Genomic DNA, 57671 nt, shown 5'->3' on the forward strand with positions numbered 1-57671 from the left:
TTAAAAGAATGGGAAAATATTTATGCACCTTATTATGACTGGATGAGGCATTTCTTATTATCTGGTCAGCAACAGGGAATGATACGTGATTCTATTGATCCAACGCGTTCTGCTAAACTGATGATTGGTCTAATTGAATCTGCTGCGGAACAAATTTATTTATTTGATGATAGTAAGGATGAAACAATGAAATTGCTCAAGCTTGAGCTTATCGACTTCCTATATCATGCACTTGGCCTACGTCACCCATAAAAGTGACGTTCTCTTTTACTTTAAAAATGACTGAATGTCAGTCATTTAATTGCCTAATAGAAAGGGTTTTAATTATGAAAAAAGAATGGATGTACGTCGTATTAACAAGTTTATTTGAATTGCTTTGGGTATTTGGCTTTAACGTAGCAAGCACATGGTGGCACTGGATAATTATTGTGACAATCATTGCTATAGATTTTCACTTCTTATCAAAGGCTTGTGAAAGCTTACCTACTGGAACAGTCTACGCTATTTTCGCCGGAGCAGGTGCAATCGGTACTACATTAATGGATATTTTCATTTTCGATGGTGAGTTTAATGCCATTAAAGGACTGTTTATGTTTATTTTAGTATTAGGTGTAATTGGTCTAAAGTTAGCAGATAATTCCGCTAAAGAGCAGGATCAAACGAAAGGAGCGAATGTATAATGGGTTGGATGTTTATTATCTTAGCTGCATTGTCTGAAATTATAGGTGTAATCGGCTTACGCTTTTATAGTCAGCATAAAACATTACGAAATTTAATTTTATATATTGGTGGTTTTGGTGTGTCCTTTGCCCTTTTATATGCATCCTTCAACTATTTACAGTTAAGTATTGCCTATGTTGTTTGGGTAGGAATTGGTACTGTTGGAGCTGTACTTGTAAATATCATTTTCTTTGGGGAATCCAAAAATCTATCACGTATTATCAGTATCCTAGCGATTATCATAGGTGTAGCAGGCTTAAAAGCAATATCTTAATGGTTCTACAATAAAGGACGCCTCAGATTTCAGAGTGGCGTCCTTTAATTTAATATAGCATTGCGAAAAAGTATTGGCGTAATTAAGATAAAAACTCATAAATTCCATCCGCAATAAATTCTGCAGGACCACGCATCCAGATATGGTCATTGTCAGCCCATCGTATGACTAAGTCACCACCACTAAGTTGGACTACTATCTCTTCTCCCTTCTGACAAAAACCATTTAATATAGCAGCCACTACCGCTGCACAAGCACCTGTTCCACATGCCTCTGTTATACCCGAACCTCGTTCCCAAACGCAGCATTTTAATGCCTTCTCATGAACAACCTCTACAAACTCAACATTGCAACGATAAGGAAATCTCATATCGTTTGCTATAATACCGCCTAATGTTCTTAATGATGCTTGCTCGATCGCATTCACAAAAACTACAGTATTCGGATTGCCCAAAAACAAAGCAGTTACCAAAAGAGATTGTTGGGGTAAAGGAAATATCTCATTGATGACAAGCTCATTTGGGTTTCCTAACATCGGAATGTCTTTGCGCAATAAAAGAGGTTTGCCCATATCGACAATCACTTCTATTACGCTATCATCTTGCACCACTACCTGTGCCAGCATAATACCCGATTTCGTTTCAATCGTAAGCTGCTCTTGTCGCACAATATGACGGTCAAAGATATACTTAGCAACACAGCGAAGACCGTTACCGCAATTTGTCGCCTCAGAGCCATCTTTATTAAAAATACGCATACCACAGTCAGCAGTGTTGGATGGCTGGATAATAATTAACCCATCTGAGCCTATACCTGTATGAACATTGGCTATTTTTTGAGCCAATTCACTAAAGATCTCTTCCTTATAATCATATTGGAAAAGATCAAGATAGATATAGCTGTTGCCAGTACCATGCATTTTCGTAAAAGCTATTTGCATACAGTCACTCCTTAAAGGATGTTTTATGTATTTAATAGAAGATCTTGCTTTTCTATATTTAGCTAAACTTTTTCGTGAATTGTTCAGGAACATATGTAAGATACGGCTTCCCTGTCATTGGATGTGTTTGAATATCCGCAAAAACACCAAATACATCTTGCAGCACTGTTGGCGTAAGCACTTCCTCTGGGGTACCATGACAAACGATTCGCCCTTGCTGTAAAACGTAAATTTGATCGCAATACATAGCAGCAATATTCAAATCATGTAAAGCAGCTACGACGGTTAAATGCAAGGTCTGAATTAAATCCATAAGTTGAAGTTGATGTTGAATATCTAAATGATTCGTTGGCTCATCTAATATTAATACCTGTGCTTGTTGAGCAAGTGCTCTTGCAACCATGACACGCTTTTTCTCGCCACCAGAAAGCGAACTAAAGCTTCGTTTCTCTAAATGCGATATGCCCGTTTGCCTTAGAGCATCTTTAACAATTTGAAAATCTTTCTCTTGATCAAGCTCTAATAGCTTTTTATGTGGCGTTCTTCCCATACTGACTAAATCATGCACAGTGAAATCAAATAATACGGGTGTCTCTTGGCTTACAACAGCCAAATTTTTCGCAATAGCTTTACTTGATTGCTTTAATATATCTTGCTCATTTAATACTACTTTACCGCTTTCAGGTTTTAGCAGACGATACATATTTTTTAACAATGTTGATTTTCCGCTCCCATTAGGACCTATTAATCCAACAAATTGCTTTTCTTTTATTTGAATGCTTACATCATGTAGTATACGCTGATCGTAAATGGAGAATGATACTTGTTTCGCTTCTAATGTCATTGAAATTAATCTCCTTCACCGAATGAATAGTTGTTACGACGGAGAAGCCAAATGAAAAATGGTCCTCCACAAAAAGCTGTAATAATACCAATTGGCATTTCCTGGGGAGCAATGATGATTCGAGCAAAGGCATCTGCCCACACTAAGAATATTCCACCTATTAAAGCACTAATAGGTATCACGTATTTATAATTTGAGCCCACAATTAATCGCACAATATGCGGAATAATCAATCCCACAAAACCTATAGAACCACTAACTGCGACAAGCACACCTGTTAATAGAGATACTAGTAGTATTAACTGAATACGGAATTGCTGAAGATTAACGCCTAATGTCACTGCCGCTTCTTCTCCCAGTAATAATAAATTTAAATTGCGATAATGTAGCCACAGTAGCCCAAAAACAACAAAGAATACGAAAGCTGGAATCACAATATTATTCCATTTGGCTCCAGCTAAACTACCTAGCATCCAAAACATAACAGCCTTTAAGGCTCCTTCTTGCTTTGACATCATTAAAATAAAATTAGAGATAGCCGTTAAGATAAAGGACACAGCCATGCCTGCCAATAGCAAGCGGAAAATAGAGACACGTCCCCCAACACGTGATAAGAAAAAAACAAGTACTATGGCAAGTAATGAACCAAGGAATGCGGATACTGAAAGAGCGTAAATACCTAAAAATGAAAAGGCTCCTAAAATAATCACAGAAGTAGCTCCGACAGCTGCACCTGAAGAAATCCCTAGAATATACGGGTCTGCTATGGAATTACGTACAAGTGCCTGAATGGCTGCGCCTGCAATGGCTAACCCCGCTCCTACTATAGCAGCTAGCAAAACACGAGGTGCTCTTATTTGCCAGATGATGATTTCCTGAGAGCGACTCCAATCTTGCTCAATCGCATTTTGTATAAAAGGTATTTTAGAAAGAATCACTTTCCAGACATATAACGGTGTAACTGAAACTGAGCCAACCATTACAGCAAAGGTCATTGAAACAATTAAAACCATGAAAAGTACGAAGGAAAATAACATAAATTTTTTATTCATCTGTTTTAATCTCCTACTGAATATTGATGAATGAAGCAATAAAAAAAGGTATCCCATGCGAAAGTGCGCATAGAAATACCCTAGATTAAACAAAGTCAGAAAAATATCCAGCTATTGTCCGTAATTGCTTGCATCCTCGTGGGCATTACAGGTATTACTAAATGGCAGGTCTCCTGGCTTCGATTCACTATCCTATAATTGCCTTCCCATTCTTAAACAGTGGCAAATCATATTATAGGATTCCTCGTTACAGTTGCGGGACAGCGTCGGACTTCCACCGACTTCCCTTTTAAGTGATATTCAAAAATATCACACCAATAGTATTTGAAGTTATAAAATTGTGACGATTCTATCATACATTTTTATAGATAGATAGTCTACTTCAAGCAATTGAGTTAACTTATACGAATTATAAAGTTGACACAAATGCTTTCGTCTTTTACACTAACAGTAATAACTTATAAAACGAGGTGAACTTCATGGCAACCGTTACGCAACATAGTCATCATAAGTTAAGAACTGTTGACATTACCTATATTGGATTATTTTCAACGCTAATGATGGTGGGTGCTAATATCACGTCCTTTGCACCTTTTATGGTAGTTGGTGGTGTCCCCATTACGCTTCAAACCTTTTTTGCGATTTTAGCAGGACTTATTCTTGGTAGTAGAAAAGGTGCGCTCGCCTGTACAATTTATATGTGCGTAGGATTGGCAGGAGCTCCTGTCTTTGCTCGTTTCGGTGGTGGAATTGGCCAAATTTTAAGCCCAACCTTTGGGTTTATAATTACATTTATTTTAGCGGCATTTGTTGCAGGGTTGATTGTTGAACGAAGCGGTACAAAGAAAAGCTTTATCGTAGCTGCTTTGGTAGCAACAGCGATAAATTATTTGATAGGAACAAATTGGATGTTTTTTGCATACAAGCTTTGGGCAAGTGCACCAGAGAATTTTTCATATAAGCTCGCTTGGCTTTGGATGATTCCTCCTCTACCAAAAGATATTATTTTAGCTATTTTTGCTGGTGTCTTCGCCTATAGATTACAAAAAACATTGAAGATCATGCCCATTCAATAGCATATCTTCTCACCTATTTGTGCCAGATGTTTTTCATAGATCATATCCATCGTTTCTGCACATTTATTTGCTACATTAGGAGCAAAGAGTGAGGAGGATATCATATGAAATTCAATAAAAGATGGTCAGTCGGACTATTATCAGTAGTCGCTCTAATTAGTTTATCGGCTTGCACTGAGGAGCAAACAAAACCTGCATCCACTTCTAATGAAGCTGCTGAAAAAATGGATCATTCTACAATGAATCATTCAAGTTCTGGCGAAGTACCCGTAACATTAAAAAAAGCTGAGAATCCGAAATTTCCTGTAGGGAGCACAGCCATAATTACAGATGGACATATGGAAGGTATGAAAGGGGCCGAAGCAACAATAGTAGGTGCCTATAATACAACTGCCTATGTTATTTCCTATGAGCCTACATCTGGTGGAAAGCGAATAGAAAAGCATGAGTGGGTAATTCATGAAGAATTAATTGACCCACAAGAAGCACCACTGGCTCCTGGAACAGAAATAAAAACGGACGCAGCACATATGGAAGGTATGGAAAATGCGACTGTCCTTATTGACGAGGCTGTGCAAACAACTGTATATATGCTTGATTATACTTCCACTACAAATGGTGAAGCCGTAACAAATCATAAATGGGTAACAGAAGAAGAGCTTAGCCCAAAGTAATAGAAATAACCTCTACCTTCAATTCTGGTAGAGGTTATTTCTAGCTTTTATGCTCCATTTGCTTTCTATTTGCAGACTTATGCCATTTATAGCCGATGCCCCAAACTGTTTGCAAGTAATCATCCGCCGGAAAACCACTTTTTCTTAATTTTTCTCGTAAATTACGTACATGTGAATCAATGGTACGATCTTCAATCGCTACATCATATCCCCAAACGGCATGAATAAGGTGTTCTCGAGAAAATGCTCTATTTTGATAATCTAAAAAAAGGGCGAGCATGGCAAATTCCTTTGGTGTTAATGGAATTGCCTTATGTTGAAAATATACTTCAAAGGACTCTCTATCTAAACAAAGCCCTTCAAAGTTAATTACTTTTTCTTCAGATTTTGTTCTTCTTAATACAGCATGTATTCGTGCTAACAACTCTTCCTCATCAAAAGGCTTTAAAATGTAGTCATCAGCACCAAGGTTTAAGCCTTTTACAATATCAGCTTGTTCTCCTTTTGCAGTAAGCATAATGATCGGAACATCCCAAAACTTCCTAATTTCCTGGCAAACCTGCCACCCATCCATCTCTGGCATCATAATATCCAAAAGAACTAAATCTACATGCTCTTCTTCTAAAAAATCCAATGCCTCTTGTATAGAAGACATGGCTCTACAAAGAAATAGTGGTTCCAAATAAAGGGTTAATAAATCTAACATTCTTGGTTCATCATCAATGCATAAAATCGTTTTCATTCGTTTCTACTCCTTTAAATGATAATTCAAAAGTAGTCCCTTTATTTATTTCACTTCTAACCTTTATTTCTCCCCCATGTGCTTGTACAAGCTCCTTGACAATAGCAAGCCCAAGTCCAGATCCACCTAAAGCACGACTACGTGATTTTTCCACTCGATAAAACCGATCAAAAATATACGGTAAATCCTTCTTTGGAATTCCTCTACCTGTGTCTTCCACTACGATACTTAAAACGCTATTGTCCTCTTTTACAGTGACGGTAGTCGTATCTCCTGGCGCACAATAGATTAAGGCGTTATTTAATAGATTAATCAGGATTTGCTCAAGTCTTGCTTCATCTGCACATAGTGTTAAGCCATTATCACAATGTATAGCCAAATAAATACCTTTATCTTGAAAAGCGGGACTTAATTTTTCTTCAATGCTTGAAAAAAACGATTCTAAATGTAAGCAATGTTTTTCAATCATAAATGAGTTTTCATCCATTTTCGCTAAATCAAATAAGTCTTTGATTAACCGAGAAAGTCTATTTGTTTCTTCTATTATAATAGTTAAATACTTTTGACGATCTTGCTCTGTTAAATCCCGTTTAGCAAGAATATCTGTATAGCCTTTAATAAAGGTTAGCGGTGTACGAAGCTCATGTGCAATACTCGATAAAAATTCCTTACGCTCTTGCCTTAGATGATTTAAATCATTGGACAGAAGCTGTATAGCATTCGATAAATCCCCAAGCTCATCTTTCCCATTCGTAGAAAGAGCGACTGTAAAATCACCCTTACTCATTTTCAATGTAGCCTCTTTCATTTGAATAAGTGGTTTAGCGAGCTTGCGAGATAGAACAATAATGACTGCAATACTGACAAGACCAGATACAATACCAACGATGAGAAAATGCTTATTGAGCCGTTTCATTAATGCATGGATGGAATCGGTATTTTGAAACATAAATACATAGCCAATCGTTCCATGCTGATTTTGAATAGGGCTTATCGTGGCAATAGATTGGACTTCCTGCCAATTGTCTTGTAAAACCATTCCCTCATACGGTATGTCCCCCTCTATATCACCAATCAGATCAGTGATCTCTAAATGTGGTTGTGAGGAGGCTAGGATTGTCCCTAAATGGTCAGTCACCACGACATCAGTACTTGCTTCTGATTCCATAAGAACAACATGTGCTAGTGTTTCATTATTGAAGTTCTGCTCTAATATAGTACGATGTGAGTTTCCTCTCGCTTGTAAACTCTCTAATTCCTCTTCCACCCTAGAATTCGTCAAGGAAACATGCAAAAAAAACATCATAAATGTTTCAATACAAAACAATGTGATGAAAAAGATAATCCCAAGCTTTAATGATAATTTTCTCATCCTTAACCACCATTTTAGAATTTGTTAAAAGTATATCGTGAAAGTATGAAGATTTCATGCAGAAGTAGCATCTTTCCAAACAAAAAATGCCCATAAGTATATTGTATACTTATGGGTTAGATTTTAATTAAACGTATTTTTTTGCCCAGCTTAAGAAGTTATCAATGACTACGTCAAGGAATTTCACTGTACCTTCATCAGTTAAATTGCCTTCTTCATCAAATTTAGTGTGAACAGCACCAATATAAACGTCATTGCCGCTAAGTAATGGTGAGTTAATGCCTGGAGAGAATAAAATATCACGTAAATGTAATTGTGCTTTTACAGTTCCTAAGTTCCCCATTGATGCACCCATAATGATGGATGGTTTGCCAATCATTACTTTATCTACACGAGATAGCCAATCAATGGCATTGACCATAACCCCTGGAACTGTACCATTATACTCTGGTGTAACCCATAGTACAGCGTCTGCAGCTTTTACTTTTCCTTTAAAATCAAGAACTGCTTGTGGAGCCTCATTTTCAATATCTTGATTATACATTGGTAGGTCCTTTAAGCTTAATACTTCAAGGTCTAACTTTTCTGTATAACGTTTTTGAATAAATTGAGCTAATTGTATATTATAAGATTCTTTACGGATACTACCTACGATTGCTACTACTTTCATGATGTTTCCTCCTAAGTGTACATTATTCATAGTATTTGTATAGCTATTGTATTTTATACCATTTCAATAATAAATGGCAAATTCTTCAACTGGCTTACGATAGCCACGTAATCGACGACTGCTTTCTTTTTCTTTCCCAATAGTAATCATTAAGGCTATTTCATGTGTTTCTGGCACATTGAAAAGCGCACGCATTTTCTGATTATCAAAGCCAATCATTGGACAAGTGTCCCAACCACGATTTTTCGCAGCAAGCATGAATAACATAGCAGACAAAGAAGCATTTCGAATGGCTTCATCTTTCATGAATCCTTCACCGCGATCCTCATAAAAACTTGTATTCTCTGCTACAATATCCTCTAATTCGCCAGCAGTAATTATGCCTAAATCCACCATACCTTGACTTAGCTCAGCAGTATTTTTATATGCTTCCTTGTCACCTAGTACAAGAATTACACCCGAAGCTGAATGCACTTTATATTGACCATATGCCGCCTCTCTTACCTTTTCTTTCATATCCTCATCCAGTACAACAATATAATTAGCATGCTGTAAGTTAAATGCTGAAGGGGCAAGCTTAACATCCTCCAAAATGGGGCGTATATCTTCTTCAGTCATCTTAACGTCCTTGATAAAATTATTAGCAGAGCGACGCTTATCAATCAGCTTGGAAAATTCCATTTTTTTATCCCCCAATACAGTTATGTATGCATCCAGTGGAGCTTTTCTTTCCCAACTGGATGAAATTGTGTTACTCATATTCTTTATCGAACATAATGGAACTTCTTACAGTGTCAATCGGACGAACAAGACTTTCAATCTGTTCACGTTTTGGTTCTAAAAACGGTGGTAATGACAGTTTTTCTCCTAATGTTTCATATGGCTCATCGCCCATAAATCCTGGACCATCTGTAGCTAATTCAAATAAAATCTGCGGAGCTACTCGTGCATACAATGATTCAAAGAAATGACGATTTACATAGCCAGAAGTGTGGAAACCAAAACTTTCGAAACGTGCAGTCCATTCATCTAATACAGCACGATCCTCTACACGAAAGGCAGCATGGTGAACAGTACCAAAACCTTGGCGAGCAACAGGTAACACTGTGTTGTGTTCGACAATAATCTGGGCGCCATTTCCTCCCTCACCTACTTCAAATAAATGAAAGTCTCCTTCTTCTGCAATCTCTGTAAAGAGCATTACCTTTTCTAACACATCTTTAAAGTATTTAAAATTAGCGACACGGACAAAAACTGGTCCTAAACCTGTAATAGCGTACTCAAGTGGGATGGGGCCATTCTGCCAAGGCGTACCTGCTGCCACACCTGTATTGTGCTCATCAGAAATTAACTGATAGTGTTGATCATCAAAATCTACGAAAGATAGTGTTTTCTTACCAAACTGTTCTTTCATACCAGTATGCTTCACATTTAAACGGTCAAAGCGCTTTATCCAATAATCTAAAGCAGCATCCGTTGGTACACGAAAAGAGGTCTTTGAAATTTCATTTGTACCATGTACACCTTTTGGGATATTAGGGAAATCAAAGAACGTCATATCTGTACCCGCACTACCCTTATCATCTGCAAAGAATAAATGGTATGTTTGAATATCATCCTGATTCACTGTTTTCTTTATTAAACGCATTCCTAAAACATAGGTGAAGAATTTATAATTTTCTTCTGCACTACTTGTGATAGCCGTTACATGGTGTACACCTTTTAAATGATTCATAATATGCTCCTTCTATATATCTCGATATCGAGATATATATATATAAAATTTTTATTGGTTAGCGGCGTTCTTGCCAACTTTTTTAAGTGATAAAATCATGTTGTCCAGCTCATGAGCTTCCAATACTTCGAATATCTCATTTATTTTCTGTTCATGCTTAGGGAATATTTCCTCCATCAAAACCTGTCCCTCAAACGTTAATAATACATACGTGACACGGCGATCTCTTGGACATGCCTTACGATATACATAGCCTTTTTGCTCGAGTTTATCAATCACATAGGTAATACTACTGCTTGCAATTAATATTTTTTTACCAATCATTTGAACTGGTTGTTCTCCATGATGATACAAAAATTCAAGAACAGAAAATTCAGTTTGATTTAAATCGAATTGAAGTAAATCTCTTTTAGTTGCATCTTGAATCGTTTGATATGCTCGGAACAAGACCGTAAATGCTTTTAAGTTACGATTGTTTTGCTTCATACGACTCCCTCTTTTTATTTCGAATTTAATTATCTCTAATTCGAGATAATAGTAACATATTCATTTTTAAACAGCAAACAATTTGTTTCTTCATGTTTGCCATCTTTTCGTTCGGGTAGAAGGTAGTTGTAACTTATAAAGGAGGATTCTAAATGAAAAAAGATGTCAATCAGAAACAACAACAGCTAGAAGCATTCCGAGTAAGTGATAAAGATCAACCTCTCACAACCAATCAAGGATTAAAAATATCGGAAGATGAACATTCACTAAAAGCAGGTGAGCGAGGACCTACTTTACTAGAGGATTTTCATTTCCGTGAAAAAATGACTCACTTTGACCATGAACGAATTCCTGAACGAGTAGTACACGCACGTGGCTCAGCCGCTCATGGAATTTTTGAAACATATGAATGCGCAAGTGATATTACAAAAGCTCAATTTTTAAATGGAAAAGGAACTAAAACCCCTGTCTTTGTCCGCTTCTCTACCGTTGCAGGATCTAAAGGCTCTGCAGATACAGTTCGTGATGCACGCGGCTTTGCTACTAAGTTTTATACACAAGAGGGTAATTATGATTTAGTTGGAAATAATATACCTGTATTTTTTATTCAAGATGCTATTAAATTCCCCGATTTTGTACACGCTGTAAAGCCTGAACCAAATAACGAAATTCCCCAAGCACAAAGTGCCCATGATACATTTTGGGATTTCATTGCAAATAATCAGGAGTCTGCTCATATGGTTATGTGGCATATGTCAGATAGATCGATTCCACGAAGCTATCGAATGATGGAGGGGTTTGGTGTTAATACTTATCGCTTTATCAATGCCGAAGGAAAAGCCCACTTTGTTAAATTTCATTGGAAACCTGTACTTGGGGTAAAATCACTAGTATGGGATGAGGCACAGATCATTGCTGGAAAAGACCCCGATTTTCATCGTAGAGATTTATGGGAATCGATTGAACGTGGGTATTTCCCAGAATTTGAGCTCGGTGTTCAACTTATTCCCGTTGAAGATGAATTCAAATTTAGCTTCGATATTCTTGATGCCACGAAAATATGGCCCGAAGAAGAGGTTCCAGTACGCATCCTTGGGAAAATGACCTTGAATAAAAATGTGGATAATTTTTTTGCAGAAACGGAACAAGCCGCATTCCATGTCGGCCATGTTGTGCCTGGCATTGATTTTTCAAATGATCCTTTATTACAAGGTCGCTTATTCTCCTACACTGACACACAGTTAATACGACTAGGAGGACCTAATTTCCATGAGCTTCCTATAAATAAACCAATCTGTCCATTTCATAATAACCAACGAGATGGCTATGGCCGACAAACCATTAATGTGGGACAAGTTAGCTACCATAAAAATTCCTTAGCCAATAATACACCACACCCTGTTTCTGAAGCAGATGGTGGATACAAGCATTATGAAGAAAAAGTTGAAGGGCATAAAGTACGTGCACGTAGTGAGAGCTTTAAAGACCATTTTTCACAAGCAAGATTATTCTGGCTTAGTATGACAGACATTGAGAAAAAGCATATTATCGATGCCTTTAGCTTTGAGCTTGGCAAAGTAAAAAATAAAGCCATTCGTAAACAAGTTGTAGACATGTATGCTCATGTCAGTTATTCACTTGCTTCAGCTATCGCTGAAGGAATTGGTATAGTTCCCCCTATAGAAGTGGAAGTACCGCATATTCACCAAACTTCTCCTGCTGTTAGCCAAGTAATCAATGCAAAGGAAAGTGTCAAATCTAATAAAGTAGCCATAATTGTTACAGAAAATAGTAGTGAAAAATTAAATGAACTAATTGCTACATTTTTAAGTGAAGATATTGTAGTTGAACTAGTAAGTAATAAACAAGGCATAGTAAGCGGCTATGAAATTCACGAAACATTTGCTACAACCTCCTCCGTTCTTTATGATGGGGTTTATGTTACTGGAGCCTTTCAGGATTCCTCTCAACAATCAAAAGCAGAACAGTTTATTAAACAAGCCTATCAACACTGTAAAACAATAGGTTATACGAAAAATGTTTCATTTTTACAGCCTATTGCTAATAAAAATGGGGTTGTAAATGATCCAAAATCTTTTGTTCATGCCCTTGCTAAACATCGACATTGGGTAAGAGAATGTAAATGAATGAAAAGCCAGCTAACTGATTCTATCAGCTAGCTGGCTTATTTCCATTATTTAATTCGTTTAAATTCCTTTTCATTGCCGTCTACAAATTCGACATCTACTTCAATGGATTGATAGTTATCTTCAATATTGAATACTTTGATTACTTGATCAATCACTTCGTCATTAGGTGTTGTAGAATCAAAATTCAACTGCTTAAATAATGGCTCTAATTTAGTATAAGCCTCATCACCCTGAAGCTTTTCATTTTTTCGATCATCCTCTAATTTTGCGTCTATTCCTGTTTTTTTATCCTCATATTCTACCTCATAAGACTCTGTTTCAGAGTAATCAACATCTAATGAAAACTCTAAAAAATTAAATGTCACTTGGTCAGTTGGCGTATCACCAGTCTGCTGAGTACCATTTTGATCTGCTGGTGCGTTTGCAGGCACATCCTTTACCTCATCCTTATTACAGCCGTAAAGGATAACAGTCATTAAAGAAATTACTAAGATAAATTTCAATTTCAATTTATTCACTCCTTTCTTTACATATCATTTCCCAATTCCTCTTCAAACTAACCTAAAAAGGGCATCTCCTACATATGAGGAGATACCCTTTTCGTGGAATGCGTCTTAATAATAGAAGTTACGATCCACTTTATTTTCTTGAATAGCTTTTGCTAAACGGATTGTTGAAACAGCCATATCGGCATATGACACACTCTTGGTAGCATTAAAATTATTTTGCTGTGTATCAATCAGACCCATCCCATTTGCTATTGCTATATAGCCAGTATATGCTGGATCAATAGAAGCTGCATCCGCAAAGTTTAATTTGTAAATATCCTTATACTTTGCCACATTCTCCAATTGCATTACTTTAACAGACCATACTGCTAGCTCTTGACGAGTCAATGCTTCATCCAATGGGAATTGGTTTGCTGGCTGTAAAATTCCCATTCTTACAGCTTGTTCAACCACTCCATATAAAGGATGGTTTTTATCGATATTGCTGAAGGATTGCTTTTCACCATCGCCGCCACCAAAATAGCCATATGTTAAAGATTTTAGTAGAATCTTTAATGCTTCTCCCTTTGTTACAGCAGCATCAGCATTAAAGTTTGCTATATCTTTTACCTCTAATACATTTTGATTTAAAAGATAATTTAATTCATTGGCTGCTGTTGGATGTGAAATAGATTGCTTTTCTTTTGAACCATCTACCTGATACAACCATTCACCGGTAATTGCATCAATCTGATTAACTAAGCTACCGTTGTAAGTTGGAGCGTAGACTAGATCATAATGTTGTTTACCTTCAGTATCTTGTTTTGCATATTGAAGCTGTAATGTAAGTGCCTTACTATATGCTTCTTTTGCTTTATCTGCTGAGATTACTTGGCTAATAGAAGGCCAGTTAGTAACCTTTTGTTTATTAACATTCAATGAACGTAATGATCCATCAGAGCCAATACCTACGTTTATTTCATCTCCAACAACTGCAATTCCGTTTACGATGCGTGGGAAGGAGAAGTAATAATCTTTACTATAATCATCATGTACAGGATCATCAATTGGCATCGAATACTCATGTAAATAGGATGGAGCCCATTGCTTTAAGTATTCAATCGCCTTTGCTAATGCCGCATCCTTAGAGATGGTATTTGTTTTGTCAGTGTTGATAAAATCTCTCATAATATCGTGATACTGCACGATATCGCCTGTTGCCTTATTAATTTCTAAAGAGGTACCAGATCCGCCATTATTGTACATATACATGTAATTTACTGTATAAACCGTTTCACCATTGTCATTTTCTCTTTCGTCAACCATATCAATAGTGAGCTTTGCCTTGTCTTCATCAACTTTTAATAAATTTTTAGCAAATTCCTCAACCTCTGCTACAGTCATACCACTTTTTCTTGGTGGTAATTGCTGTGAGGATATTTTCTCAGCGCTTTTCGTCTTTGGAACTTGTGTAGAGAAGCCATTCGTTGTTTGCCATTGACCCGTTAAAGCATGTACACCATTAAATCCTGTTGCTGGCATATAAACAAGCTTCACATTACGTTGATCGCTAAAATAATCAACGTAATAACGAAGTTCAACTGCTAAGTTATCACGTACTTGTGCTACAATTTCTTCCTCACTTTTTTTCTGGCTTGAGCTATCAAAAGTTGCTTTACTTAAAGATTCTGTATTACGATACATTCCTGTTATTTGACCATTAGCAAGAACATCAATAGTAATACTTTGATCGCCAATAAGCACTCCATTATAAGTTGGTGAATAAACAAATGAGTAGGTAATTGGTTGTGATAATGGACGATTAATGTCATTGTAATAACCGAAGCCATCTTCACGGAGTTTATAGTTCTCTATTTTCGCAAATTTTCTTAGGAAGTCATCAGCAATTTTTTTTGCTTCAGTCTCTGAATATTTTGCGGGATATAGTGCTTCAGCGATATTAGCTGGCTGATAATAGAAATGTTCTAACTCTAAATCTTCACCTTTAAATGTAAAACCACCATATACATCTTTACCATTTACTGTTTTATTGAAGTTTAAATCATAACGGACCGTTGTATCATCTCTAAAGAAATGACCGCCTCCAGAATTAAACTCATTATCAGCTACAAATTTGAACTCTTCAGGGAATAGTGCACGTAATTTGTTAATTAGCATACCTTTTGTCACTTTTGTCTCTGAGGCAGCCAACTGTATTGCAATACGCTCTGAAGGTTCTTTCACATTTGCAGAAGCTTGTGAAACGGGTGCTAGAATCCCAACAGAAAATGCAGTAGTTGTTAAAATAATACCTAACTTTTTAAATTTACCCAAAATATACCTCCTAAAATACTATTTACCATAATTATAATATATTTATCCATAATTGGGAATGGATTTTACAGATAATTTCCTCTTCGCAGAAAATACATTGGGCAATCCGTCCTTTTTCTTCATTTTATCATTTCTTTACCACATCAAAATTGGCACCAATTAACACCCAGTTCTGAGGGAATGGTAGTCCTAATTTCCAATAACCAATACCACGAAGGTTATATTGTTTAATGAGATTGAATTTAGCTTGAATAGATCTAGCATCTTCAAACCACACCATATGCGCCCTACCTTGCTCATCATAGTATTCAAAAAATGGTGCTTGGGCTCTCCAATCATACTGAATTGCTGCATTATAACGTTTAGCAATTTCAATGGCTCGCTGTGGACTAAGCGCTTCTGCATACGGTCCCCCCTGAACAAATGGTAACGTCCAATCGTAGCCATATAAATTTTGCCCCAACATAATTTTGCTTGCAGGTATTTCACTCACCGCATATTTTACAACTGCCTCTACCTCTGGGAGAGGTGAAACGGCCATTGGTGGGCCAGCTGAATATCCCCATTCATAAGTCATGAGTAAGACAAAGTCCACGATTTCCCCATGTGCTCTATAATCATGTGCCGCTGTCCATGGTCCTCGTTCACTATCACTTGTTTTAGGAGCTAATGCTGTAGACACTGTATATCCTTGAGCATGAAATTTTTCTACAGCTCTTCTTAAAAAATTGTTATAGGCTTGTCTTTGATCTGCTGGCAAATTTTCAAAATCAAAGTGGATATCTTTGACGTCACCAAGTTGCTTTGCCTCCGCAAGAATATTATCAAATAACAAATCTTGAACAGCCGTACTTTGAAAAATATCTCTCGCTAATTCCCCACTAAAACTAAAATTCTCCAAATTAGAAATAACCATCGCCATTGAAGCTCCCGTATCATTTGCAATTTGCGTCACACCTTGGCTTGGCGGTCTCTGTAAAGTACCATCACGCCTAGCCTCATAACTAAATAAAGCTAAATATGTTAAATAGGGACCCGCTTCCCTTGCTTGATTCAAGAGTGCCTCACTAACAGATGTTCCTCTCGGCTCTAAATAGGCCAATGTTTGTGCTCTTGTTTTTGGCGGTTGTGGAATATACAATCTCGCTCCAACAGCTAATGGTTGATTGGGATGAATGCCATTTACTTGTGCAAGCGTTACATAATTAATACCGAAACGTTGACCAATTGACCATAAGCTATCACCTGGCTCTACATAATAAAAGCTTCCGACAATCGGGATTACAAGAGCTTGCCCCACAACTAAACGATTTGGCTCTGGAATTTGATTGGCATCTATAATGCTCTGAACCGTAGCCCCATACGCCTGTGCAATACCCCATAAAGACTCGCCAGCCCGTACAACGTGTATTTGAATGATTTTGCCTCCTTCTAGCTTGATAAAATCATACCTATAAAGCTTATGAAATCAGAGATGAAAAGATGTCTGTTAACAACTCCACAAAAGTACACCACTATTTATAGCAAATAAATAGTAGGCTGTATTATGTCACCTATTTAATACTAATGAGAATAATCTTCGTTTACGAGATTTCATGAAAGAATGTTCTTTTAAATACGTATGTCTAAAAAGTTACCTGAGTAATATATTCTGCTTCTTCACCGTTATTAGAATAAAAAAACGCAAAATGATACTTATCTTGATAACAATAATCGTACAAATGTTCTATTTTCCGCATAATCTTCAGTAAATTTTTACCCACTTTCTACCCTACAAATCAGTTGCAGCAGGCTACTTTTGATAACACTTTTCCCAAATTTTTTTACGCAACTAGCGTCATATGCCTTATTCTTTTCCCTGTTCTCACTCTTGTATAATGAAATTATTGTAAGGAGGTGTTAGATTGCGTTTATTTTACCAGCAAAAAGTAATCGGTAAGAAATCTCGTAAGCTTGAAAAAATTCCATTTTCAATTGAAAAGCCTGTCATAACGTTACAAGATTTACTTGTTCAGCTTGTTACACAGCAAGTACAACAATTTAATGAAAAAATGGTAGATACACCACTTCATCTATATTTAACGGATCAGCAATTAGTAGACGCGGCCCAATATGGCAAAGTACAGTTTGGAGAAAAGAAAAAGGATGCTGTACAGTCAGTGGATCAAGCTATTTCCACAATGCTTCAAGCCTTTCAGGACGAGCTGTTTTTAGTTCTTCATAATGAAGAATCTTTAGATTCTCTTTCTACACCATTAAACATACAGGAAGATGATGTTTTTACATTTATTAAACTTACTATGCTTGCAGGACGAATTTGGTAGGAGGGATTTTTGATGACACTTTCACCTGAACAAAAGACACATTTTCAAACTATAGCTGATTCTGCACCTATAGCGATACAGCCTTTAGCAGCCGCACTGTTAAAATACATGGACAATAGAGATTATGACATTGAATCGCTTATAGCTGCTCAGCAATATTCATCACTTGGAGAGCTATTTAGTGGACCATTATTTGAAGTGCTTACCTTGTTTTCTTCACAAGAACGTGCACTCAAGATCAAAAAACTAGCATTACGTTTTGATGCTACAATGTTTCAAACAGATGCTTTACGTCGATCTTTTCGTTCATCTCAACCAGTGCAAGACCATCTTTTTCAATGTTTACAGTTAATAGAAGAGATGCTGACATTTGAGGAAATTACTTTGCAGGAGTTATTAACGAATCATCGCCAATATGAACATGGGACTTATCCAAACTATAGCTCGTATGTCTTGAAGAATGAAAATGTGAAAGTTATGGGTTTTAATGTTTTTGAACAGTTGCTTGCTGAAGAACTATCATTAGAAAACCCTTCCATCGAAGAAGCAGTAGAGAGTATTTTATTTGATGAGCATCAAAGTAGCTTTTTCGGTCATCCATTCATTCGAGGTATTTTCAAGTCAAGTAATCGTCGTATGCATGATGCACTTGGTAAACTCTTAATAGCAGCTGCACGACAAGAAGGTTTACGACAGGCAATAGTAGAAAATATTGACCATGGCAATCTAGATGCACAGCTCAACATGATGAAGCTTATTCAGGAGCATCGCCTAACACGCTTCTCCTCTGTAATTCGAGCAGTCGATACTTGGATGGGACTTGGCTATAATAGCTTCGAAAATCAAAAAATAACAGAGGAAGTTCTTACATTAGCCATCCAAGCAATTGAAGAAGACAGCTTTGTTGAGCAATTGTTAAAAAGTGAACGTACAATTGATGTTTATGTTGCATTATGGGCTACTGCTACAAAGGACTATACGAAGTTAAATGACCTTGTAACAAAACTCTTAAAGCGTGACAAGCATATCCAACTTACAACGCTTGCCTTTTTGAAAAACTTATCGAAAATCTCCTTTACAGCGCCATTTGTGAAGGATTTAATCTTATCAACAAAAGATATTGAGCTGTTTGCCTTTGCATGGGGCAATTTTCTTTATGCTAATCACCATATTAATAGTGAGTATGCAAGAGACAATGAATGGGAGCAAATCCTTCAAACCTTCATGCAAGAAAACACACAGCTACAAGGGATTGAATACCTCTTATTTGAACAGCTTGAGTGGGCAAAGAATGAAATAACGAAAGATGGACTTATCATTACAGGCAAACCACTATCCTTTGTCTATGTCCATTTGCCATTAGAAGATTTAATTTCAACACAAATTATTTTAGCCCACCATATACAAGACGAGGCATTATTCCAACGAATTATTGAGCATGCAGATTCTTACTCACCATCAAGTAGAATCGGCCTACTGAATATTTATTGTCTTGACCCTGTCACAGAAGGTCAACGTGAATTTTTATTTAATTCTTTACGGGATCGCAGTTCCATCAATCGTTCTCTTGCGTTAAAGAAAATACATGCTCTAACACCAACAGAAGAAGAAATAGCAAAAATTGAAGATCTTTTAGCTAATAAATCAGGTGCACTTCGTAAAGAGGCTATTTCACTCTTAAAAGTTCAGCCACAGAACCATCTATTACAAAGTGCTGAAAGGCTGATAAAAGATAGTAAGCAGTTAAAGAGACTTGGAGGGCTTGAGTTACTATTAGAAGCCTCTAAGGAATACAGCTTAGCAAGCGAGCTAATTACAGCTTTATGCTCCTTATTACCAAAAGTAACTAAAAACGAGCAAGTTTTGTTAGAGCAATTAATTACAAGGGATGCCCCAGAGTATAACGAGCGTAATGGCTTTGGCTTATATACACCACATCCCCCTATTCAATACGACTGTATTTCTGATGGAGCCATTCAAATGAACGGTGAAGAGCCTTGGCAACAACTTGTTCCACTTTATGCACAGACACCTACACCCTTCGAAAAATTCTTTCAATATGATGTTGATAAATTATTATCTAAGCTAGAGCAGCTTATTCAACTTTTAGATAAACATGCTGAACTAGAATATGAAACATACCAATGGAATGACACACCCATAAGCACTACATTAGGACAAAGATATAGTGTAATGGCAACTAAATCGGATAATCAACGACATGCTAGTCTTGATGCTTATCCTATCCCCGAAGAAATTGTTCAATGGATAAAGACAGCATTATTTAGTAATGAGGACTTAGCCTATTTTAATTTTTACCATAATCTATCAGAATACCCTGCTGCTCATGATCTTTCCGAAGCAGCTCATACACTAATTAAACCGTTCTTCCAATACAAAGAATTAAAAGTACGTGTTGCGCAATTTAATTCCTTGAAATATGACGATACAATTCAACAGATTTTCTCAGTGCTATCCCAAGACATCGACAAAATCTCAGGTGATACAGTGCTACATCAGGAAGCACTTTCATTACTCGAAAAGCATGCACCCGAATTTAATCGCTTCGAACAGGCAGTAGTCATAATGTTACAGCTATTCAAACAAATCCCTGCTGATCAGTGGCAACTTGATGTTCGAGAGAAGGGTTATTATTACTATCGTTCCACTTCTACCATTATCGATTTAGATGTCATTGAGACATTTGTTGATCGATGCTGGTCTGATTACACAACCTATGGTGAATATGTCAAAATGCTAGCTATCAATGAAGAGCTAACAAAGCGAATGAAAAATGAAAGCTATAAGCCAAACGTCTACAATTTATCTTTATTCCAATATTTAGATGCAATGAAGGTTGGTTTATTTACGCAAGATCACTTATTTGAGGCCATCTTTACCAATACGCTCGCTTCAGAAATATTTATCGAGCCAACTAAATTGCGAGAACGCTATCAACAGTCATTTGAAGATTTAACCGATTTCTTTACTATTCGTGAACAAGCAATTGATCGAATTTTAGCCATAGAGCTAAAACGTGGTGATACGCCTACTGCTGTTACAAAGTTAGCTAGTAGCATTTCTTATTTTGAGGGTATTAATTATTTCTTACAAATTCTACAGGCACTTGACGGAGAAAAACTTGCGCGAGGATATATTTGGCAGGCAGAAACGAAAAAGGATGTATTCTCCAGATTGCTAACTAACTGTTACCCTAAAAAAGAAGAAACAGCCCAGCAATTAAAAGAAGCATGGCTGAAAACAGACATTTCTAAAGAACGTTTAATTGAAGCCATGATGTATAACCAACATTGGATAGACCTTGTCAGTGAAGTGATTGGCTGGGATGGACTAAAAGAATCAGCCTGGTATTTTATCGCTCACACCACAGATTCTTTATCCGACTTTGCCAAAGATCAGATTGCCCTTTTCTCTAGCATAACTGCTGAGGATTTCCGTGATGGTGCATTCGATTTAGCTTGGTTCCAAAGCGCCTATCAAACACTTGGGGCTAAGAAATTCAAACTTGTTTATGATGCTGCAAAATATGCCTCTGAAGGAGCCAACCATCGTCGGGCACAGCTTTATGCCGATACAGCCATCGGTAAACTCAGTCCAAAAACGTTAATGCAAGAAATTCAAGATAAACGCAATAAAGATAAACTGCGCGCACTTGGTCTTATCCCTTTAATAAAATCGGATGACAAAGACGCCCTAACACGCTATCAATTTATTCAACAGTTTTTGAAGGAAAGTAAGCAATTTGGTGCCCAACGCCGCGCAAGTGAGGCTCGAGCAGCAAGTATCGCACTAGAAAATTTAGCGCGTAATGCAGGAGATGGAGAAGCCACTCGCTTCACATGGCGTATGGAATTATCTGCCTTTAACGATATGAAGCATTTGTTTAAAGCACAACAGATCGAGCAAATTACAGCACATCTACAAATAGAAGATGACGCCTCTGTAGCTATTATTGTTGAAAAGGATGGTAAACGTCTAAAGAACGTTCCTGCTGCATTAAAAAAGCATGCTGATATTGTAACCTTGCAGGAAGCCAGAAAAGACCTACAAGAACAATACAAACGAGCACGCCCAGCTCTTGAGCAAGCAATGGAATTAGAAACTGTATTTTCGATCGAGGAGCTCATTCATTTATTGGCCCATCCGATCCTAGCTCCACTTTTACAAAAACTAATATTTATCAGCGATGATTACGTTGGAATGCTTACACCACAAGGCTTACAGCTTCTATCGGCTGACATTGTGGACCTTGCTCCTTCGTCCTCTATAAAGATTGCTCATCCTTTCCATCTTCTAGAAAGTGGTCAATGGAGACAGTGGCAATCCTATATGTTCGAGCACAAAATACAACAGCCATTTAAGCAAGTGTTCCGTGAGTTATATCTCATCAATGCTGATGAAAAAGCACAGAAACAATCATTGCGCTATGCAGGACATCAAGTAAATCCTTCACAAACAGTAGCCTTGTTGAAAACACGTGGCTGGCAAATCAGCTATGAAACAGGACCACGTAAAGTATATTATAAGGAAAATATTGTGGCATCCTTGTATGCACAGGCAGATTGGTTTACGCCAGCAGAAATTGAAGCACCTGCAATCGAAGGTGTTTACTTCTATGATCGACTATCAGGCAAACATATCGTTTTAGATGATATTCCAGCTGCGATATTCTCTGAGGTTATGCGAGATATTGATCTCGTTGTCAGCGTTGCTCATATTGGGGGTGTAGACCCAGAGGCAAGTCATTCTACTGTTGAAATGCGCAGTATTATCGTAGAAGAATTGGCGAAATTATTGAAGCTAAACAATGTGGAAGTGAAAAAGCAACATGCCCTCGTAGAAGGTAAGCTAGCAAGTTACTCCTTACATTTAGGAAGTGGTGTGGTGCATCAAATAGGCGGTTCCATGATCCCGATTATTGCTGTACCTTCTCAGCATCGGGGACGAATTTTCTTGCCGATGGTGGATGATGATCCGCGTACTGCTGAGATCATGTCCAAGCTTTTATTATTAAGTGAAGATACAAAAATTAAAGACCCTGCCATATTAACTCATATTCGAAGCTATGAGCAAATGCGCTAACTTCACACTAGATAAAAACAGGTGACGTATTTCGTCGCCTGTTTTTTACTGTACATCTGTTTTAATCATTTCAAATAATAGCGGTACATTCGTGCCTCGTTGCAATGAATGACAGTCCTCCATTAAAAAGGACCAACTTTTCTTGATTTTCTCCCTATAAGGTAACGCTGAACTAACCGGTAGATAGGCGCTTAAATATTCCCCAATCGTGCCTGATAGATTGTCCATAAATTCATCTGCTTTTTGTAGTTTTTCTGTAGGGATTTCATTGCGCTCATTCCATAAGACATGCTCTAAATTCGTAGAAAAATAAAATAATTGATAAGGTACTTTCATACGGTTAATGTTAAAGTGGTCGTTAGCGATTAAAATTCGGGCATTTTTTGCCTTCATATCATTGCGTTGTTCAATTTGCTCTTTACGTTTATCCGACTTCACTAAAATAGCATCCTCTGTATAAAATAGGTTTTGTTCGATACTCTCATCTACCTTGACGCATTCTGGTGCAATAAAGCATCCATCTGCATCTGTAATATGAACAACAGCAGTTAAATCATTGGCTAAAAATTTATATTTTTCTAGATAGCTCTGAATCACTCGTACAACACTGTTTTTAATATTTGGGATCCGTTTGTGCGCATCCCACTTTGTTAAAATATCCTCACGTTGTACATCAAAGCGTATTGTCGAGTTCGCAAAATGAGCATCTAAATAATCCTCTAAAATAATTTGCTCCGTCTGCCCTTCCACAATGATTAATAGCACTTTTTTAGTCATGTTGAACACCCGCTTTACGAAAAGCACGCTTGATTTTAAATGTTTTGGTTTCCTTATATATCTCTTCGTCCTGTCCACCAAGTTGGATAGCACGTAAATAAACATCTCTAGCATTATTCACTTCTTTAATACCTTTTAGCTGCATATAGCGGTGATATTCATTTGTCGTCGTAAACCATAAATTTTTAATAGCTAGCACCTCTAACACACGTAGATTATGGGATGTAAAAATAAGTTGTCCTTTTCCATCCTCATCTATCACTGTTAACAACTCACCCAACAAATATTCAAATACACCTGAATCTAATTCATCAATAACCACGCATGCATTCGGATTATTGTATACAGCAATTAATACACTAAGAATAGAAATGATCTTTAAAATTCCCTCTGACTCTGTTCGTAACGGTAATTCCCGCTCCCCACGCTGCGACAAAAACTCAAAACGAATTCCCTGCTCTCCATTATCCATCGTTTGTTTTGTGATGATATTAATTTTAATTGTCAGACCAGGAATAATTGCCGAGAGCACTTGATTACTTTGCTCAATTACTTCACATAATGCATAGAATGCATCCTCTGGTAATAAAGCTGGTCCATTTAAATCATAAGGAATAAGGCCTCTCGTTTTCTCTAAATGAATACTAAACGGCATGATCCGTTCTTCAAATAATGGTGCAATGTTTTGATTACTAACAACATGTAAATCTCTGCTAAAATCAACGGCAATATTTTGTAGCAGTTGCATTTCTTGCTCAGAAAGTCGTTCCTGTAATAATGGCTTTACATCTTTGTGGAATAGAAATGACATATACTGTTTTCTTGCTAACTGTTGAATAACCAGTAATTGGATACGTGCCTGTTCACTCAGATCATTCAGTTTCGATTGACGGATTTGCACATCTTTCTCTGTCACAGCAACTAAAGTCTTAAATCGCTTCCCTTTCGTATTTTCTCGATAGGTAAGGCGCTCCAGCGTAGTATATAGTCGATGCTGATCCTCCTGTAGTTCCACATAGTAATTCACAAAAAATGTACCGAATTGATTCTCAACTAAAAATTCAACATCCATACTAGCTGTTTGCTCTCCTGCCAATAGGAGTCGCTTCTCTTGTGAAGGTAACTTCACTTCAGCAAGCCATCCTGATATAAGTGTCTTCAATAAACTGAATGCATCTACAATGGTTGTCTTTCCAGAGCCATTTTGTCCATATAGGCCAACAACATTCGCTTGTAGAAATGTCTCAAAACGTACTGCGAGTACAAGTTCACCCTGTCGTACATTTCGAAAATTTTGTATGTTTATTTTTTTTATCTTAATAATTGCCATATGCTAAACATCCTTTTAGCTTTTTCTCTTATTATAATGAAATTTGTTATATTTTATAACAAATTCGAACTTAAGCATCCATAGCCTATAGCCTATGACAAAAATCGCAATAGGCATATGTTAGAAAAAATGAAGAAAGGTGTGTTTCATTGGTTTATCCTAGATTAGCCCCCGATGATTTTAACAGTCAATTTCGGCCAGGTATGAAAATATGGGTGACACTCCCTACTGGTACTTATTCAGGTACATTGATTCGAACATTTGGCACTGGAGGAAGAACAGCTGAAATCCAGCTAGATAACGGTCAAATAGTGACTGTGGATGTTAGTCAAATCACTGCTGCAGGTACAGGAACACCGCCTGGTAGTTCCTATCCGCCACCATACCCACCACCTTATCCACCGCCGTATCCACCGCAACCTTATCCACCACGTCCATACCCACCACAGCCCTACCCACCGCAGCCTTATCCGCCACGTCCATATCCACCACAGCCGTATCCGCCGCAGCCTTATCCGCCACGTCCAGGTGGTCAATATCCTGGTTTCCCACCACCACTAATACCAGGACTTCCGAATATTTTACCAGGAATTTTTGGTAATCCCCGACCATAGCAACAACTAGAAAAAGGTTATTTCTTTATTCAAGAATAAAGAAATAACCTTTTTTTCATTTTATTCCCATAATAAAAATCATCCAATTCCTTTACATATAAGACATGACAAAATAAGTAAAAAGCCCTAACAAGGAATTGGAAATTAGCATTTCAGTCAAATTTTTAATCAATTGAAATTAAGTTAGTTCTGAGCATACTTCTTTTTTATACTAGTAACTGTTAAGCTTTTTGTAAAAATTTAACCTAACCTAAAAAATATATAGACTAAAAAACTAGATTTCTTTGTTTATTCATAGAAATCATGACTTTAAATAGTAAGTTTTCTGGGTTGTGAATCAATTTTTTTGGCAGTATAGTAGTTAAATGATAGGGGATAAATAGATTATTTTGCATTTGAAAATATTTAAAACGCATCTGGACTTCTACGAATAACATCAACATCTTCAATGTGTAGTACATTGACTAAATTATCCATTTATAGTCCTTAGCTTGAAATATTTGTTAGATCATATTAGGAGGAAAAGCATGAAAAAACGCAAGAAGCAGCAAATGTCTATTAGTAAGAAATTAACTGCGATAGTAGTGAGTATTTTATTATTATTTGGATTAGTTACTTTAGGTCTTTCTTATTATATAGTAAGAAATAGTAATTTAACAGACATGAATCAATCTCTTTCTGACAAAGGCATGATCCTAGCCAAAACCATTGATATTACTACACTAAAATCCATATTAGAGAATCCTACAAATAGTAACCCCGATGCTCTACGTTTAACTAGAGAGATGGATGCAATCAATGATAATTCAGATAGTATTACCAATCTATTTTTAATTACAGTTAACGGTGAAAATATTAATGCACCTGTTCTATCATCTAGTATACTTGAACTAGGAGCAGAGTATAATCAAGATATGATTGCAATGGGTTTATCTCCTGATTTCCTAGCAAGAATTAAAGAAGTCTTTGATACAAAAAAAGCAACAGCAACAGATATTTATAGCGATGAATATGGTAGCTATAAAACAGGCCTTACACCAATCTTGGATGAAAATGGGGACATGCTGGCTGCTTATGCCATTGACTATGATGTATCAATGGTAACAGGAAAAGCGATGTCTGAAGCCCTATGGACGTTATTAGTAACGGTTATTTTCTTAATTGGTTCATCCATTGCTGTTTACACTCTTTTAAGAAAAAAATTAACACCAATTCAACAACTTTCCTTACAATCGAAAAAGGTCGCAGAAGGTAATTTAGAACTTGAACCGTTACCAGTTACTTCAACAGACGAAGTAGGAATGCTCACACAAAACTTTAATTCAATGATTGAAAATCTAAAAAATGTTATTAAGAGTACAACGAATGTCTCTGAACGTGTTTCAAACACAGCCAATGTTTTATCTGTAAATATGCAAGAAGCTTCTGATTCATATAATAATGTAGCATCTTCCATGCAGGAAATTGCAAGTGGCGCTGATCTTCAAGTACAAAAGGCTAAAGAAAGTACAGTTACTATTGAAGAAATGAGTATTGGTATTCAACGCATTGCTATGACATCCAATCAAATTTCAGAATCCTCAATTTTAGCATCTGAGGAAGCTGAAAGAGGGAATGAATCGACAAATAAATCTGTTGCACAAATGAATGCTATTAGTAAGGCTGTTAATCAATCCGCAGCTTCTGTTAAATTACTTGGCGAACATTCCAATAAAATTGAAGAAATTGTAGGAATCATTACAGGGATTGCTTCTCAAACCAATTTACTTGCATTGAATGCGGCTATCGAAGCTGCACGTGCTGGAGAAGCTGGTAGTGGCTTCGCAGTGGTTGCTGATGAGGTACGTAAACTTGCCGAACAATCTGAGGCATCTGCACGTGAAATTTCTACACTTATTTCTCATATCCAGCATGATACAAACGAATCTGTAAATATCATGGTTCACGCTGTAGAAGAAGTAGATCATGGTATTGTCATGATCAATGATTCGGAAAAATCATTTAGCCAGATCTTAACTTCCATTCACCATGTGACAGGGCAAATTCAAGAGCTTTCTGCAACGATTGAAGAAATGGCAGCTGGTATGGAAGAAGTAACGTCTGCTGTTAAAGATATGGAAGATTTTTCAGTCAATTCAAAGGACAATACAAGAGCAGTAGCAGCAACTTCTGCCTCTCAATTGAATACAGTACAACGAGTTTCTGAAGAGGCTCAAGTATTATCCGAGTTATCTGATGAATTAATGAATGTTGTTAATACCTTTGTAGTGAAATAAAAAATGAAAGGGCTGCCTTATTAAGGAGAGTTATTTCCGTTAGTTTCTCACAGATTGCTTCACTACTGTGGACCTAATGATGATAATCGCTCCTTCATAAGTGTCGGCCCTTTTCTAAAATAGGAGTTGTCATAATTGAATAATAAACAAGAATTTGATGTACACCCATCCCAAAATAATAAGCATTCTTTTGACCAACAAACGCCATCCTCCAATAGCACACAATTGTTGAACAAAGAAGACTTACTCGCATATCAAACGTTAAACCGAACAATGGCTAACTACGATCAAAACACCACAATACCTGATGTATTTTATCAGGCAGCACAAAAGTTTGCAGAACGAATCGCATTATCCTATGAAGGTGGAAAACTTACCTACCGTCAGCTAAATGAACAATCCAACCAAGTTGCTCATATGTTAGTTGCCAACGGTCTAAAAAAAGGAAACTATGTAGCGATTGTGATGGAACGTAGTAAAGAAACAGTCATTAGTTTGTTAGGTATCCTGAAAGCTGGTGGTGTTTATGTTCCCATTGATCCGAGCTATCCAAAAGAACGTTGTCAGTACCTATTAAACGATACAGGTGCCCCATTTATCATAACGAAAAACGAACATACAGCTCTACTGAATGATTTTATACATAATGATTCCCAAACACGCACAGTGTTCACTATCAACCAAACGGAGCAAGAGTATTCACAGGAAAATATGCAATGTGAACTGCTTCCATCCGATTTAGCCTATATTATTTATACTTCTGGTTCAACAGGTAAACCAAAAGGCGTCATGCTTAAGCATGAAGCTGTCATTAATTTAATAACAGATAATCAACGAATCTACCATTCAACTAAAGAAGATGTTTATTCCCAGTTTATTTCTTATAGTTTTGACCCTTCTATAACAGAAACTTTTACTGCTTTATTTTCAGGGGCAAGACTTCATATGCTTACAAGTGTAGAACGTCTGTCCATTGAGGCATTTGCTGATATGATCGGCCGTGAGCAAGTAACGACTGCTACTGTTCCAAATGCTTTCTTTACACAGCTAGCTACACATTTACCAGTAAGCTATAGGGAAAAGCTTGCGACATTAAATTATTTATCTGTAGGTGGTGAAGCCCTATTGCCTGCCATTGTTCAAAAATGGCAAGAGAAATTTGGACTTACTACAGAAATTATTAACGTGTATGGACCAACTGAATGTACAGTATTGTCCTCCTATTTTAAGGTAAAAAGTCAGATAACAGACATGCAATCTAGTATCCCCATTGGTAGACCTATTGCCAATTATGAAATGTATGTTATCAATGCTGACGAACAGCTATGTCCCGTTAACACAATCGGAGAATTATGTATTGCTGGTGCTGGGTTAGCAGCAGGTTATTTACATCAGCCTGTAAAAACAGCTGAAGTATTTGTACCCCATCTCTTAAAGCCAAATCAAAAAATGTATCGAACAGGTGATTTAGTTCGACTATTGCCAACTGGTGTCATTGAATTTGTTGGACGTAAAGATTCTCAAATTAAAGTAAGAGGTTTCCGTATCGAACTTGGGGAAATCGAAACAGTATTGAGCAATCATACGAGCATTCAGGAAGCTGTAATTATTGCGAAGAAAATGGCTGATGGAAATAATCATTTATTTGCCTACTATACAGTGGCAAGTGGTATGCAGCTTGAGGAGAATCTTTTAAGGGACTACTTAGCGAATCTTTTACCAGATTATATGGTGCCAGAGCAATTTATTGAATTGCAAGAAATGCCGTTATCCCCTACAGGAAAAATTGATCGAAAGCACTTAGCTTCATTGGAATTAACTTTATCACGCAGCACTACATATATTGCACCAGAAAATGATACACAGCGTATGCTTGCTACCGCCTGGGAATTAGTGCTCGGTATTGAGCCAATAGGCATTCATGATAACTTCTTTCATATCGGTGGGCATTCGCTAAAAGTGCTCGAGATTCTTGTACAAGTGAAAAAACATATACCATTCTTAAAAATTCAGGATTTCTTCCAATATCAAACGATTGCTGAACTGGATCATTATATTCGTCATTATCAACCAGAAGCGATTGAAGATCAAGACGAGCCAGCTAAAAGCATTGTATTCAAAGACTTAATGGAGCCTAGTCCTCTACAAGTCTCCCAAAACGTGAAGCCCTTGCCAATGACATCGGTATTATTAACTGGGGCTACAGGTTATTTAGGTAGTCATGTATTATATGAGCTATTAGCAACAACAACTGCGCACATATATTGCCTTATTCGACCGAGTACCCAAACTACGATTGAAGCCAAGCTAATAGAAAGTATGCAATTTTATTTTGGCAATACGATTGCTCAGCAATTGAAAGACCGTGTCACTGTTATCCAAGGTGACTTAGGCAAGCAACGACTTCATTTATCTGATAAAGATGAACAAATCATTATGAAAGAAATCGATGCCATCATTCATTGTGGTGCAGATGTACGTCATTTCGGTGCAGCTGATCATTTTAATAATGTCAATGTGAATGGAACTCGCTATTTGCTTGAAGTAGCCAAACAGAAACCAGGTGTGCATTTCCATTATGTATCGACTATTGGAATTCCAGAGGAGCTAGCAGCCATCCAATGGGGACCAGATGAAGCAAAAGGTAACTTCAATTACGATGTAAAGCTTACTAATGTTTATACTCAAAGTAAGCTAGAAGCAGAAAATCTTGTTCGAAACGCTGTACATGATGCGATCCCTGTCTCCATTTATCGTGTAGGAAATTTAAGCTGTCATTCTGAAACAGGTAAATTCCAACGTAATATCGATGACAATGCCTTTTACCGTATGATTAAATCAATGCTTTATTTAGGTAAAGCTCCTACGGCACAATGGCATGTTGACTTCACACCAATCAATTATGCTAGTCAGGCACTTGTTTCTTTGGCAAGCCAGCCAGCAACCAACGGCCATGTCTTCCATTTATGTAACCCTGTATCGCTTACTTATTTAGAATTAATCGATATGCTTAAAGAAATTGGTTATGACTTAACAATTGTTTCAACACAAGAATATACAGATTGGCTTTTAAATGGCGATCATTCAAAAGATGTACAGGAATATTTATCGTTAGCCATTGCTCAACTTGAAGGTGATGGAGCAAGTGACTCCCCATTTATCTTCAATTGCAAAAAAACGATAGAATTTTTAGCGCATACAAAGATTGAATGTGCGGTACCAAATACAGCCTTTATTCACAGAATGATTCAATATGGCATTGATACAGGCTACTTTCCTGAGCCAAAACAAGTCAATATAAGATGATAAAACAAACTATACAGCTATTTGCACTACCTCTAGGCGCTCAGTTAGCACCATCAGAATTGGATGCTTTTCTTAAAGCACTCCCTTCCGAGGTTCAAAGAAAAGTTCAGCAATACAAGCACTGGCAAGATCAGCAAAGAGCGATGCTAGGTAGCACTCTTATTAGATGGGCACTCCTTCCCTATATAGATGACGTTCTGTTACATCTAGCTCATAATGAATTAGGGCGCCCATATATTGCAGGACACCCTCATTGGCAGGGGGATTTTAATCTCTCTCATTCTGGGGATTGGATAGTGTTAGCAGTCACCACTATCGGACGAGTGGGCATTGATGTTGAAGAAATAAAGCCAGTTAGTGAAGATATGATGATATATGCGCTTTCTGAGACAGAGCGTCAATTGGTCTCTCATCAGCCTTTACATGTTTTTTATGAGTTTTGGACTTTAAAAGAGGCTCTTTTTAAAACAGGCTTATTACCAATCCAATCGCCACATTTGCTTGATACTACTGATATAAGAAAAAAAAGGAAAGACCTTTTTACCCAATTACTCTATCTTGATCAGCAACATCCTGTATCCGTCTGCTGGAACCATGAAAATTCTAAGATAATAACCACAATATTAAATAAAGAGCAGCTTCTACAGCTATAACAAAGGAGGAGAAATTGAATAATTTCTCCTCCTTTTATTATTTAGTAGTAGACGCTGCCCTATTATGTCATTTATTCGCCCCGCTAGGACAGTGCTTTTTATATTATTTAAATAAGTCTGGATACATTTCTTTCGCTAGTGTCTCCATTCCGTCAATTGTGTTATAGCCATAGCCGAACATGTAATTGTAATCTACTATATATATTTGTTTATTTTTAATAGCCTTCATGCTTGAAAGTTTAGGATTGGCATAAATTTCTTCACGTACTTTTGTCAAATCAGAACCGTCCCAGTTAGGAAGTATTAATACATCTGGATCTGCTGCAATTAATGTCTCAACACTTACATCGCCTGTTTCATCTTTGAAAATATTATCTAATTTAACCATTTTGAATGCATCATTAAAAAATGTTTCGTCGTGTGCTGGATAAATAAAAAGCTCTTTTGGATCATTTGTATGCAGATAAGCAAATGTTTTTTCTTCTTTAATACTTTCTAATTTTGAAGAAATATCTTGTTGTCGGCCTTTTAGTTCGTTAATAAAGCTATCTGCTTTGTCTTGAACATTAAAAATTTCACCGATATTTTCGATATCTTTATAAATAGAATCATATGTACCACCTGTTACAGATGACTCTAAAACATATGTTTTTACACCCATTTCATTAAGAGAGTCTACTGTCCCTACTCCCCATTCAGCATTATCAAATAAGCCACCACGACCAAATACTAAATCAGGATTAGTCCCTAATGTAACCTCTTTCCCAACATATTCATCACTTAAAATATTTAGCTTAGCATACTGTTCTTCTACAGATTTATCAACTGCTCCAAAGTTCGCACCAACACCAACGATTTTATCGCCTAATCCTAGATGTAATAATAATTCTGCTGCTGGGCGTGTATTTGCCATAATTCTTTCAGGTGCTTTATCAAATACTTGATCTTTCTTTTCCCATGTTGATCCCCCTTCAGCCTTTGTAAAGTTCTCAATTGTTAGTGGATAATGCTCTTTTGTTTGTGTTTCCTTAGATGCATCTTTTGATGTGTTTCCGCAGGCTGTTAATGTTAACAAAGCCGCTAAACCAATTCCTAATAATAATTTTTTCTTCATGGTTTTCCTCCTACAGTCCATATGCAAAGCCTAATCCATTCGTCACCGGATTAATAAATGTTTGACATTTTATATGATATAAAGCTTCTATTGTTTCTGGTGTTAAAACTTCTTGTGGTGTACCATGTGCATAGATTTCACCATCTTTTACGGCATAAAGATAGTCACAGTAATGTGCTGCCATTTCTAGATCATGAAGAGCTGCTAAAACACCGATGTTTAAACTTCTTACACAGGATAGTATTTCAATTTGATAGCGAATATCTAAATGATTTGTTGGTTCATCCAAAATCATAAATTTAGGCTGTTGGGCAATCGTTCTAGCTAAAATAACCCTTTGCTTTTCGCCGCCAGATAGTGAAAGAAAGCTACGCCCTCTATAACATTGTAAGTTCGTTCTTGTCAATGCCTCTTCTACGATGTCAAAATCCTTTTGGTTATCTGACTCTAGCATTTTTTTATGAGGTGTTCTTCCTAACATCACCATTTGTTGAACTGTTAAATCAAAGTGCATTTCATTAAATTGTCCAACCACGCCTAAGTGCTGAGAAATCTTTTTTTCGGGACTTTTTAAAACATCTAAATCATCTAAGAAGACCATTCCTTTTTGAGGCACTAAGCTTTTATAAATGCTTTTTAGTAAAGTTGATTTTCCGCATCCGTTTGGTCCGATTAAGCCCACAAATTGTTGCTTATTCACATGAATGGATATGTTTTTTACGATTTCCTTTTTGCCGATTTTTACTTCTATTTCCTTTGCTACTAATTCCATTGTTCTACCCTCCGAAGTTGTAACCTTTTTTTACAATCATATAGATAAATAATGGTGACCCAATGACAGAAGTAATAATACCAATCGGTAATTCTACATTTTGGATTAATGTACGAGACAGAATATCCGCCCAAATCATGAAAAGACCGCCTAAGAGCAATGTTCCTAGCATTAATCGTTTATGATCTGCCCCGAAAATACCTCTCGTAATATGTGGAATAATTAAACCAACAAAACCGATCATACCTGCATAAGCGACCATCGTCCCTGTAATAAGCGAGGTAAGAATCATATACAATTTACGATAAACACTTAAATTGATCCCTAATGTGATAGCTGATTCATCCCCAAGTAGCATTGTATTTAGCACGCGATGTTGGAAAAGAAATAATACAGCTCCTAGCACAATCACGAATGTTAAAATCGGTGTTTTGTCCCAGCTTGCGGATGCTAAACTCCCCATAGACCAGAACGTAACCGTTTTGATACCCTCTGCATTATTGGCAAAAAAGATGATAAGGCTTGAAAACGAACTACATAATGCACCGATAACAACCCCTGATAAAACCAATTTCACTGAGGTTGCTTTACCTCCAATACTGGATAAGATAAGCACTGCCATAGAGGTAAACATCGCTCCTGCAAATGCACCAAAGGCTACTCCAAATTGTGCTAGCAATGCACTACTCCCAAAACCAACTAGGATAGCAAAGGTTGCTCCCAATGACGCTCCTGAAGAAATACCAAGTATGTATGGATCAGCAAGTGGATTTTGGACAACTGCCTGCATGACAGCGCCACACAATGCAAGTCCGACACCAATTAATAAGGCAAAAACCACACGTGGCATTCTGACCTGTAAAATAATATTCAAGTAGGATTCACTTTCCACACTATCAAGGGTGCCAAGTTTTCCATTGGATATAGTATGTAGCAAAATATCCATCGATTGCTTGAAAGGAATACTGACTTGTCCTATTGATACAGAAAAAACGGCAGATATTAAAATGGAGGCTATTAAAAGCAAGATAATAACATAATAAATATTGCCCGTCCCTATTCTGTTAGCTTCCTGTTTATTCAAGATTTCACCTCTATCTATTTAACTATCAATCAATGATAACGATTATCATTTTCAATTGTATTGTAAGTGATAATCCATTGAAAAACAACAGGAAAATTTTTAATTATAAATTATTCATATATTTAGCAGATGAATAATCCACTTAAATAGCCTGTTCTAATAAAAAATCAAAATAAAAACCACTTTCCATAAAATTATGGAAAGTGGTCATGTTTACTTAAAAGATTGTGCTTTAGTTTAAGCTAAATCTTACATCATTCCTGGCATACCGCCCATGCCGCTCATATCTGGCATTGCTGGTGCTGCTTCAGGGATATCTGCTACAACCGCTTCTGTTGTTAAGAATAGCGCTGCAACTGATGCTGCGTTTTGTAAAGCTGAGCGAGTTACTTTTGCTGGGTCTACTACGCCTGCTTCCATCATGTTTACCCATTCGCCAGTTGCTGCATTGAAACCAATGCCAACTTCTTCACGTTTTAAGCGATCTACGATAATTGAGCCTTCAAGACCAGCGTTATTAGCAATTTGGCGAACTGGTTCTTCTAAAGCACGTAGAACGATTTTCACACCTGTAGCTACGTCGCCTTCTACTGCTTCAGCCGCTTTTTCCACTGCTGCATAGACGTTAAGAAGAGCTGTACCACCTCCTGATACGATACCTTCTTCAACAGCCGCACGAGTTGAGTTTAAAGCATCCTCAATACGAAGTTTACGCTCTTTAAGCTCTGTTTCTGTTGCAGCACCAACTTTGATAACTGCTACACCACCTGCTAATTTAGCAAGACGTTCTTGTAATTTTTCTTTATCAAATTCTGAAGTAGTTTCAGCAAGTTGTGCACGGATTTGACCAATGCGTGATTCAATCGCGTCTGCTCCGCCTACACCTTCAACGATTGTTGTGTTATCTTTTGTTACCACTACTTTTGCTGCACGACCAAGTGCAGAAATGTCAGCTGATTTTAGGTCTAAGCCTAATTCTTCTGTAATCACTTGTCCACCTGTCAGGATAGCAATATCTTCAAGCATTGCTTTGCGGCGATCACCGAAGCCTGGTGCTTTTACTGCTACAGCATTGAATGTACCACGAAGCTTGTTCACAACAAGTGTTGCTAGTGCTTCACCTTCTACATCTTCAGCAATCATTAAAAGTGGACGACCTTGTTGTACCACTTGTTCTAATAATGGTAATACTTCTTGAATGTTTGTAATTTTTTTATCAGTAATTAAAATGTATGGGTTATCAAGAACCGCTTCCATTTTATCTGTATCAGTTACCATGTAATGAGACGCATAGCCACGATCAAACTGCATACCCTCTACTACATCTAGCTCTGTTGTGAAGCCTTTTGATTCTTCAATTGTAATAACACCATCGTTACCAACGCGCTCCATTGCTTCAGCGATTAGTTGTCCAACTTCATCATCAGCAGCAGAAATAGCAGCAACTTGTGCAATTTCTTCCTTATTGCTTACTGGGCGAGAAATAGCGTGTAATTCCGTAAGTGCTGCAGCCACTGCTTTATCGATACCTTTGCGGATACCTACAGGATTTGCGCCAGCTGTAACGTTTTTCAAGCCTTCACGAATAATTGCTTGAGCTAATACTGTTGCTGTAGTTGTACCATCACCAGCGATTTCGTTTGTCTTAGAAGCAACTTCTGCTACTAATTTTGCTCCCATGTTTTCGTATGGGTTTTCTAATTCGATTTCTTTTGCAATTGTCACACCATCATTTGTAATAAGTGGTGAACCGAATTTTTTTTCTAAAACAACATTACGTCCTTTTGGTCCTAATGTTACTTTTACTGCATTCGCTAATTTATCTACACCTTGTAACATTAATGAACGAGCGTCTTCTGAGAATTTAATATCTTTTGCCATGAGAATTTACCCTCCTGAAATGGAATATTCGTTAAGCTTCTTCAATATATTTATATCAATTTCACCTTATTGTCACATTTGTTTTGCAGACAATAAGCATCCACCTTACGTAAGGTGTGTTTAATGTTCTTCTTATTCAATAATTGCAAGAATATCGCTTTCGCGTAAAATTAGGTATTCATTACCTTCAAATTTAACTTCTGTGCCAGCGTATTTAGAGAAAATAATGCGGTCGTCAACTTTAACGTCAAGCTCTACACGTTGCCCGTTCTCTAATACACGACCTGTCCCAACTGCTACTACTTTACCTTCTTGTGGTTTTTCTTTTGCAGAGTCAGGTAGTACAATACCGAATGCAGATTTTTCTTCTACCTCGATTAGTTCAATTACAATACGATCTCCTAGTGGTCTTAACAAGTGAAACAACCTCCTAATAATTAAATAATTGTTGATATTTATTAGCACTCTATATCAATGAGTGCTAACACAATTATTATGATAATCAATCACTCTTTTTTTTGCAAGTCAGAACTTCGAAAAATTTTGTTTTCTTTCCATATTCCTCTACAATAGAAAAGAAGCATATGAATGGAAAGGATTTTGACTGTGACTAATTCTCAAAAAGTAACGAAACATAAAAAAACAGCCCTGTATGTTTTGCTGATTTATATCTTGATGCAAATCTCTAGCAGATGGTTGCTCTTACCGTTCCATAAGCTCATCATGAAGGTAACGGGTTTAGCTTCTGAACAAGCAGCTCCCATTACTCAAGGTTGGTATATTGCCTTAAGTTTTGCTGTAGCGCTCATTTTAAGCTTAATCCTTACATCTCGAGATAAGGCCTTCTGGAACATTTATCAAGGAAAAAAAGAAACAATACCACTTACAATTGTGTGGGGAATCATCGGCTTCTTCCTAGTCTTCTTTGGACAAATGATTGGTGCTGCTATTGAGATGGCTGTTTTCGGTATTGAGGGAGGCTCACAAAATACTGCTGATATAGTTGCGATAGCTAAAGGGGCTCCCATTGCCATATTAGCAATTGTTGTATTTGGTCCCATTTTAGAAGAATTCGTCTTTCGCAGAGTGATCTTTGGCTCGCTTGTCCAAACAACAAATTTCTGGGTGGCAGCAATCGTTAGTGCCATTTTCTTTGCGATTATCCACTTCGACTTCTCACATATCTTGCTTTATACCATTTGTGGTTTAATCTTCGCCTTTTTATATCACAAAACAAAGCGCATTTGGACGTCTATTATTGCACACGTCATGCTTAATGGATTTGTGACACTTGTACAATTCTATGCGGAACCATTGCAAAAGTTTCTTCAAGAACTAGAAAAAATGCAATAAATTTTTGTAAAGCGATTGTAAGATGCAAAAATAACATAAAAGCTCGGTGTCCTATTTAGGGCACCGAGCTTTATTTATTACTGTTGATTCAATTCTTCTATTTGTCGTCGTTGCTGCTCAAGTGCCTCTTCAATCTGGCGCTTTTGTTCAGCTTCCTGCTCTTCTTTTAATCTCATTTCTTCTGATTGCAAGTATTTTTTATAGCCAATACGTGAAATCATAATGCTTATTTCATATAGCATAAACAATGGTATTGATACCATTAAATGCGAAGCCAACTCCGGGGGTGCAATTATAGCTGCACACACAAACAGACCAAAATAGGAATACTTTCGAAAACGCACTAGTATTTCAGGAGTTAACATTCCAATACGTGAAAAGAATAGGACTACAATCGGCAATTGGAAAAGGAAACCAAATGGAATTGTAAGTCTAAATAAAAATGAAAAATAGTCCTTTATGCCAATTGTTGGTTGTATGTCTAATTCATTCGATAAACCCATCATAAATTTTATGACATAAGGAAATAAGTAAAAGAAAGAAAAGGACAGCCCTGCTAAAAATAATAAAAACGCATACGGAATATACTTTAAGGTTGCTTTTCGTTCTATGTCCCTTAGTCCTGGACTTATAAATGCCCACAATTGATACATTAAAATTGGCGAAGAAACAATAAAAGAGATTAAAAATATAACTTGAATATAAATTGAAAGCGGTGTTACTACATCAAACGCATGGAGTTCTATATTATAGGATTCTCCAGTAATTTGAAGATATTTAATAATTGGCTTTGCGACAAAAAAGGCGCCGGCCATAGCTAGAACAAAGAAAACGGCAACAATGAACAGCCGTTTTCTTAATTCTTCTATATGCTCAATGACAGTTAGATCTTTTGGATTCATTCCTCAACATCCTAACTTACTTATCTAGTTCTTTCTTTTTCTTATCATCATCATCTTCGTCGGCTAAACCTTTAGTAGCATTTTTGAATTCACGTAGTGTTGAACCAAATGCCTTACCAAGCTCTGGTAACTTTTTAGGACCAAAAATTAGTAACGCGACAACTCCGATAATAATGAGGCTCATAGGACCAATACCACCCATTACAGCCACCTCCTCTTTATATCCATCATTTTAACGCATATTTCGCCATTTTGCTAACTAATTATATGTGAAAGTTTTTCGTCACTCTCACTGATTTGACCTCATTTTATTTAAATTATCTATCTTGACAGAAACGGTGAATTACACTTAAAAATATGTATGGTTTTCACTCTTCCTGATTACGAATTAAATAAATAAGCGCTTGCAACTCTACCGATAAATCGATGGTTAAAAGCTGCATTCTTTCAGGTACTGTTAATCGCTCTGGCGTAAAGTTTAAAATTCCCTTTGCATTCATGGCTGCTAAGCGATCCGCCATTTTTTGAGCGGAGCGTGGTGAAACGGTTAAAATAGCAAGCTCTGCACCGTATTCTGCATATTTTTCTTCCAATAAATCTGGATGAAAAACAGGAATGTTACTGATCATTTTGCCATCCTTCGGTGCTTTTGAATCGAATGCTACCACAATATGTGTATTATGATTTTTTTGAAAATTATATTTTAATAATGCACTGCCTAAATTCCCCACACCAATTAACGCTACTTTTGTCGTTTCATGTTGATCAAGCGTCTGGCTAAAAAATTGTAATAGATGCTGCACATCGTAGCCATAACCCTTTTTCCCAAGTGCACCAAAATAAGAAAAATCACGGCGAATAGTTGCAGAATCTATTTTCATCGCTTCACTCAATTCCTTCGACGAAATACGTTCCATACCTTCTTGTGCAAAGTTTTGAATAAATCGATAGTAAAGAGGAAGTCTTTTTGTAGTGGCTTGTGGAATTTTTAATTCTTGTTTCAAACTTTTTCCTCCTTATGATGTACCTCCATCAATTTTACTGTCTTTAACTACTAATTTTAATACATTCATCCTTAACAATATACAACATTTTTGCAATCCCCTGCTGTATTTCTCTTTAGTTAATGGCGCCTTATACGCAGCTAACTAAAAAGAAATCGTTTCAATCTTACATGACTGCTAGGAATAAGTAAAGCACGGACATTGCATGCAAATCGTTCATCCATTACACTAAGGTAGAATTGAGGTGTCAAGAATGATTGTTTTACAGGTCAATCAACTAACTAAATCCTTTCTTGCAGATGAAATTTTAAGTGGTGTTAAATTAGAAGTTCAACACCGTGACCGTGTTGCCTTAGTAGGACGAAACGGTGCAGGTAAATCTACTTTATTAAAAATAATTGCTGGTCAAATGTCCTATGATTCAGGCGATATCATTATCCCAAAGGGTATTCAAATAGGCTATTTAGAGCAACATGCAGGATTAAACTCTACGCTAACGATTTGGAATGAAATGATGACTATTTTCGAATCACTTTTAGCACAAGAACAGCTCCTACGCTCACTTGAACAACAAATGGCTGATCCTACTGTTTATGAAAATCCTACTATGTATGCGAAAGTTATGTCGGAATACGATCAATTACAGCATACGTTCAAGGATGCTGGCGGCTATCAATATGAATCAGACATACGATCAGTCCTTCATGGTATGCAATTTTATTCCGAAGACTATGACAAACCCATCAGTTCCTTATCTGGTGGACAACGCACACGTTTAGCACTTGCTAAGCTCTTACTTAGTAAACCAGATCTTTTAATTCTCGATGAGCCTACTAACCATTTAGATATCGAAACATTATCTTGGTTGGAATCCTATTTAAAGGGCTATGAAGGCGCAATATTAATTGTTTCCCATGACCGCTACTTCTTAGACCAAGTCGTTTCTATTGTCTACGAAGTATCCCGTCATCGTGTTACCAAATATCCTGGTAATTATAGTGCTTATTTAGATGAAAAAGCTAAAAATTATGAACGTGATGTCAAACTCTATGAACGTCAGCAAGATGAAAAGGCCAAGCTAGAGGATTTTATCCAAAAAAATATTGCACGTGCTTCTACAACAAAAATGGCACAAAGTCGACGTAAAATGCTTGAACGTACAGAGTGGATGGAATCCCCGGACGGTGATGAGAAATCCGCTAGTTTCGGTTTCTCGATTGAACGTCAAAGTGGAAATGATGTTTTATCTGTTGATGAATTAACGATTGGTTATAATGATCGTACCATTTCTAGTGGGATAAACCTTCGCACTTTTCGCGAGGATCGGATTGCCCTTGTTGGTCCAAATGGAGTTGGTAAATCGACATTATTAAAAACAATTGTAAAGGATTTAGCCCCTCTTGCAGGCAGTATTCGTTATGGGACGAATGTACAAATTGGCTATTATGATCAAGAGCAAGCAAAGCTCTCGAGTAATAAGAGTGTCCTGAAAGAATTATGGGATGAATGGCCACTTATGAACGAAAAAGATATTCGTACTGTATTAGGCCGTTTTCTTTTTAGTGGTGAAGATGTGGATAAAGCAGTATCCTCTTTATCGGGTGGCGAGAAAGCACGCCTTGCGCTCGCAAAGCTAATGATGCAAAAGGCTAATTTCTTAATTCTCGATGAGCCTACCAACCATTTAGACTTAGATAGCAAAGAGGTTTTAGAAAATGCTTTAATTGATTACCCTGGTACGCTTCTATTTGTCTCACATGACCGTTACTTCATTAATCGTATTGCGACGAAAGTGGTGGAGTTGTCTGGAACGGGTTCTTTTGAATATTTAGGTGACTACGATTATTATATAGAGAAAAAGCAGGAACTATTGGAACTAGCACAAATGAATGCTGCCTCTCAACCCCAAGTACAGCAAGATCTGCCTGATAAAACGTCTACATCAAAAATAGATAAAGAGGCAAAAAAACGTGAACGTCAAATTAGACGTACGATCGAAGATTTAGAAAGCAAGATGCAAGAAACATCTACTATTGTTGCAAGCCTAGAGGAGGCTCTATGTGACTCTGCCATTTTCACTGACCATGAAAAAATTTCAATGCTTCAAGACGAATTAGCAACTGCTAAAGAACAGCATGAGCTATTAGAATTAGAATGGCTTGAGTTAAATGAAGAACTCGAAAATATTAATATGTAAAGATGTAAGCCATGTGACCTTTCACATGGCTTTTTCTTTACTTGTCTTCATTTTTCATATATATTGGTCAAGTGCTATTTTTCGACAAAAAATGCCCACAGTTTTATACACACTATAAATCTAGTAATACCAACATATCAACAGAGTTTTCCACACTGTCCACAATAAAAAATTATTTTATCCACATTGTATCGTATAAAACAAGCTACTATATATTGAATAATCACAAGTTATACACAAGTTATCAACAATTTGTGTATAAGTACGCGTGTTCGCTATTTATTTCGCTCTTTTACCTGTGGATAATTTTCTGAAAAATTTGTCAATTTTGTTGTTTCTACTTATTATTCCCTTAGCACCGTTCCTTTTTATCAACAATTATTCGACAATTAAAAAGAGATATCTAAAAATATAGATACCTCTTTTCCATACTATATCCAGGATTTTAACTCCATTCCTGGACGTCCATTCATCATTAAGTTTCCTCGAATACCAGCCTCATACATCGGCATAGCAGCTGCGCCAATCATTGCCGCATTATCAGTACACAATTTAAGCGGTGGTACAAAAAACGGGATACCTTCCTCTTCAAATACAGCCTCCAAAGAAGTTCGCAAACCTTTATTTGCGGCTACACCTCCAGCTGCAATAACCTGTTTCACCTGATACTCACGAGCAGCACGCAATGTTTTAGCTGTCAGTACTTCAACAACACTTTCCTGAAATCCCTTGGCAACAGCTGCTGGTGAAATGGCTTCACCTCGTTGATCCATATTATGTTTATAATTGATGACAGCTGATTTTAAACCGCTAAAGCTAAAATCATACGAATCCTCTTCCAACCATACTCTTGGAAAAGGCACAGCCTCTCCTTCCTCATGAGCAAGACGATCAATATGTGGCCCACCAGGATAAGGTAAATTTAAAACACGTGCCACTTTATCATATGCTTCACCAGCAGCATCATCTCGTGTTTCACCAATGACCTCAAAAGAACCATGCTCCTTCATATAGACAAGCTCTGTATGACCGCCTGAAACTACTAGTGCTAATAAAGGGAACTCCATTGGCTGAACAAGCGCATTGGCATAAATATGACCTGCAATATGATGCACACCCACAATGGGTAAGCTGTTTGCAAAGGCAAAAGCCTTCGCCGCATTAATGCCAATCAACAATGCCCCTACAAGACCTGGACCCTCTGTAACAGCAACCGCATCCAAATCTGACGGCTTTAGATTTGCTTGAGCTAAAGCTTCTTCAATTACCATCGTAATTTGTTCAACATGATGGCGTGATGCAATTTCTGGGACAACTCCACCAAAACGCTTATGACTCTCTATTTGAGAAGCAACAACATTCGACACGATTTCATGACCATTTCGAATAATCGCTGCAGCTGTTTCATCACAGCTTGATTCTATTGCTAATATCATTCCATTATTCATTGTAAATTCACCCACATGACAAGGGCATCCTCCCCGTTATCAGTATAATAGCCTTTCCGTATACCACCATCTTGGAATTGAAGCTTGCGATAAAGATTTTGTGCAACGGTGTTCGTTACACGTACCTCCAATGTCATAACCTCCATTCCATGTAAACGAGCTATTTGCATCGCCTCACGCATTAATCCCTCGCCTATACCTCGACCACGAGCACCTTCAATCACAGCTACATTCGTAATTTGGGCTGCATCTATAACCATCCACATCCCACAAAAACCAATAATACTTCCATTTGCATCCACAGCCAGCACATAATGAGCATACTGATTTTCATGCACTTCATAGTAAAAGGAATCCAACGTCCAAGGTACAGGAAATGAAGCTACTTCAATTTCATAAACTGCTGGTACATCATCAGAAACCATTTTACGATAAGTTACATCACTACTCATGTTCTTTCTCCTTTTGTTCTTTCAGCCAATTTGCTTCAGCCTCTGCAATTCGTTTATATTGTGGGACAAAGTGATGAGTAGCTTCAACACTCGGTAACTCCACTTTAGTTCCTACACGAATAACTTCCGTAGCACGTGGCAAGTCAAGACTAAAAGGTGCACGAAAAGCGTTATCACCAAGCTCTTCTACGATGTTATCCCAAAAAATGCCCACATCTGTTCCTACAAATAAAATAGGTGCATCTAATGCCCTTAAACGTTCTAATAAATCAGCGATATGTGCATGATGATCCTCCACAAGAGTCTCTAGTGTCATTCCTTGATAAACAGCTGTATAAACATTGTCTCTTCTTGCATCAAAAATTGGACAAATGAATCCATTATAAAGGGTAGCATTTGCAGCTAATGCTTTTAAGCTAGAGACGCCAACTAAAGGTATCTGTAATGTCCAAGCTAGGGTTTTCGCTAATGTCACACCTATGCGGACACCTGTATACGAACCTGGACCTTCAGACACCGCAATCACATCCAAGTCGCCTGCCTTTAAGCCTGCTCTTGCTAATATTTCTTCGATAGCGGGCATCGCGCCAGCAGAATGCGTTAATTTTATATTTTGCACCATCTCGGCTACCACTTTTCCATCCCTCACAATAGCAACGGAAAGTGGTGTATTCGCTGTTTCTATTCCTAACCAAATCATTTCATTAGCTCCTCACATAGCGCCTTATAGCGTTCCCCAGTAGGTATTAACACAAAACGTCGTTCATTATCTCCGATTCGGTAAATCTCTATCGCTAATCGATTCTGTGGCAAATCCTGTTCAATTAAATGCGCCCACTCTACCACTGATACTGCATCTCCATAAAATAATTCATCCCAACCAAGGTCCTCGTCACTTTCAGCCAGACGATATACATCTAAATGATTGAAGGGTAAACGTCCTTCATACTGTTTAACAATCGTAAATGTTGGACTGTTGACTGTTCTCTTCACACCAAGCCCCTTTGCTAAGGCCTTCGTAAACGTTGTCTTGCCTGCGCCCAAATCTCCTTCTAATGTAATCGTATCTTGAGCTTCTAGTAAATTGGCAAGTGCCATAGCAAAACGTTCTGTATCATCAACTGAATTCATGATTATTTCATACATTCTCATTTTTCCTCTCATCACTACATTACCTCTAGTTTACCTAAACTAGCGAAAATGTTCAAAGCATCCAATATCATTTATATCCTACTTAGAATGTCGTCGTTAAAAAGCCTAATTCAATACATAGGTTGCTTATTTAAATGAAAAAACACGTCTTCATTTACGAAGACGTGACAACGATTTATCTTTTTGAATGACCTTTCACTGCTATGATTTCTTTGCCAACTAGTTTATCATCCTTAAATTTCACTATATAGGCCTGTGTCATCAAGATTTCATCATTCCAACGATATTCATTATTTTTGATCTTTTTACCTGCGCCGCCTGCTGCTTTTACTACCTCAATATATGACATATCATTTTTTAATTTCTCAAATTCTACTTCGTTCATATTCTTTTGCCAGTGATACGCATTCGATTCTTCAATCTCTATAATAGGATCTCCACAGCCTACCATCATTATCATGGAACCAATAAGCAAAGGTAAATAAATACTTTTAAAAGAATAATCTTTGCTCATATAAACACCTCCGTAGCCAATCCGATTACTTCTACTTTTTACCCTTAATCTTTATATTAGAAACACATCTAATTTTACCTTATAGAAACGCTATCATTTATCGGTAATTTTTACTATTTTTAGATAATGTTAAATAAATACAAATAATTATATTTATGTAAATAATATCAATTATTTCACGAAGATTAAGCCATTTTTTAGACACGATTGAGATGCTTTTAGGGAAATAGATGTTGTTTATGAAATAATAAAGGGAGGTTGGTCTCAAATACTTCACAGATTGTTATACTTTTAGCCCCTTTGTTTCTAATAGGCGAGGTTGATCCTTTAGGAGTTATTCATTTGTCATAAAATTTCTACTTTGGTTTCCTAATAAGCTCCTGAATGATGAATTGGTTCCATACTCCGATAAAATATAAAAAGTCCTTATGATGTAAAATCATAAGGACTGTAATATCAATTTAAATGGCGGTCCCGACCGGGATCGAACCGGCGATCTCCTGCGTGACAGGCAGGCATGTTAACCGCTACACCACGGGACCTCTTTAAGACATTTATAAATATATCATAGAAAACATAGATATGCAATATCTATTTTTATATTTTCCTTTAATATATTTTCTAATACTCTCTTAACTAGAAATAGAACTTATCTTGTAATGAATTTCCTATACAATCAACTTCTTAATTTTATATAAGCTCTAAACATAATGCATATTTTGCAGTATATTTAACTTTAAAGGGGGAAACATAACATGCCAAAATTAGAGCAATTACAAGCAGCCTTACAGCTACACGAAACCGATGCAATTATTATTACAAATGCTCAAAATCGTCGCTATCTAACCGGTTTTACAGGTAGTGCAGGTACAGTTATCGTAACGAAGACGCGCGCACTTTTATTAGTAGACTTCCGCTATACACAGCAAGCAACAAATCAATGTGACACCTTTGAAGTACTCGAGATTGATCGCAACCGTTTATATGAAACCATTCAGGAAATTTTTGAACAGGAATCAATTCAAACAGTTGGTTTTGAGCAACATCATGTTACTTATTACAGCTATCAATTAATGAAAAGCAAATTGACAGCCATATTAAAACCAATGCCTACTATTGTAGAAGATTTACGGATGATTAAAACGCCAGAAGAAATTGAAATAATTAAAAAAGCAGCATGGATTTCTGATGAGGCATTTAATCATATTCTGACATTCATCAAACCTGGTATTTCAGAACTTGAGATAGCCTATGAATTAGAGTCTCATATGCGCAAAAATGGTGCAACGGGTGCAGCCTTCGATATGATTATTGCTTCTGGCCATCGCTCAGCACTCCCACATGGCGTAGCATCCTCTAAAATAGTGGAGCAAGGTGATATGCTGACAATGGATTTTGGTGCTTACTATCAAGGCTATCGTTCTGATATGACAAGAACGATTGCTGTTGGAGAACCATTAGAGCAATTAAAAGAAGTATATCAAATAGTCCATTATGCCTTACAACATGCCCTTTCCAATATCAAACCTGGTATTACTGGACAAGAGGCAGATCGTTATACACGAGACTACATTACTGCAAAGGGATATGGACAAAATTACGGACATGGTACAGGACATGGCATAGGCTTAGATATCCATGAAAATATATTTATGTCTACCATATGTAAAGACATTTTAGAAGAGAATATGGTACTGACAGTAGAACCGGGTATTTATATACCGAATGTAGGTGGTGTTCGTATCGAGGATGATATTATCGTTACAAAAGAAGGCGTTGAAGTCATTACCCACTCTCCTAGAGAACTTATTATTTTATAGACATTTTAAAGAGTAATTACAATGACTGTAATTACTCTTTTCATTAATATAAAAAAACAGTCAGCACACAGCTGACTGTTTCATTTGCCTAGCGACGTCCTACTCTCACAGGGGGAAGCCCCCAACTACCATCGGCGCTAAAGAGCTTAACTTCCGTGTTCGGTATGGGAACGGGTGTGACCTCTTTGCCATCATCACTAGACTTTTTAAAAGACAAGATTTATTATACCATATTTAAGTATAAATACAAGCTTTTTTTAAAACTTTCTTGTTCTTTCAAAACTGGATAAACGGTACATTGAATGTTTCAAACGTTTTGGTTAAGTCCTCGATCGATTAGTATTCGTCAGCTCCATGTGTCACCACACTTCCACCTCGAACCTATCTACCTCATCGTCTTTGAGGGATCTTACTTACTTGCGTAATGGGAAATCTCATCTTGAGGGGGGCTTCATGCTTAGATGCTTTCAGCACTTATCCCGTCCACACATAGCTACCCAGCGATGCCTTTGGCAAGACAACTGGTACACCAGCGGTGTGTCCATCCCGGTCCTCTCGTACTAAGGACAGCTCCTCTCAAATTTCCTACGCCCACGACGGATAGGGACCGAACTGTCTCACGACGTTCTGAACCCAGCTCGCGTACCGCTTTAATGGGCGAACAGCCCAACCCTTGGGACCGACTACAGCCCCAGGATGCGATGAGCCGACATCGAGGTGCCAAACCTCCCCGTCGATGTGGACTCTTGGGGGAGATAAGCCTGTTATCCCCGGGGTAGCTTTTATCCGTTGAGCGATGGCCCTTCCATGCGGAACCACCGGATCACTAAGCCCGTCTTTCGACCCTGCTCGACTTGTAGGTCTCGCAGTCAAGCTCCCTTGTGCCTTTACACTCTACGAATGATTTCCAACCATTCTGAGGGAACCTTTGGGCGCCTCCGTTACCTTTTAGGAGGCGACCGCCCCAGTCAAACTGTCCGCCTGACACTGTCTCCTGCCCCGCTAAGGGGCATGGGTTAGAATTTCAATACAACCAGGGTAGTATCCCACCGACGCCTCCTTCGAAGCTGGCGCTCCGAGATCTCTGGCTCCTACCTATCCTGTACAAGTTGTACCAAAATTCAATATCAGGCTACAGTAAAGCTCCACGGGGTCTTTCCGTCCTGTCGCGGGTAACCTGCATCTTCACAGGTACTATAATTTCACCGAGTCTCTCGTTGAGACAGTGCCCAGATCGTTACGCCTTTCGTGCGGGTCGGAACTTACCCGACAAGGAATTTCGCTACCTTAGGACCGTTATAGTTACGGCCGCCGTTTACTGGGGCTTCAATTCGCAGCTTCGCTTGCGCTAACCACTCCTCTTAACCTTCCAGCACCGGGCAGGCGTCAGCCCCTATACGTCACCTTACGGTTTTGCAGAGACCTGTGTTTTTGCTAAACAGTCGCCTGGGCCTATTCACTGCGGCTCTCATGCGCTTGCACGCTCAAGAGCACCCCTTCTCCCGAAGTTACGGGGTCATTTTGCCGAGTTCCTTAACGAGAGTTCTCTCGCACACCTTAGGATTCTCTCCTCGACTACCTGTGTCGGTTTGCGGTACGGGCACCTCTCACCTCGATAGAGGCTTTTCTTGGCAGTGTGAAATCAGGAACTTCGTCCATACGGACTCGCCATCACAGCTCAACGTTACAGTGTGCGGATTTGCCTACACACACGCCTTACTGCTTGGACGCGCACAACCAACGGCGCGCTTACCCTATCCTACTGCGTCCCCCCATTTCTCAAACGGTGAGGAGGTGGTACAGGAATATCAACCTGTTGTCCATCGCCTACGCCTATCGGCCTCGGCTTAGGTCCCGACTAACCCTGAGCGGACGAGCCTTCCTCAGGAAACCTTAGTCATACGGTGGACGGGATTCTCACCCGTCTTTCGCTACTCATACCGGCATTCTCACTTCTAAGCGCTCCACCAGTCCTTCCGGTCTGACTTCAACGCACTTAGAACGCTCTCCTACCACTGACATCGTAGATGTCAATCCACAGCTTCGGTGAATCGTTTAGCCCCGATACATTTTCGGCGCAGCGTCACTCGACCAGTGAGCTATTACGCACTCTTTAAATGATGGCTGCTTCTAAGCCAACATCCTGGTTGTCTGTGCAACGCCACATCCTTTTCCACTTAACGATTACTTTGGGACCTTAGCTGGTGGTCTGGGCTGTTTCCCTTTTGACTACGGATCTTATCACTCGCAGTCTGACTCCCGTGTATAAATATCTGGCATTCGGAGTTTGTCTGAATTCGGTAAACCGGGATGGCCCCCTAGTCCAAACAGTGCTCTACCTCCAGTATTCTCATCACGAGGCTAGCCCTAAAGCTATTTCGGAGAGAACCAGCTATCTCCAAGTTCGATTGGAATTTCTCCGCTACCCACACCTCATCCCCGCACTTTTCAACGTGCGTGGGTTCGGGCCTCCAGTAAGTGTTACCTCACCTTCACCCTGGACATGGGTAGATCACCTGGTTTCGGGTCTACGACCACGTACTACTTCGCCCTATTCAGACTCGCTTTCGCTGCGGCTCCGCCTTCTAAAGCTTAACCTTGCACGTAATCGTAACTCGCCGGTTCATTCTACAAAAGGCACGCTATCACCCATTAACGGGCTCTAACTACTTGTAGGCACACGGTTTCAGGATCTCTTTCACTCCCCTTCCGGGGTGCTTTTCACCTTTCCCTCACGGTACTGGTTCACTATCGGTCACTAGGTAGTATTTAGCCTTGGGAGATGGTCCTCCCGGATTCCGACGGAATTTCACGTGTTCCGCCGTACTCAGGATCCACTCAGGAGAGAACGAACTTTCGACTACAGGGCTTTTACCTGCTCTGGCGGACCTTTCCAAGTCGCTTCATCTAACTCGCTCTTTTGTAACTCCGTATAGAGTGTCCTACAACCCCAAGAGGCAAGCCTCTTGGTTTGGGCTCTTCCCGTTTCGCTCGCCGCTACTCAGGGAATCGATTTTTCTTTCTCTTCCTCCAGGTACTTAGATGTTTCAGTTCCCTGGGTCTGCCTTCAAGACGCTATGTATTCACGTCAAGATACTACGCGATTAAACGTAGTGGGTTCCCCCATTCGGAAATCTCCGGATCAAAGCTCACTTACAGCTCCCCGAAGCATATCGGTGTTAGTGCCGTCCTTCTTCGGCTCCTAGTGCCAAGGCATTCGCCGTGCGCCCTTAATAACTTAACCAAGTTATTAAGCCTATAAAAAAACTTAAAAAATAAATGTGTTTGTTACAATTTCAATGTCGTTTTATCCAGTTTTCAAAGAACAAGTTTTGAAGTATTTCATTCAGAAAGAATGAACCTTCAAAACTGAACGCAAAACGTAATCTTACAAACCCAAGGTTTGTATTCCGAAATAATCCTTAGAAAGGAGGTGATCCAGCCGCACCTTCCGATACGGCTACCTTGTTACGACTTCACCCCAATCATCTATCCCACCTTCGGCGGCTGGCTCCAAAAGGTTACCTCACCGACTTCGGGTGTTACAAACTCTCGTGGTGTGACGGGCGGTGTGTACAAGGCCCGGGAACGTATTCACCGCGGCATGCTGATCCGCGATTACTAGCGATTCCGGCTTCATGTAGGCGAGTTGCAGCCTACAATCCGAACTGAGAACGACTTTATCGGATTAGCTCCCTCTCGCGAGTTGGCAACCGTTTGTATCGTCCATTGTAGCACGTGTGTAGCCCAGGTCATAAGGGGCATGATGATTTGACGTCATCCCCACCTTCCTCCGGTTTGTCACCGGCAGTCACCTTAGAGTGCCCAACTAAATGATGGCAACTAAGATCAAGGGTTGCGCTCGTTGCGGGACTTAACCCAACATCTCACGACACGAGCTGACGACAACCATGCACCACCTGTCACCGTTGCCCCCGAAGGGGAAACTATATCTCTACAGTGGTCAACGGGATGTCAAGACCTGGTAAGGTTCTTCGCGTTGCTTCGAATTAAACCACATGCTCCACCGCTTGTGCGGGCCCCCGTCAATTCCTTTGAGTTTCAGTCTTGCGACCGTACTCCCCAGGCGGAGTGCTTAATGCGTTAGCTGCAGCACTAAGGGGCGGAAACCCCCTAACACTTAGCACTCATCGTTTACGGCGTGGACTACCAGGGTATCTAATCCTGTTTGCTCCCCACGCTTTCGCGCCTCAGCGTCAGTTACAGACCAGAAAGTCGCCTTCGCCACTGGTGTTCCTCCAAATCTCTACGCATTTCACCGCTACACTTGGAATTCCACTTTCCTCTTCTGCACTCAAGTCCCCCAGTTTCCAATGACCCTCCACGGTTGAGCCGTGGGCTTTCACATCAGACTTAAAGGACCGCCTGCGCGCGCTTTACGCCCAATAATTCCGGACAACGCTTGCCACCTACGTATTACCGCGGCTGCTGGCACGTAGTTAGCCGTGGCTTTCTAATAAGGTACCGTCAAGGTACAGCCAGTTACTACTGTACTTGTTCTTCCCTTACAACAGAGTTTTACGATCCGAAAACCTTCTTCACTCACGCGGCGTTGCTCCATCAGGCTTTCGCCCATTGTGGAAGATTCCCTACTGCTGCCTCCCGTAGGAGTCTGGGCCGTGTCTCAGTCCCAGTGTGGCCGATCACCCTCTCAGGTCGGCTACGCATCGTCGCCTTGGTGAGCCGTTACCTCACCAACTAGCTAATGCGCCGCGGGCCCATCCTATAGCGACAGCGAGAAGCCGTCTTTCAGTCTTTCACCATGAAGCAAAAGAGATTATTCGGTATTAGCCCCGGTTTCCCGGAGTTATCCCAAACTATAGGGTAGGTTGCCCACGTGTTACTCACCCGTCCGCCGCTAACGTCAAAGGAGCAAGCTCCTTTTCTGTTCGCTCGACTTGCATGTATTAGGCACGCCGCCAGCGTTCGTCCTGAGCCAGGATCAAACTCTCCATAAAAGAAATTTGATTAGCTCAAATTGTTTTGCTGGCATCATGTTTGATGTCCAAAATTGTGTTTTGTTTACTAGCAAAGCTAGCTACTTAAAACTTTATTGATTACGTTTTTGCTTGTTCAGTTTTCAAGGTTCATATGTCGTCTTTTCAGACAACTACTTAAGTGTATCATGCAACCAATCGGTTGTCAACACTTTTTTGGAGCGGGTGATGAGAATCGAACTCACGACATCAGCTTGGAAGGCTGAGGTTTTACCATTAAACTACACCCGCATATATTTTAAATTTGGCGCGCCCGGCAGGAGTCGAACCCACAACCTTCTGATCCGTAGTCAGACGCTCTATCCAATTGAGCTACGGGCGCATATGAAATTGATTGACTTGGTGCGGCCGAGAGGACTTGAACCTCCACGGGGTTGCCCCCACTAGGCCCTCAACCTAGCGCGTCTGCCATTCCGCCACGACCGCATTCGATTAGTAACTTTCTCATTATACTACGATAATTCAAAAAGTCAACTCTTTTTCTTAAAGAGATGAGCCATGAAGGACTCGAACCTTCGACCCTCTGATTAAAAGTCAGATGCTCTACCAACTGAGCTAATGGCTCGAATTAAGAAATGAATGGCTGGGGTACTAGGATTCGAACCTAGGCATGACGGAATCAAAATCCGTTGCCTTACCGCTTGGCTATACCCCAATAAGTGGCGGTCCCGACCGGGATCGAACCGGCGATCTCCTGCGTGACAGGCAGGCATGTTAACCGCTACACCACGGGACCAAAATATTATTTACATTAAATTATGAAAAATGACCCCTACGGGATTCGAACCCGTGTTACCGCCGTGAAAGGGCGGTGTCTTAACCACTTGACCAAGGGGCCATGGCTCCGAAGGCAGGACTCGAACCTGCGACAACCTGATTAACAGTCAGGTGCTACTACCAACTGAGCTACTTCGGAATAATGTATGTTCGTTGTTGTCGTTATCTTGTCGACTTTTACTATTATAGGGACAACACAACAAAACGTCAACTATTTTTAAAAGTTTTTTTATTCCACTAATTTTAATTTCCCTAAACACTTACTACAACAATACTTTTCAACATTCATTTTTATTTTCCGTACATATAACTGGTGGCAATTAACACAAGTATATGTATAGCGTCGTCGGTGTTTTTTAACTGTAGCTTTAGGGGAATGTAGAACTGAGCAAAATCGTGGGGCATCTACTTTCCTTAATAATTCTCTAAAATCTTTATCTCGATGCTGATACCCTTTCCCTTCAATATGTAGATGATAATGGCATAATTCGTGTAAAATAATACCTTGAACTTCTTCCAAACCGTATAACTCATAGGCTTTAGGATTAATCTCAATATTATGAGATTGTAAAAGATATCGTCCTCCCGTTGAACGTAATCTTGCATTAAAATAGGCTTGATGAAGAAAAGGTCTCTGAAAGCTTTTCAAAGATAAGCGACGAACAAGCTCTTGTAATTCTTGATTGTCCATAGTAATCACCTCTAACAACAAGAATACCACACTGCGTAGTATAGACAGTGTGGTGAAAATTTAGTACTCAAACTAATGCTTGATTTTTAGGTGGAAGCATCGTTAAAGAGATACGACCTTTCGTTACATCTATTTGTTCAACCCAGACAGTTACAATATCCCCAAGCGCTACAACTTCTAATGGATGCTTAATACGTTTGTTTTGGAGTTTAGAAATATGCACAAGTCCATCTTGCTTCACGCCAATGTCAACAAATGCGCCGAAATCTACTACATTTCTTACCGTACCCTGCAATTCCATACCTACTTTTAAATCTTCCATTTTCAATACATCAGTCTTAAGCAATGGTTGTGGGAATGCATCACGTGGGTCGCGACTAGGTTTCATTAAAGTATCCACGATGTCTTGAATTGTCACAACTCCTACTCCGAGCACATCACTTAACTTTTGGATATTTAGTGCTGCAATAGCTTCCTCTGCCTTCTGTGTCCCTAACTCTTTTTTATCTATTTGAGCCTCTGCTAATATTTGCTCAGCAAGATCATAGCTCTCAGGATGAATACCTGTAGCATCAAACGGATTTTTTGCTTCTGGGACACGTAGGAAACCAATAGCCTGTTCATACGTTTTGGCACCTAACCTTGGAATCTTCTTTAATTGAGCACGTGTAGTAAATCGACCATTTTCCTCTCGCGTCTTCACGATATTCTCTGCAACAGTTTTTGATAAACCAGAAACGTATTGTAAGAGTGATGATGAAGCCGTATTTACATCAACACCAACTTGGTTAACAGCTGTTTCTACTATAAAAGTTAGCGATTCATTTAATTTTTTTTGAGAAACATCATGCTGATATTGACCTACTCCCACCGCTTTTGGTTCAATTTTCACTAACTCTGATAAAGGATCCTGTAAGCGGCGTGCAATGGAGACAGCACTACGTTGTTCAACCTGTAAATCAGGAAATTCTGCACGTGCAATATCAGACGCTGAATAAACAGATGCTCCCGCTTCATTGACAATCACATAAGCTATGTCAGTTGTAAGTTCGTTTAATACATCTGCGATAAATTGTTCTGTTTCTCGAGATGCTGTACCATTCCCAATGGCAATTATACTTATTGGATACTTTGCCAAAATTGCTTTTACAGTAGCTTTCGATTTTGCCACATCTGGTTTAGGTGGATGTGGGTAAATAGCTGTAACCTCAAGCATTTTCCCAGTTTCATCTACAACCGCTAGCTTACAACCTGTACGGTAAGCTGGGTCAACCCCTAAAACATATTTCCCTTTCATAGGTGGCTGTAGTAATAAGTTACGTAAATTTTCAGAGAAAATATGAATAGCCTGTGCCTCAGCTTTTTCTGTAAGCTCGTTTCGTAATTCCCTTTCAATTGAAGGCTGAATTAAGCGCTTGTACGAATCCTCGATTGCTAGTTTCACTTCTGCAATAGCAGGAGAGGAACCAGTTGCTGGAATCCATTCTTTCCACATAATCATTAATACTCGGTCCACCGGTACATGAATAGAAACCTTTAATATCTCTTCTTTTTCCCCTCGATTTATCGCTAAAATACGGTGCGGCACAATGCGATTAACAGGCTCCTCATATTCGTAATACATTTCAAAAACATTTTTTTCATCGATTTCAGAATTTTTCACAGACGTAACAAGGATGCCATCCTTCCATGAATAAGCACGAATTTTTTCACGGATAGAGGCATCGTCCGCAAAACGTTCTGCTAATATATCTCGAGCTCCCATCAGGGCTTCTTCAAGATTAGCAACTTGTTCATTATCCACAAAATCAATTGCTAATTGCTCTAATGCATCATTACTAAATGCTAATAGGAGATCTGCAAGAGGCTCTAAACCTTTCTCTTTTGCAATCGTCGCCTTTGTACGTCGTTTTTGCTTATAAGGTCTATATAAATCCTCAACACGTTGTAAGATTGTTGCAGAAAGAATAGCCTGTTCTAATACTGGTGTAAGCTTTTCTTGCTCTTGGATTAATCGTATAACTTCTTCTTTTCGTTGTTCAAGTTGCTGTATGTAGTGATAACGATCTTCTACAGCCTTAATTTGCACCTCATCAAGTGATCCTGTAACCTCTTTTCGATAGCGCGCAATAAATGGTACCGTATTTCCCTCTTCTAATAATTTGATAACAGCTTCTACTTGCCCTGGTTTGACTGCTACATCTTTTGCAATGAGCTGTAACATTTGCTTTTGCTCCACATCATCACTACCTTTTTCTTTTCATTTTACCATTACACTTTACTAAAAATGCAAAAAAATAGTCTACTCAGACGAATATGAGTAGACTATTTTCATTCATTTTAAAGGTATTCTTCACTAAATACCTCCGAAAGATTAGAGCGAAACACCGCCACTTGCTAGAATAGCCTCTTGTAATTTCTTTATTGCTTTCCTTTGTATCCTAGATACATGCATTTGAGAAATCCCTAATCGTTCTCCAGCTTCTTTTTGACTAAGTTGCTCTAGATATGTAAGCTGAATAATTTGCTTTTCTCTCTCATTCAATACAACCAGTGCATCCGAAACAATCATTCGTTTATTGGTCATTTCATAGCCATCGTCTTCTCTGCCCAAAATATCGAATAACGTGACTGTGCTACCGTCAGAATCTGATTCTATTGAATGGTCCATAGAAAGAGCTTGATAACTACGGCTCATTTCCATAGCTTCTAGTACCTCTTCCTCTGCTACTTCTAATCGTTCAGCAATATCTTTAATGGATGGAGAACGCTGCAATTCAATTGTCAGCGCCTCCACGGTTGATTTAATCCTCGGCCCAAGTTCCTTTATTCGTCTAGGCACATGAACATCCCATGTTTTATCACGTAAAAAACGTTTGATTTCCCCAACAATTGTTGGCACGGCAAATGCTTCAAAACTACGACCAACATTCGGATCAAAACGTCTTATTGCACCTAACAATCCCAGCATCCCTACTTGAACAATATCATCATAATAAGATTTACCATTCGAATATTTACGAGCTATAGATTCAACTAGATATCGATAATGAATCACTAAATTGGTTTGTGCTTCATCATCCTCTGTTGACTGGTACAATTCAATCCACTTTAGTACATCTTCTTTGGATGAAGATTTATGTAGTGATTCTTTCGACATTTTTCTCCACCTGCTCCCTAGTGACATACTTTGTCATGAAGACAGTTACGCCACCATCGTTATTGATCATCACCTCATCCATCAAAGTTTCCATTAAATAAAGTCCCAAACCACCTTCTCTTAGCCCTGCAATGCTTTCTTCAGGATGATACGGCCCAATCTTAGATTTAATCTCTTCAAAATTAAAACTATTGCCGTAATCCGCAATCATCATTTCCATTTTATTGTCGTACAGCGCACAGCCGATGACTATTTCACCCTCTTCTTCGTCTTTATAAGCATGGTGAACAACATTTGTCACAGCCTCACTCGCTGCAATTTTTAAATCTTCAATATCATCATAATTAAAGCCAATCCTACTTGCTAAGCCCGAAACAGTTAATCGAATGACA

At 38.4% G+C, this 57671-nt stretch carries 46 protein-coding genes, 9 tRNA genes, 3 rRNA genes and 1 riboswitch (2 of these 59 only partly in view); of the genes, 15 read left to right on the forward strand and 43 right to left on the reverse strand.

The window, feature by feature from the left end:
• From MHB39_RS20265 to MHB39_RS20275, 3 genes are all read left to right on the forward strand, one after another.
• Window positions 1-252, forward strand: the final stretch of a protein-coding gene (locus MHB39_RS20265; protein ID WP_333005897.1) for a TetR family transcriptional regulator. Its footprint begins 327 nt before the window's first position; 252 of the gene's 579 nt are visible here — the last part of the coding sequence; its start codon lies off the left edge, out of view; it ends in the stop codon at window positions 250-252.
• 74 nt (window positions 253-326) lie between these two features.
• Window positions 327-680, forward strand: coding sequence for an SMR family transporter (locus tag MHB39_RS20270; protein WP_016993707.1), 354 nt, complete (start codon window positions 327-329; stop codon window positions 678-680).
• Window positions 680-994, forward strand: coding sequence for an SMR family transporter (locus tag MHB39_RS20275; RefSeq protein ID WP_016993708.1), 315 nt, complete (start codon window positions 680-682; stop codon window positions 992-994). The genes MHB39_RS20270 and MHB39_RS20275 overlap by 1 nt, the downstream gene beginning before the upstream one ends.
• Window positions 995-1076: 82 nt before the next feature.
• Here the strand turns inward: MHB39_RS20275 and dapF are convergent, their stop codons facing one another.
• From dapF to MHB39_RS20290, 3 genes are read right to left on the reverse strand one after another with little or no spacing between them, the layout of a single operon-like run.
• On the reverse strand, window positions 1077-1934 hold the full coding sequence (dapF, locus tag MHB39_RS20280; protein ID WP_342545145.1) for a diaminopimelate epimerase: 858 nt from the start codon (window positions 1932-1934) through the stop codon (window positions 1077-1079).
• Window positions 1935-1992: 58 nt separating this feature from the next.
• Window positions 1993-2778, reverse strand: coding sequence for a heme ABC transporter ATP-binding protein (locus MHB39_RS20285; RefSeq protein ID WP_016993710.1), 786 nt, complete (start codon window positions 2776-2778; stop codon window positions 1993-1995).
• 5 nt (window positions 2779-2783) lie between these two features.
• Complete coding sequence (locus MHB39_RS20290) at window positions 2784-3830, reverse strand: iron chelate uptake ABC transporter family permease subunit (protein ID WP_036076018.1); 1047 nt, start codon at window positions 3828-3830, stop codon at window positions 2784-2786.
• Window positions 3831-3975: 145 nt separating this feature from the next.
• Window positions 3976-4164: riboswitch (cobalamin riboswitch) on the reverse strand.
• A 145-nt stretch (window positions 4165-4309) separates the two neighbouring features.
• Here MHB39_RS20290 and MHB39_RS20295 point away from each other — a divergent pair.
• Entirely contained in the window at window positions 4310-4906 is a 597-nt protein-coding gene (locus tag MHB39_RS20295; protein WP_016993712.1) for a biotin transporter BioY, read from the forward strand.
• A gap of 104 nt (window positions 4907-5010) precedes the next feature.
• Window positions 5011-5580, forward strand: a complete 570-nt coding sequence (locus tag MHB39_RS20300) for a YdhK family protein (RefSeq protein WP_342545148.1) — start codon at window positions 5011-5013, stop codon at window positions 5578-5580.
• A gap of 40 nt (window positions 5581-5620) precedes the next feature.
• On the opposite strand, the gene MHB39_RS20305 is transcribed toward MHB39_RS20300, so the two are convergent.
• The 6 genes from MHB39_RS20305 to MHB39_RS20330 form a co-directional block, all read right to left on the reverse strand.
• A complete protein-coding gene (locus MHB39_RS20305) occupies window positions 5621-6322 on the reverse strand; it encodes a response regulator transcription factor (protein WP_342545149.1) in 702 nt (233 codons plus the stop codon).
• Window positions 6300-7694 (reverse strand): ATP-binding protein, encoded by a 1395-nt coding sequence (locus MHB39_RS20310; protein ID WP_342545151.1) that lies wholly within the window; start codon window positions 7692-7694, stop codon window positions 6300-6302. The genes MHB39_RS20305 and MHB39_RS20310 overlap by 23 nt, the downstream gene beginning before the upstream one ends.
• Before the next feature lie 127 nt (window positions 7695-7821).
• A complete protein-coding gene (locus MHB39_RS20315) occupies window positions 7822-8364 on the reverse strand; it encodes an NADPH-dependent FMN reductase (protein WP_342545152.1) in 543 nt (180 codons plus the stop codon).
• 63 nt (window positions 8365-8427) lie between these two features.
• Complete coding sequence (locus MHB39_RS20320) at window positions 8428-9045, reverse strand: nitroreductase family protein (protein WP_016993716.1); 618 nt, start codon at window positions 9043-9045, stop codon at window positions 8428-8430.
• A gap of 70 nt (window positions 9046-9115) precedes the next feature.
• On the reverse strand, window positions 9116-10099 hold the full coding sequence (locus MHB39_RS20325) for a ring-cleaving dioxygenase (RefSeq protein ID WP_258859701.1): 984 nt from the start codon (window positions 10097-10099) through the stop codon (window positions 9116-9118).
• 51 nt (window positions 10100-10150) lie between these two features.
• A complete protein-coding gene (locus MHB39_RS20330) occupies window positions 10151-10585 on the reverse strand; it encodes a MarR family transcriptional regulator (protein WP_036076013.1) in 435 nt (144 codons plus the stop codon).
• A 152-nt stretch (window positions 10586-10737) separates the two neighbouring features.
• On the opposite strand from MHB39_RS20330, the gene MHB39_RS20335 reads away from it, so the two are divergent.
• Window positions 10738-12732 carry a catalase gene (locus MHB39_RS20335; protein ID WP_342545153.1) on the forward strand — a complete coding sequence of 665 codons (1995 nt, stop codon included), beginning with the start codon at window positions 10738-10740 and terminating at the stop codon, window positions 12730-12732.
• Window positions 12733-12779: 47 nt separating this feature from the next.
• On the opposite strand, the gene MHB39_RS20340 is transcribed toward MHB39_RS20335, so the two are convergent.
• The 3 genes from MHB39_RS20340 to MHB39_RS20350 form a co-directional block, all read right to left on the reverse strand.
• Window positions 12780-13244 (reverse strand): YusW family protein, encoded by a 465-nt coding sequence (locus tag MHB39_RS20340; RefSeq protein WP_339280379.1) that lies wholly within the window; start codon window positions 13242-13244, stop codon window positions 12780-12782.
• A gap of 105 nt (window positions 13245-13349) precedes the next feature.
• Complete coding sequence (locus MHB39_RS20345; RefSeq protein ID WP_258859703.1) at window positions 13350-15557, reverse strand: YcdB/YcdC domain-containing protein; 2208 nt, start codon at window positions 15555-15557, stop codon at window positions 13350-13352.
• A gap of 127 nt (window positions 15558-15684) precedes the next feature.
• A complete protein-coding gene (locus MHB39_RS20350; protein WP_342546942.1) occupies window positions 15685-16974 on the reverse strand; it encodes a glycoside hydrolase family 18 protein in 1290 nt (429 codons plus the stop codon).
• A 487-nt stretch (window positions 16975-17461) separates the two neighbouring features.
• Between MHB39_RS20350 and MHB39_RS20355 the strand changes: the two genes are divergently transcribed.
• A complete protein-coding gene (locus MHB39_RS20355; RefSeq protein ID WP_342545154.1) occupies window positions 17462-17881 on the forward strand; it encodes a hypothetical protein in 420 nt (139 codons plus the stop codon).
• A 12-nt stretch (window positions 17882-17893) separates the two neighbouring features.
• Window positions 17894-22984: a DUF4132 domain-containing protein gene (locus MHB39_RS20360; RefSeq protein ID WP_342545155.1), complete on the forward strand. Its 5091-nt coding sequence runs from the start codon at window positions 17894-17896 to the stop codon at window positions 22982-22984.
• A 45-nt stretch (window positions 22985-23029) separates the two neighbouring features.
• Here MHB39_RS20360 and MHB39_RS20365 read toward each other — a convergent pair whose 3' ends face one another.
• Together MHB39_RS20365 and MHB39_RS20370 are read right to left on the reverse strand one after the other, a co-directional pair.
• The gene (locus MHB39_RS20365) at window positions 23030-23761 is read right to left on the reverse strand and encodes a hypothetical protein (RefSeq protein ID WP_342545156.1); all 732 of its coding nucleotides are present in this window, start codon (window positions 23759-23761) and stop codon (window positions 23030-23032) included.
• Complete coding sequence (locus MHB39_RS20370) at window positions 23754-25091, reverse strand: ATP-binding protein (RefSeq protein ID WP_342545157.1); 1338 nt, start codon at window positions 25089-25091, stop codon at window positions 23754-23756. Before MHB39_RS20370 ends, MHB39_RS20365 begins: the two co-directional genes overlap by 8 nt.
• A 149-nt stretch (window positions 25092-25240) precedes the next feature.
• Between MHB39_RS20370 and MHB39_RS20375 the strand changes: the two genes are divergently transcribed.
• The 4 genes from MHB39_RS20375 to MHB39_RS20390 all read left to right on the forward strand — a co-directional run bounded on the left by MHB39_RS20375 (window position 25241) and on the right by MHB39_RS20390 (window position 31940).
• A complete protein-coding gene (locus MHB39_RS20375) occupies window positions 25241-25705 on the forward strand; it encodes a hypothetical protein (protein ID WP_205445841.1) in 465 nt (154 codons plus the stop codon).
• A gap of 527 nt (window positions 25706-26232) precedes the next feature.
• Window positions 26233-27981: a methyl-accepting chemotaxis protein gene (locus MHB39_RS20380; protein ID WP_342545160.1), complete on the forward strand. Its 1749-nt coding sequence runs from the start codon at window positions 26233-26235 to the stop codon at window positions 27979-27981.
• Between the two features lie 135 nt (window positions 27982-28116).
• Entirely contained in the window at window positions 28117-31287 is a 3171-nt protein-coding gene (locus MHB39_RS20385) for an amino acid adenylation domain-containing protein (RefSeq protein ID WP_342545162.1), read from the forward strand.
• Window positions 31284-31940, forward strand: a complete 657-nt coding sequence (locus MHB39_RS20390) for a 4'-phosphopantetheinyl transferase superfamily protein (protein ID WP_258859707.1) — start codon at window positions 31284-31286, stop codon at window positions 31938-31940. The genes MHB39_RS20385 and MHB39_RS20390 overlap by 4 nt, the downstream gene beginning before the upstream one ends.
• Before the next feature lie 103 nt (window positions 31941-32043).
• Here the strand turns inward: MHB39_RS20390 and MHB39_RS20395 are convergent, their stop codons facing one another.
• The 5 genes from MHB39_RS20395 to groES all read right to left on the reverse strand — a co-directional run bounded on the left by MHB39_RS20395 (window position 32044) and on the right by groES (window position 37208).
• Window positions 32044-33054 carry an ABC transporter substrate-binding protein gene (locus MHB39_RS20395; RefSeq protein WP_016993303.1) on the reverse strand — a complete coding sequence of 337 codons (1011 nt, stop codon included), beginning with the start codon at window positions 33052-33054 and terminating at the stop codon, window positions 32044-32046.
• Window positions 33055-33064: 10 nt separating this feature from the next.
• Entirely contained in the window at window positions 33065-33826 is a 762-nt protein-coding gene (locus MHB39_RS20400; RefSeq protein WP_258859708.1) for an ABC transporter ATP-binding protein, read from the reverse strand.
• A 4-nt stretch (window positions 33827-33830) separates the two neighbouring features.
• The gene (locus MHB39_RS20405; RefSeq protein WP_258859709.1) at window positions 33831-34910 is read right to left on the reverse strand and encodes an iron ABC transporter permease; all 1080 of its coding nucleotides are present in this window, start codon (window positions 34908-34910) and stop codon (window positions 33831-33833) included.
• 249 nt (window positions 34911-35159) lie between these two features.
• The gene (groL, locus tag MHB39_RS20410) at window positions 35160-36791 is read right to left on the reverse strand and encodes a chaperonin GroEL (protein ID WP_036075467.1); all 1632 of its coding nucleotides are present in this window, start codon (window positions 36789-36791) and stop codon (window positions 35160-35162) included.
• Between the two features lie 132 nt (window positions 36792-36923).
• Window positions 36924-37208 carry a co-chaperone GroES gene (gene groES, locus MHB39_RS20415; RefSeq protein ID WP_004224358.1) on the reverse strand — a complete coding sequence of 95 codons (285 nt, stop codon included), beginning with the start codon at window positions 37206-37208 and terminating at the stop codon, window positions 36924-36926.
• Window positions 37209-37379: 171 nt separating this feature from the next.
• Between groES and MHB39_RS20420 the strand changes: the two genes are divergently transcribed.
• Entirely contained in the window at window positions 37380-38144 is a 765-nt protein-coding gene (locus tag MHB39_RS20420; protein WP_036075465.1) for a type II CAAX endopeptidase family protein, read from the forward strand.
• A 77-nt stretch (window positions 38145-38221) separates the two neighbouring features.
• On the opposite strand, the gene tatC is transcribed toward MHB39_RS20420, so the two are convergent.
• From tatC to MHB39_RS20435, 3 genes are all read right to left on the reverse strand, one after another.
• Window positions 38222-39046, reverse strand: a complete 825-nt coding sequence (tatC, locus tag MHB39_RS20425; RefSeq protein WP_258859710.1) for a twin-arginine translocase subunit TatC — start codon at window positions 39044-39046, stop codon at window positions 38222-38224.
• Window positions 39047-39062: 16 nt separating this feature from the next.
• Window positions 39063-39248, reverse strand: a complete 186-nt coding sequence (locus tag MHB39_RS20430) for a twin-arginine translocase TatA/TatE family subunit (RefSeq protein ID WP_008176991.1) — start codon at window positions 39246-39248, stop codon at window positions 39063-39065.
• A 166-nt stretch (window positions 39249-39414) separates the two neighbouring features.
• The gene (locus MHB39_RS20435) at window positions 39415-40050 is read right to left on the reverse strand and encodes a redox-sensing transcriptional repressor Rex (protein WP_036075461.1); all 636 of its coding nucleotides are present in this window, start codon (window positions 40048-40050) and stop codon (window positions 39415-39417) included.
• A 253-nt stretch (window positions 40051-40303) separates the two neighbouring features.
• Here MHB39_RS20435 and MHB39_RS20440 point away from each other — a divergent pair, with 253 nt between their 5' ends.
• Window positions 40304-42247, forward strand: a complete 1944-nt coding sequence (locus tag MHB39_RS20440; RefSeq protein WP_342545170.1) for an ABC-F family ATP-binding cassette domain-containing protein — start codon at window positions 40304-40306, stop codon at window positions 42245-42247.
• Between the two features lie 431 nt (window positions 42248-42678).
• Here the strand turns inward: MHB39_RS20440 and tsaD are convergent, their stop codons facing one another.
• The 6 genes from tsaD to MHB39_RS20470 all read right to left on the reverse strand — a co-directional run bounded on the left by tsaD (window position 42679) and on the right by MHB39_RS20470 (window position 46355).
• Entirely contained in the window at window positions 42679-43695 is a 1017-nt protein-coding gene (tsaD, locus tag MHB39_RS20445) for a tRNA (adenosine(37)-N6)-threonylcarbamoyltransferase complex transferase subunit TsaD (RefSeq protein WP_016993018.1), read from the reverse strand.
• Entirely contained in the window at window positions 43692-44147 is a 456-nt protein-coding gene (rimI, locus tag MHB39_RS20450) for a ribosomal protein S18-alanine N-acetyltransferase (protein WP_016993016.1), read from the reverse strand. The genes tsaD and rimI overlap by 4 nt, the downstream gene beginning before the upstream one ends.
• The gene (gene tsaB / locus MHB39_RS20455) at window positions 44140-44847 is read right to left on the reverse strand and encodes a tRNA (adenosine(37)-N6)-threonylcarbamoyltransferase complex dimerization subunit type 1 TsaB (RefSeq protein ID WP_258859712.1); all 708 of its coding nucleotides are present in this window, start codon (window positions 44845-44847) and stop codon (window positions 44140-44142) included. Before tsaB ends, rimI begins: the two co-directional genes overlap by 8 nt.
• The gene (gene tsaE, locus MHB39_RS20460) at window positions 44844-45293 is read right to left on the reverse strand and encodes a tRNA (adenosine(37)-N6)-threonylcarbamoyltransferase complex ATPase subunit type 1 TsaE (protein ID WP_016993010.1); all 450 of its coding nucleotides are present in this window, start codon (window positions 45291-45293) and stop codon (window positions 44844-44846) included. The genes tsaB and tsaE overlap by 4 nt, the downstream gene beginning before the upstream one ends.
• A gap of 181 nt (window positions 45294-45474) precedes the next feature.
• The gene (locus MHB39_RS20465) at window positions 45475-45813 is read right to left on the reverse strand and encodes a hypothetical protein (protein ID WP_258859713.1); all 339 of its coding nucleotides are present in this window, start codon (window positions 45811-45813) and stop codon (window positions 45475-45477) included.
• Window positions 45814-46279: 466 nt separating this feature from the next.
• Window positions 46280-46355, reverse strand: a tRNA-Asp gene (locus MHB39_RS20470).
• A gap of 213 nt (window positions 46356-46568) precedes the next feature.
• On the opposite strand from MHB39_RS20470, the gene MHB39_RS20475 reads away from it, so the two are divergent.
• Window positions 46569-47633, forward strand: coding sequence for a Xaa-Pro peptidase family protein (locus MHB39_RS20475; RefSeq protein WP_016993008.1), 1065 nt, complete (start codon window positions 46569-46571; stop codon window positions 47631-47633).
• Between the two features lie 86 nt (window positions 47634-47719).
• Here the strand turns inward: MHB39_RS20475 and rrf are convergent.
• The 15 genes from rrf to rsbW all read right to left on the reverse strand — a co-directional run.
• Window positions 47720-47835: ribosomal RNA gene (rrf, locus tag MHB39_RS20480) — 5S ribosomal RNA — on the reverse strand.
• Between the two features lie 114 nt (window positions 47836-47949).
• Window positions 47950-50877, reverse strand: a 23S ribosomal RNA gene (locus tag MHB39_RS20485).
• A 182-nt stretch (window positions 50878-51059) separates the two neighbouring features.
• Window positions 51060-52612: ribosomal RNA gene (locus tag MHB39_RS20490) — 16S ribosomal RNA — on the reverse strand.
• The 16S, 23S and 5S rRNA genes sit together here with 8 tRNA genes alongside, the layout of an rRNA operon.
• A 196-nt stretch (window positions 52613-52808) precedes the next feature.
• A tRNA-Gly gene (locus tag MHB39_RS20495) sits at window positions 52809-52882 on the reverse strand.
• A 14-nt stretch (window positions 52883-52896) separates the two neighbouring features.
• Window positions 52897-52973: transfer RNA gene (locus tag MHB39_RS20500), tRNA-Arg, on the reverse strand.
• Window positions 52974-52991: 18 nt separating this feature from the next.
• A tRNA-Leu gene (locus MHB39_RS20505) sits at window positions 52992-53077 on the reverse strand.
• A gap of 66 nt (window positions 53078-53143) precedes the next feature.
• Window positions 53144-53216: transfer RNA gene (locus MHB39_RS20510), tRNA-Lys, on the reverse strand.
• A gap of 15 nt (window positions 53217-53231) precedes the next feature.
• Window positions 53232-53306: transfer RNA gene (locus tag MHB39_RS20515), tRNA-Gln, on the reverse strand.
• Between the two features lie 5 nt (window positions 53307-53311).
• A tRNA-Asp gene (locus MHB39_RS20520) sits at window positions 53312-53387 on the reverse strand.
• 30 nt (window positions 53388-53417) lie between these two features.
• A tRNA-Glu gene (locus MHB39_RS20525) sits at window positions 53418-53489 on the reverse strand.
• A gap of 1 nt (window position 53490) precedes the next feature.
• Window positions 53491-53567: transfer RNA gene (locus tag MHB39_RS20530), tRNA-Asn, on the reverse strand.
• A gap of 90 nt (window positions 53568-53657) precedes the next feature.
• Window positions 53658-54119 (reverse strand): SprT family protein, encoded by a 462-nt coding sequence (locus MHB39_RS20535; RefSeq protein ID WP_016993410.1) that lies wholly within the window; start codon window positions 54117-54119, stop codon window positions 53658-53660.
• Window positions 54120-54186: 67 nt separating this feature from the next.
• A complete protein-coding gene (locus tag MHB39_RS20540; protein WP_342545174.1) occupies window positions 54187-56358 on the reverse strand; it encodes a Tex family protein in 2172 nt (723 codons plus the stop codon).
• 135 nt (window positions 56359-56493) lie between these two features.
• On the reverse strand, window positions 56494-57279 hold the full coding sequence (gene sigB / locus MHB39_RS20545; protein WP_016993412.1) for an RNA polymerase sigma factor SigB: 786 nt from the start codon (window positions 57277-57279) through the stop codon (window positions 56494-56496).
• Window positions 57257-57671 carry the 3' portion of an anti-sigma B factor RsbW gene (gene rsbW, locus MHB39_RS20550; protein ID WP_016993413.1) on the reverse strand. Its footprint extends 56 nt past the window's final position, so the window shows 415 of its 471 coding nt (coding positions 57-471); the start codon falls outside the window, past its right edge — the gene reads right to left on this strand; its stop codon occupies window positions 57257-57259. Before rsbW ends, sigB begins: the two co-directional genes overlap by 23 nt.

The organism is Lysinibacillus sp. FSL K6-4013, assembly GCF_038630435.1.
Lineage (GTDB): Bacteria > Bacillota > Bacilli > Bacillales_A > Planococcaceae > Lysinibacillus > Lysinibacillus boronitolerans.

Excerpts from the sequence above, each read along its gene's own strand:
- MHB39_RS20270 (WP_016993707.1), top strand. The coding sequence starts at position 327 with ATGAAAAAAGAATGGATGTACGTCGTATTAACAAGTTTATTTGAATTG.
- MHB39_RS20275 (WP_016993708.1), top strand. The coding sequence starts at position 680 with ATGGGTTGGATGTTTATTATCTTAGCTGCATTGTCTGAAATTATAGGT.
- dapF (WP_342545145.1), bottom strand. The coding sequence starts at position 1,934 with ATGCAAATAGCTTTTACGAAAATGCATGGTACTGGCAACAGCTATATC.
- MHB39_RS20285 (WP_016993710.1), bottom strand. The coding sequence starts at position 2,778 with ATGACATTAGAAGCGAAACAAGTATCATTCTCCATTTACGATCAGCGT.
- MHB39_RS20290 (WP_036076018.1), bottom strand. The coding sequence starts at position 3,830 with ATGAATAAAAAATTTATGTTATTTTCCTTCGTACTTTTCATGGTTTTA.
- MHB39_RS20295 (WP_016993712.1), top strand. The coding sequence starts at position 4,310 with ATGGCAACCGTTACGCAACATAGTCATCATAAGTTAAGAACTGTTGAC.
- MHB39_RS20300 (WP_342545148.1), top strand. The coding sequence starts at position 5,011 with ATGAAATTCAATAAAAGATGGTCAGTCGGACTATTATCAGTAGTCGCT.
- MHB39_RS20305 (WP_342545149.1), bottom strand. The coding sequence starts at position 6,322 with ATGAAAACGATTTTATGCATTGATGATGAACCAAGAATGTTAGATTTA.
- MHB39_RS20310 (WP_342545151.1), bottom strand. The coding sequence starts at position 7,694 with ATGAGAAAATTATCATTAAAGCTTGGGATTATCTTTTTCATCACATTG.
- MHB39_RS20315 (WP_342545152.1), bottom strand. The coding sequence starts at position 8,364 with ATGAAAGTAGTAGCAATCGTAGGTAGTATCCGTAAAGAATCTTATAAT.
- MHB39_RS20320 (WP_016993716.1), bottom strand. The coding sequence starts at position 9,045 with ATGGAATTTTCCAAGCTGATTGATAAGCGTCGCTCTGCTAATAATTTT.
- MHB39_RS20325 (WP_258859701.1), bottom strand. The coding sequence starts at position 10,099 with ATGAATCATTTAAAAGGTGTACACCATGTAACGGCTATCACAAGTAGT.
- MHB39_RS20330 (WP_036076013.1), bottom strand. The coding sequence starts at position 10,585 with ATGAAGCAAAACAATCGTAACTTAAAAGCATTTACGGTCTTGTTCCGA.
- MHB39_RS20335 (WP_342545153.1), top strand. The coding sequence starts at position 10,738 with ATGAAAAAAGATGTCAATCAGAAACAACAACAGCTAGAAGCATTCCGA.
- MHB39_RS20360 (WP_342545155.1), top strand. The coding sequence starts at position 17,894 with ATGACACTTTCACCTGAACAAAAGACACATTTTCAAACTATAGCTGAT.
- MHB39_RS20365 (WP_342545156.1), bottom strand. The coding sequence starts at position 23,761 with ATGACTAAAAAAGTGCTATTAATCATTGTGGAAGGGCAGACGGAGCAA.
- MHB39_RS20370 (WP_342545157.1), bottom strand. The coding sequence starts at position 25,091 with ATGGCAATTATTAAGATAAAAAAAATAAACATACAAAATTTTCGAAAT.
- MHB39_RS20380 (WP_342545160.1), top strand. The coding sequence starts at position 26,233 with ATGAAAAAACGCAAGAAGCAGCAAATGTCTATTAGTAAGAAATTAACT.
- MHB39_RS20390 (WP_258859707.1), top strand. The coding sequence starts at position 31,284 with ATGATAAAACAAACTATACAGCTATTTGCACTACCTCTAGGCGCTCAG.
- MHB39_RS20395 (WP_016993303.1), bottom strand. The coding sequence starts at position 33,054 with ATGAAGAAAAAATTATTATTAGGAATTGGTTTAGCGGCTTTGTTAACA.
- MHB39_RS20400 (WP_258859708.1), bottom strand. The coding sequence starts at position 33,826 with ATGGAATTAGTAGCAAAGGAAATAGAAGTAAAAATCGGCAAAAAGGAA.
- groL (WP_036075467.1), bottom strand. The coding sequence starts at position 36,791 with ATGGCAAAAGATATTAAATTCTCAGAAGACGCTCGTTCATTAATGTTA.
- MHB39_RS20420 (WP_036075465.1), top strand. The coding sequence starts at position 37,380 with ATGGAAAGGATTTTGACTGTGACTAATTCTCAAAAAGTAACGAAACAT.
- tatC (WP_258859710.1), bottom strand. The coding sequence starts at position 39,046 with ATGAATCCAAAAGATCTAACTGTCATTGAGCATATAGAAGAATTAAGA.
- MHB39_RS20430 (WP_008176991.1), bottom strand. The coding sequence starts at position 39,248 with ATGGGTGGTATTGGTCCTATGAGCCTCATTATTATCGGAGTTGTCGCG.
- MHB39_RS20440 (WP_342545170.1), top strand. The coding sequence starts at position 40,304 with ATGATTGTTTTACAGGTCAATCAACTAACTAAATCCTTTCTTGCAGAT.
- tsaD (WP_016993018.1), bottom strand. The coding sequence starts at position 43,695 with ATGAATAATGGAATGATATTAGCAATAGAATCAAGCTGTGATGAAACA.
- rimI (WP_016993016.1), bottom strand. The coding sequence starts at position 44,147 with ATGAGTAGTGATGTAACTTATCGTAAAATGGTTTCTGATGATGTACCA.
- tsaB (WP_258859712.1), bottom strand. The coding sequence starts at position 44,847 with ATGATTTGGTTAGGAATAGAAACAGCGAATACACCACTTTCCGTTGCT.
- tsaE (WP_016993010.1), bottom strand. The coding sequence starts at position 45,293 with ATGTATGAAATAATCATGAATTCAGTTGATGATACAGAACGTTTTGCT.
- MHB39_RS20465 (WP_258859713.1), bottom strand. The coding sequence starts at position 45,813 with ATGAGCAAAGATTATTCTTTTAAAAGTATTTATTTACCTTTGCTTATT.
- MHB39_RS20475 (WP_016993008.1), top strand. The coding sequence starts at position 46,569 with ATGCCAAAATTAGAGCAATTACAAGCAGCCTTACAGCTACACGAAACC.
- MHB39_RS20535 (WP_016993410.1), bottom strand. The coding sequence starts at position 54,119 with ATGGACAATCAAGAATTACAAGAGCTTGTTCGTCGCTTATCTTTGAAA.
- sigB (WP_016993412.1), bottom strand. The coding sequence starts at position 57,279 with ATGTCGAAAGAATCACTACATAAATCTTCATCCAAAGAAGATGTACTA.